This is a genomic window from Psychromarinibacter sediminicola, assembly GCF_029168335.1.
Classification (GTDB): Bacteria; Pseudomonadota; Alphaproteobacteria; order Rhodobacterales; family Rhodobacteraceae; genus Psychromarinibacter; species Psychromarinibacter sediminicola.
In genome coordinates, this window is the sequence record NZ_JARGYC010000001.1 from 111706 (window position 1) to 166999 (window position 55294).

The window sequence follows — 55294 nt, forward strand, 5'->3', positions numbered from 1 at the left end:
CGACACAGACCTACAAGCACCTGAATTCCGGCGAGGGCGGGTTCCTGATCACCGACAACCCGGAGGTGATGGCGCGCGCGGTGGTGCTGTCGGGCTCCTACATGCTCTACGAGCGTCACCTCGCGGCGCCGGGCGCGGCGGCCTATGCCGAGCTGCGCTGGGAGACGCCGAACATGTCGGGGCGCATGGATAACCTGCGCGCCGCGATCCTGCGGGCGCAGCTGCCCGCTCTGGCGCAGCAATGCGACCGCTGGACCGAGCGCTACCGCGCCGTGGAGGCGGGGCTGCGCGGCACCGCCGGATTGCAGGTGATCGAGCGGCCGGCGCGCGAGCGCTTCGTCGGCTCCTCGATCCAGTTCCTGCTGCCGGACTGGTCGCCGGAGGATATCGGCGCCGTCCTGGCCCGCTGCGCCGCGCGCGGGGTCGAGCTGAAATGGTTCGGCGCGGCCGAGCCCGTGGCCTTCACCTCGCGCTACGATTCCTGGCGCTATGCCGCGCCCGCGCCGCTGCCGCAGACCGACCGGGTGCTGGCGGGGCTGATGGACATGCGGATCCCGCTGACCTTTTCGGTCGAGGACTGTGCGTTGATCGCGCGGATCATCGCGCAGGAGGTCGGGCGGCAGTACCAGTCGGCGGATGCGCGGGTCTCCGCCGGGACCTGAAACATTACAGGGACTTGGGAAACATCTGTGGCCCGATCCGGTGGCGGCGTCGCCTCCGTCCTCGATCGGGTTCGAACCGCTGGCGGCTCGATGGATGGCCGGCCCGGTGCGTATTTATGAACGAGAAGAAGCCTGGGGCGGGGCGCTGCGGCGTGCCGGCCCTTCGCTTTGTTGACCGTTTCCGGGGCGCGGGGTAGCAGTTGCGAAACGGGAGGAGCGGGCATGTTCAACGCATCCATGCGGTTCGATCTGGGCGAGGAGGTGAATGCGCTGCGCGAGGCAGTGCATCGCTGGGCGCAGGAGCGGCTGAAGCCGATGGCCGCGCGGATCGACGCCGACAACGCCTTTCCGCCCGAGCTCTGGCGCGAGATGGGCGAGCTGGGGCTTCTGGGGATCACCGTCGAGGAGGAATACGGCGGCGCCGCGATGGGCTATCTGGCCCATGTCGTCGCGGTGGAAGAGGTGGCCCGCGCCTCGGCCAGCGTGTCGCTGAGCTATGGTGCGCATTCGAACCTCTGCGTGAACCAGATCCGGCTGAACGGCAGCCCAGCGCAGCGCGAGCGGTATCTGCCACGGCTGATCACGGGCGCGCATGTCGGCGCGCTGGCGATGTCCGAGGCGGGGGCCGGGTCGGACGTGGTGTCGATGAAGCTGCGGGCGGAGAAGCGCAACGACCGCTATGTGCTGAACGGGACGAAATACTGGATCACCAACGGCCCGGATGCCGACGTGCTGGTGGTCTATGCCAAGACCGACCCCGAGGCCGGCTCGAAGGGGATCACGGCGTTCCTGATCGAAAAGGAGATGGCCGGCTTCTCCACCAGCCCGCATTTCGACAAGCTGGGGATGCGCGGGTCGAACACCGCCGAGCTGATCTTCGACGATGTCGAGGTGCCGTTCGACAACGTCCTGGGCGAGGAGGGCAAGGGCGCGCGGGTGCTGATGTCGGGGCTCGATTACGAGCGGGTGGTGCTGTCGGGGATCGGCACCGGGATCATGGCGGCCTGCCTGGACGAGGTGATGCCCTATGTCGCCGAGCGCCGGCAGTTCGGCCAGCCGATCGGGAATTTTCAGCTGATGCAGGGCAAGATCGCCGACATGTACACTGCGATGAACACCGGCCGCGCCTATGTCTACGAGGTGGCGAAGGCTTGCGACCGGGGCGAGGTGACGCGGCAGGACGCCGCGGCCTGCGTGCTCTATGCCAGCGAGGAGGCGATGAAGGTGGCGCATCAGGCGGTGCAGGCGATGGGCGGTGCGGGGTTCCTGAACGACGCGGGCGTGGCGCGGATCTTCCGCGACGCCAAGCTGATGGAGATCGGCGCGGGCACCAGCGAGATCCGGCGGATGTTGATCGGACGGGAGATGATGGCCAGCATGTAAGCCATGGAGTCGCTGATCGACATGGAGACGCAGGCCGGCGGGGTGCTGCATGGCGAGCTGGCGTGGATCGTGCATCTGCTGGAATGGGCGGCCTCCATCATCGACCTGTTCGCGATCCTTCTGCTGCTGATCGGCGCGGTGCGCTTCATCCTCGGCGTCATGCGGGCCGAGCTGAGCGACAGCGAGACGCGGGTGCAGCGCACCAACCGGCGGCGGATCGAACTGGGGCGCTATATCCTGGCGGGGCTGGAGCTGTTCATCGTGTCGGACGTGATCCACACCGCGCTGAGTCTCGCCTTTTCGGACCTGCTGTTCCTGCTTCTGCTTGTCATCATCCGGTCGATCACGTCCTATTTCCTTGACCGCGAGCTCGATCAGCTGAAGCGCGAGCTGGGGAGCTGATACCGGAGGTGCGATGATGAAACGTCTGATCCTGAGCCTTCCTGTCCTGCTGGCGGCCCTGCCGGGCCAGGCGCAGGAGCTGGAATTCGACATATCCCACACCGAGCGGTGCCTGGCGGCCGCCGAGGACCGCGCGGCGCGCGAGGCCTGTGCCGGCACGTCGGCGCAGGCCTGCATGGAGACGCCGGCGGGCGGCTCGACCGTGGGCATGGGCGGTTGCCTGTGGAACGAATACCAGTGGTGGGACGACCGTCTGAACGCCGTCTACCGCGACCTGCGCGCCAGCGACCGGGCGGAGGATGCCGAATACGGCGACATGCCGGGCGCGGGACGGCTGGTCGAGACGCTGCGCGACATGCAGCGCGCCTGGATCGACTTCCGCGACGCGACCTGCGACTACGAGCGCGCGCAATGGGGCGGCGGCACCGGCGGCGGGCCGGCGGCCACCCGCTGCCTGATGCGGATGACGGCCGAGCAGGTGTTCTACCTGGAAGCCCGGCGCGACGCGGGGGGCGGGCGATGACCGGCGACCCCGGGCTGCCGAAGGGCCCGGACGGGCTTTCGGAGGCGGTGCAGCAGGCGATCCGCCAGCAGCGGGTGTTCGAGAAGCGCCGCGCGACGCGGCTGGGCCGGGGCGCGGAGCGGCTGACGGCGCCGGTGAGCGGCCTGCTCGGCCGGATGATCCCGCCGGCGCTGGTGCGGCGCGCGCTGCGCGAGGCGGACCGGGCGGCGGGGCTGACCATTCCGCGCGAGCTGAAGACGCATGACGCGGACGATATCCTGGCCTGTGACAGGGCGGCGCTTCGGGTGCAGGCCTGGGCGCAGGGGACCAGCGCGGCCAGCGGCGGTGCGGCGGGCTGGTTCGGCGCGGCCGGGCTGGCGGTGGACGTGCCGGCGACCATCGGCCTGGCGGCGCGCTGCGTGCGGGCGACCGGCGCGGCCTATGGCTTTCTGCGCGACGACGAGGCCGAGCGGGCCTACCGGATGATGGTGCTGGAGGTGGCAACCGCCATGGCGACGGAGCGCCGGGCCGAGGCGGTGGAGCAGATGAACGCGCTGGCGCGCGAGCTGTCGCGGCCCGAGGCGCAGATCGTGCTGGAGAAGGGCGGCCGCTGGGTCGCCGACAAGATCGTGGAGCGGATCGCGCGGCAGCTGGGCGTTTCGCTGGCCGCCCGCAAGGTCGGGCAGATCGTTCCGGTCATGGGCGGGATCGTCGCGGCGACGGTCAATGCCTCGTTCCAGGCCGACGTGGCGCGGGCGGCGCGCTATGCCTACCGGCAGCGCTGGCTGATGGAGCGCAAGGCGCTGGCCGGGCCGGACGGGGACGCGAGCGACAGGGACGCGGGCTAGGCCTTTCGGGCCGGTCCGCCCGGGGCAGGGCGAGAGGACATGGCGAAACCGACGCAGGGACAGGACAAGAAGACCTGGGAGCACAGCCGCTACAAGGACTGGCGGCCCGCCTACCGGGAGACCTCCGGCAAGTCCGGCGGGGGCGGCCGGCGCGAGCGGCGCGCGCGGCGGCCGTCTTTGACCGGCCGGCTGGTGCGGTTCGTGGTCGCGGTGGCGCTGCTCCTGGCGCTGGTCGGGCCGGGGGGCGACTATGTCAACGGGATGGCCAAGGCGCCGGGGGGGGCCTGCGCGGTGCGGGTCGTGGTCGATGGCGATACGGTGCGGACGGGTTGTCCCGACGGGACCGATCTGCCGCGGCAGGTGGCGGGCTACGAGGCGCCGGCGCTGCTGTCGCTGGGCTGCGGGGCGGAGACGGTGGCCGGGCTGATGGCGGCGCTGGACCTGCGCAAGGCGCTGTATTCGGCGGATGTGATCGAGGTGCAGGGGCCGGGCGCGGCGCCGGTGCCCGTGCCGGAGCCTGAGCCGGAGACGGACGAAGCCGTGGGCGATCCCGCGGCGGAGACCGAGGGCGAAGCGCCGGCTGGCGAGGCCGATGAAGCGGCCGAGGCGGAGGCCCCGGCCGAAGACGTTGTCGAGCTGGTGGCGGAGACGCCGCCGGGGGTCGGGGCGGACGAGATCCGCATCCTGGTGGATGGCGTGGACGTCGCCGAGGTGATGCTGGCCGCGGGCCATGTGCGGGCGCCGGGCGATCCCGGCTGGTGCGAAGAGGAGGCCGCGGAATGATCCGGCTGCATCACTGCCACCAGACCCGCTCGATGCGGGTGCTGTGGCTGCTCTACGAGCTGGGGGTCGATTTCGAGCTGGTCGTGCAGCCCTTCGACAAGACGCTGCGGAGCCCGGAATACCTGGTGCTGAACCCCGCCGGGCGGGTGCCGGCGCTGGAAATCGACGGCGAAGTGCTGTGGGAATCCGGCGCCATCCTGCAATACCTGTGCGAGCGCTTCCCCGACGCGGGGATGGGGCGGCCGCCGGGGGCGATGGACCGGGCGGAATTCCTGATCTGGCTGCACTTCGCCGAGACGATCAGCCAGCATACGGCGGCGCTGACCCAGCAGCATATCATGCTCTACGAGGACGAGATGCGCTCGCCGGTGGTGATGAAGCTGGAGGCGAAGCGGCTGGAGAAATGCTATGCCGCGATCGAGGGGCGGCTGTCGACACCGGTGGAGAACCGCGACTACCTGCTGACGGGCGGGTTCTCGGCGGCGGATGTGGGGGTGGGGCAGGCGGTCTACATGGCCCGGCACTTCGCCCGGATCGAGCCGTTTCCGGAGCTTTCGGCCTGGTACGAGCGGATCACGGAGCGGCCGGCGTTTCAGGCGGCGCTGCCGCCGGAGGGGGCGGGGCTGCTCTATGAGAAGGCGTTCTATCCGGCCTGGAAATGAAGTGTCCGAGGTTGGACGGGGTGTTAAATCTCTGATTTCTATATTGTTACCGGTAACAAGTCCGCGGCGTCCGTAGCGTCCGCGGGCTGGAGTCATGCCGGGCACCCGGCCTCCGGTGACAGGGGGCGGGCGGGGCGATAGGCTCGGCCCCGTGTGCGGGGCGTCCGGGGGAGGGGTGATGACGAGTGGGTTGCGGGATCCGGACAAGCCGGCGGGGTTCGTCGTGGAGGTGGACCCGGAGACCGGGGTGGCCACGCGGAACGACGGGACGCTGTTGCAGCCGGCGGAGAAGAACCCGTGGTATCTGATGATGTCGATTGCGGGGGTGCCGGAGGGGGATGAGGGGCCGGATGAGCTCAATGAGCTTGAGGAGTTGAACCGACGGTACTGGAACGGCTGGGTCTGTTCGCGGATGTCGCAAGCGGAGCGGACAGAACTAGCGGAACATATCGGCTTGTCTATAGATGAACTGGCACCGCTGACTCCTGAGGAGAAGGCCGTCGTGGCGGCACGGTTCCAACAGTTTGCCGATCCGGAAGACACGAAGTTGGCCGAGGTGGCAGCCGCTTTTCGGGAGATCGATGGTCAAGATGCAGATGGGCCAGAACCGTGGGCGGGCATAGACCTATCCGAAATCCACTTCTCACAAGCCCGAATTTGGTCGATGTGGGTTTTCACTGGCTATGCCACGTTCGCCTCCGCGACCTTTTCCGAAGGTGTCAATTTCTCCTCCGCTTATTTCAGTGGGACTGCCTGGTTCCACTCAGCAACCTTTGCTGGTATAGCGTTGTTTCTTTCCACAACTTTCGATAGTGAATCTTGGTTCAACTCCGCGACCTTCAACCAAAGCGCGTTTTTTGACAATGCGGTAATGAAAGGTGATGCACATTTTATCTCCGTGAACTTCAAGAACGAAGCCATGTTCTATTTCACAACCTTTGCAGGTGAGGCGAATTTCACAGATGCAAATTTTTTTGACGATGCTGTGTACTTGTCCGCGTCATTCACCTGCAATGCCTCGTTTACTTACGCGACCTTCAATTCGAGAGTCTTTTTCGAATCCGCGACGTTCGCCCGGGACGCTTTTTTCACCGTGGCGACGTTCAACAGCACCGTCTCATTCTCTTCCGTGACTTTTATAGGCGCTGCTAGGTTTGTCTCTGCGGTCTTCGCAACCCATCCGAAATTCATTACCACTTGGTTTCGTACGGTGGCTGACTTCAGCGATGCGTCCTTCGGACGGTCTGTGACATTCCGCGAGGCGTCCTTCGAGACGGAATACCCGGTGCTGGACGGGGTGGCGCCGCCGGAGCGGATGGAGGTGGTGGCCGGGGATCGCACGACTGAGCGCGAGGTGCCGGACGGTCCGGACAAAGGGGAAGTCCTTCGGGTGCCGTCATGGCCCGCGATCCCGGACGATCCCGAGAAGCTGAAGGCGGCGCAGAAATCGGCGGCGGCGCTCCGGCATGCGATGGGGCGGCAGGGGTTGCCGGAGGAGGAGCATTTCTTCTTTCGCAAGGAGATGGGGTTCGAGGCGCGGATCGGCGGGGTCTGGCGGCGGCTGCCGTATGTGCTGTTCCGCGAGGTGTCGTTCTTCGGCTACAGCGTGGAGCGGCCGGCGGCGCTGCTGATCCTGACGATCCTGGTGCCCTGGGCGCTGGTGGCGTGGCTCTGCGCGGCCTGGCCCGCGCTGGCGGTGCCGGAGGCGGGGCCGGTGACCTGGGGCGGGGAGCTGGCCCTGTCGGTGGCGAACACGTTCTCGTTCTTCGGGTTCCAGCGGCTCTATTTCGACGTGGAGCTCCTGCAGGCGCGGGCGTGGGTGTTCCAAGTGATGGGCGCGGCGCAGACCGTGCTGGGCTTCGTGTTCCTGTTCTTTCTGGGCCTGGGGCTGAGGACGCGGTTCCGGATGCGGTGAGGGCGGCGCGGCCGGCGGGGCGCGGCCGGGCCGGCGGGACGGGTCCGGGCCGGCCGGACCGGGATCACGATCTGCGTTAAGTTCATGGAAATCCCGGCATCCTCGGGCTAGATCCCGCCCCGAACGCCTGCCGTTTGTCCCCGCGGGGCGGGCCGTGTGTCGGTTGACCCTTCCGGGGGGCGGGTTTATGGCTGAGCGGCAAGTGCACTCAGCCCACGCAAAGGAGCCAGTACGTGCAAGCTCTCGCCACCGAGTATCTTCCCATCCTGCTGTTTCTCGGCGTCGCCCTGGGCCTGGGCCTGGTGCTGATGCTGGCCGCGATGATCCTCGCGGTCCGCAACCCCGACCCCGAGAAGGTCAGCGCCTATGAATGCGGCTTCAACGCCTTCGACGACGCGCGGATGAAGTTCGACGTGCGGTTCTACCTGGTCTCGATCCTGTTCATCATCTTCGACCTGGAGGTGGCCTTCCTGTTCCCCTGGGCGGTGGCGTTCCGGGATATCGGCGACGTGGGCTTCTGGTCGATGATGGTGTTCCTGGCCGTTCTCACGGTGGGCTTCGCCTATGAATGGAAGAAAGGGGCCCTGGAATGGGAGTGAAGGAGAGCAAGTCCGACGACGCCTTCGTCACCGAGACGCAGGGCATGGGCGAGCAGAGCGAGCGGGTGAAGACCGCCCCGTCCTCGACCGTGCCGGCGGCGGCCTTCGAGGAGGGCTATCGCGGCGACGCGGCGACGCAGGTGCTGAACCGCGAGCTGCAGGACAAGGGGTTCCTCGTCACCTCGACCGAGGACGTGATCAACTGGGCGCGCACCGGCAGCCTGCACTGGATGACCTTCGGGCTGGCCTGCTGCGCGGTGGAGATGATGCAGACCTCGATGCCGCGCTACGACATGGAGCGGTTCGGCACGGCGCCGCGGGCGAGCCCGCGCCAGTCGGACCTGATGATCGTGGCGGGCACGCTGACCAACAAGATGGCGCCGGCGCTGCGCAAGGTGTACGACCAGATGCCCGAGCCGCGCTACGTGATCTCGATGGGCTCCTGCGCCAATGGCGGGGGGTATTATCACTACAGCTACAGCGTGGTGCGCGGCTGCGACCGGATCGTGCCGGTGGACATCTACGTGCCGGGCTGCCCGCCGACGGCGGAGGCGCTGCTATACGGCATCCTGGCGCTGCAGCGGAAGATCCGCCGCACCGGGACGATCATTCGCTGAGCCGCCGGGCGCGGCGCGAAAGAGGATTGATGTGACATGAGCGACGCCCTGCAAGAGCTTGGCCAGCATATCGAGTTGAAGCGGCCGGACTGCGTTCTGGGCTGGGAGATCGCCTTTGGCGAGCTGACGGTGGAGGTGGCGCCGACGTCGGTGGTCAGCTTCGTGGAGTTCCTGAAGACCGACCAGACCTGCAAGTTCTCGACCCTGGTCGACATCACTGCCATCGACTTCCCGGAGCGCGAGGCGCGGTTCGACCTCGTCTACCATTTCCTGTCGATGTACCAGAACCACCGGCTGCGGGTGAAAACCAAGATCCGCGAGGATCAGACGGCGGCGTCGATCGTCGACGTGCATCCGGCGGCCAACTGGTTCGAGCGGGAGGTCTACGACATGTTCGGCATCCTGTTCACCGGCCACCCGGATCTGCGGCGGATCCTGACCGATTACGGCTTCCGCGGGCATCCGCTGCGCAAGGATTTCCCGACGACCGGCTATGTCGAGGTGCGCTATGACGAGGCCGAGAAGCGGGTGGTCTACGAGCCGGTGAAGCTGGTGCAGGAATACCGGCAGTTCGACTTCATGAGCCCGTGGGAAGGGGCCGACTATATCCTGCCGGGCGACGAGAAGGAGGGCGCGACGTGATGGGCGGTCAGTTCGCGATGGGCGGTTTCGGGTTCTTCTGGTTCCTGGTGGTCGCGGCGCTTCTGGTGGTGCCGTTCTGGCGGCTGTTGCCGCGCTTCGGCATCCCGGCGCCGGTGGCGCTGGTCGCGATCATCCCGTTGGGCGCGCTGGTGCTGCTGTGGGTGATCGCGTTCAAGGAGCCCGCGGACGGGCCGGGCCGCGGATGACGGGGGCGCGGGGATGAGCCGGCCGGAGCCCACGCTGATGTTCTGTCTTGGCGCGACCAAGGCGGGGACGAGCTGGCTGCATGCGCAGCTGGCGCGGCATCCGGAGTGTCATCTGCGCACGCTGAAGGAGTTGCATTACTTCGACTCGGTCGAGACCGGGCGGCTGGAGACGAAGCGCGCGGAGATCGAAGGGATGATCCGCACGCTGCTGCGCCGCATGGTGACGGCGGACGAGGCGAAGCGCGTCGAGCTGAACCGGCGGATCGAGGACCGCGCCGCCTGGGAAAAGGTGCTGGGGCTCGGCCGCGAGGACGAGGGTGCGTACCTGGATTATCTGACCGGCGGGCTGGGCGACCGGCGGCTGGTGGCGGACATCACGCCGGCCTACGGGCTGTTGCCCGAGGAGCGGCTGGCGCGGATGGCGGCGCTGTTGCCCGACGTGCGCTTCGTCTACCTGATGCGCGACCCGGTCGACCGGCTGTGGAGCCACGTGCGGATGAACTCGCTGCGGATCAAGGGCGGGAAGACGGTGACCCCGCGCCACGCGCACCGGATGCTGGACAAGGTGCTGAAAGGCGGCCACCAGGACATCGCGCGACGGTCGGATTACCGGGCGGTGCTGGAAAAGCTCGACCGGAGCGTCGAGGCGGACCGCACGCTGGTGATGTTCTACGAGGATCTGTTCGCCGAGGGCGGGCTGGAGCGGCTGTGCGCCTTTCTCGGCATCGCGCCGGTGGCGGGCGATACGGCGCGGCGCGTGCATGGCGGCAAGCCGGCGGATCTGGACCCCGACGCGGCGGCCGCGGCGCGCGCCTGGCTGGCGCCGCAATACGACTACGTTGAACGGCGCTTCGGCGCCCTGCCTGCCGCCTGGCAGGCCAATGATGCAAAGGTGTGACCGATGATGGATATGCCCGTCACCCGTGGCTTTGCCGATACCGAGACCGGCGAGCAGAAGATCCGCAACTTCAACATCAACTTCGGCCCGCAGCACCCTGCGGCGCACGGGGTTTTGCGGATGGTGCTGGAGCTGGACGGCGAGATCGTCGAGCGCTGCGACCCGCATATCGGCCTGCTGCATCGCGGCACCGAGAAGCTGATGGAAAGCCGCACCTACCTGCAGAACCTGCCCTATCTGGACCGGCTGGACTATGTGCCGCCGATGAACCAGGAGCATGCCTGGTGCCTGGCGATCGAGAAGCTGACCGGCACGCCGGTGCCGCGGCGGGCGAGCCTGATCCGGGTTCTGTATTCCGAGATCGGGCGCATCCTGAACCACCTGCTGAACGTCACCACACAGGCGATGGACGTGGGCGCGCTGACCCCGCCGCTCTGGGGCTTCGAGGAGCGCGAGAAGCTGATGGTGTTCTACGAGCGGGCCTGCGGGGCGCGGCTGCACGCGGCCTATATCCGGCCCGGCGGCGTGCATCAGGATCTGCCGCCGCAGCTAATCGACGACATCGAGGCCTGGTGCGACCCGTTCCTGAAGGTGCTGGACGACCTCGACGAACTGCTCAGCGAGAACCGCATCTTCAAGCAGCGCAACTGCGACATCGGCGTGGTCACCGAGCAGGACATCCTCGACTGGGGCTTTTCCGGCGTGATGGTGCGCGGCTCGGGGCTCGCCTGGGACTTGCGGCGGTCGCAGCCCTATGAATGCTATGACGAGTTCGAGTTCGGCATCCCGGTGGGCAAGCACGGCGACTGCTACGACCGGTTCCTGGTGCGGATGCAGGAGATGCGCGAGAGCGTGAAGATCATCCGCCAGGCCATCGACAAGCTGCGCGCGCCCGAGGGGCAGGGGGATATCCTGTCGCGGGGCAAGATCACCCCGCCGAAGCGCGCCGAGATGAAGACCTCGATGGAAGCGCTGATCCATCACTTCAAGCTCTATACCGAGGGCTTCCACGTGCCACCCGGCGAGGTCTATGCCGCCGTCGAGGCGCCGAAGGGCGAGTTCGGCGTCTACATGGTGGCCGACGGCACCAACCGGCCCTATCGCATCAAGCTGCGGGCGCCGGGATATCTGCACCTGCAGGCGATGGACCACGTGGCTGGCGGCCACCAGCTGGCCGACGTGGCGGCGATCATCGGGACGATGGACATCGTGTTCGGCGAGGTCGACCGGTGAGGCTGGCCGTTCGACGGACCCTGGCGGGGCGTCTGGCGGGCGCGCTTCTGGCGCTGGGCCTGGCGGCGCCGGTGCTGGCGCAGGACGACGCGACCGCCGGCGACGCGGCCACGGGCGAGCCGGAGAGCGGGACGCAATTCGCCGAGTTGCGCGCCCGGATCGACGGGCTGGAGCGCGAGCGGATCGAGCGGCTGCTGGAGGCGCTGCTGACCGAGAACGGCTGTACCCTGAGCATGGTCGACGAAGAGGCGACGGACCGGAAGATCATCGCGCATTTCGCCGCGGCGCTGGAGCTGGACGAGGACGAGGCCTTCGCCGTCAGCGACCGGCTGCGCGACCGGATCAGCCCGGTGTCGCGCGCCATGGTCGAGGAGGGCCGCATCGTGGCCGACGTGGAGCGCGGCGTCGTCTGGCTGCGCGACTGCACGACCGCGGCGCCGGATCTGTCGGGCCCCGGCCCGCTGGAGACGATCCCGGCCTCCTACAGCCTGCCGGGCGCCGGCGCGGTCCCCACCGAGGAGATCGTCGCGCTGATCGAGGACCATTTCGAGACCGGCGGCTGCACGCTGGATTTCTCCGACCCCGAGGCGGGGCGGCAGGGGATCATCGACACCGTGGCCGCGGGCATCGGGCTGGCCGAGGCGGATCGCGCGGACGCGCGGCCGGCGCTGGACGGTGCGATGAAGGACATATTCGGCGTGCTGGTGCCCGCCGGCAAGGTAATCGTGGACGAGGCGGCGATGACGGTCAGCCTCGCGGACTGCAACGGATAAGGACGAACAATGCTCCGCCGTCTTCACCCCGAACAACCCGAGAGTTTCGCGTTCACCGAGGCCAACCAGAAATGGGCCGAGGCGCAGCTGACCAAGTTTCCCGAGGGCCGGCAGGCCAGCGCGATCATCCCGCTTCTGTGGCGCGCGCAGGAGCAAGAGGGCTGGCTGTCCCGCGCTGCGATCGAGCATGTGGCCGACATGCTGGGCCTGGCGCATATCCGGGCGCTGGAGGTGGCGACCTTCTACTTCATGTTCCACCTGTCGCCGGTGGGGTCGGTGGCGCATGTGCAGGTCTGCGGGACCACGTCCTGCATGATCTGCGGGGCGGAGGACCTGATGGCCGTCTGCCGCGAGAAGATCGCGCCGCAGCCGCACATGCGGTCCGAGGACGGCAAGTTCAGCTGGGAAGAGGTCGAGTGCCTGGGCGCCTGTTCCAACGCCCCGATGGCGCAGATCGGCAAGGACTATTACGAGGATCTGACGGCCGAGCGGTTCGGCGAGATCCTCGACGAGCTGGCCGCCGGCCGGGTCCCCATGCCGGGGTCGCAGACCGGGCGTTATGCGTCCGAGCCGGCGGACGGGCTGACCAGCCTCAAGGAGTACGAGGCCGGGCGCGCGGAGCATAACGCCTCGGTCGAGCTGGCGCTGGAGCTGGGCGACACGATCAAGCGCATCGACGGCACCGAGGTGCCGCTGCTGACCCCGTGGCAGCGGAACACGACGACGGATGCCGAGGTCGAGGCCTCGGCGGCGGCCGCGCGCAGCCCGCGCCCGGCCGAGGGCGTGCCGGCCGACAAGACCGGCATCGACAAGCGCGAGGCGCCGGCGGAGACCAAGAGCAAGCCGGAGTACAGCGGCGGGCAGGCGCATAATGCCGACGCGAAGCCGGCCGAGGCGGATGCGGCGGCGGGCTCGGCGCCGAAGGTGTCGGACGAGCCGATGGAAGAGGGCGCCAAGGGGCCGAAACAGCCCGCCGACGAGAAAGCCGCCGACGACGCCGACGCCGCCACCCGCGCCGCGGCCTCGGTTAGGCCGGAGGACGCGCGCAAGCCCGAGGCGCTGGACGCTCCGCGCGAAGGCAAGGCGGACGATCTGAAGAAGATCAAGGGCGTGGGGCCCAAGCTGGAGGCGCTGCTGCACGGGCTGGGCTTTTATCACTTCGACCAGATCGCGGCCTGGACCGCGGAAGAGATCGCCTGGGTCGACGCGAACCTGGAGGGGTTCAAGGGCCGGGTGACGCGCGACGAGTGGGTGAAGCAGGCGAAGCTCTTGGCATCGGGGCAGGAGACAGAATTCTCCAAACGCGCTAAATACTGATCCCGTACACGCAAAAAGGCGGATAGCGGGGGAGAGGAGCCATGGCTCAGGAACGAAACGGGATGTCGCGCAACACGATGCTGGTCGTCGCCGGTGTCGCGGGGGCGGTGGTGCTGGTGGCCTTCTGGCTGCTTGCGGCCTACGGCTTCTTCGGCGCGCTGGTCCTGGGCGTGATCGTGGCCGTGGTCGTCTACCTGATCCTGTTCTACGGCTTCGGCGGTCCGGTCGAGGGCGAGGTCGCCCATCCCGTCGACCGGCCGGCGCCCGCCCCGGCGACCAGCGAGGCCGAGGCGGAGCACATCCTGCATGCGCCGTCCGACGACGAGGCGTATGACGAGGATTACGAGGAGATGGCGCCGGCGACGCGGCCCGGCGCCGCGCCGGAGCCGGCGGGCGAGACGCCGGGCGAGACCCCGGCGGCGGAAAGTCCCGCCGAGGCGCCCGTGGCCCCCGCCGCGCCGGCCCCGACGCCGGCCCCGGCGCCGGCGCCCGCGGACGGCGACGGCACGAAGCCCCCGACGCTCGACGCGGCGCGCGCGGGCGGGCCGGACAACCTGAAGGAAATCAAGGGCGTGGGGCCCAAGCTCGAAACCCAGCTCAACGAGATGGGCATCTATCACTTCGACCAGATCGCGGCCTGGGGCCCGGCGGAGGTCGCCTGGATGGACGGCAACCTCAAGGGCTTCCGGGGCCGGGTCAGCCGCGACGACTGGGTGGCGCAGGCAAGGATCCTCGCCGGCGGCGGGGATACGGAATTCTCGTCCCGCGTGGACAAGGGCGAGGTGTATTAGGGAGTGTCGATGGCGGAGCCCGGCGACAAGGACAAGGCGCTCGCGCGGCAGGCGCGGCAGGTGGCGGTGGTGATCGTCGCCACGCTGGTCCTGTGGCTGGGCGCGCAATATGCCGGCGCCGCGCTGGGGCTGACGCCGCGGGTCGTGCTGCTGTTCGACTTCCTGGCGCTCGCGGGGTTCCTGTGGGCCATCATCGTGACGTATCAGATCTGGCGGAAACGCCGGGACAACGAAGGGTAAGGCAATGCTCGCCGACAAGGATCGCATCTTCACCAACCTCTACGGCATGCACGACCGCACGCTCGCGGGGGCGAAAAAGCGCGGGCATTGGGACGGTACGGCCGACCTGATCGCGCTGGGCCGCGACAAGATCGTGGAGATCATGAAGGCCAGCGGGCTGCGCGGGCGCGGCGGCGCGGGGTTCCCGACGGGGCTGAAATGGTCGTTCATGCCCAAGGAATCCGACGGGCGGCCGGCCTATCTGGTGGTGAATGCCGACGAGTCCGAGCCCGGCACCTGCAAGGACCGCGAGATCATGCGCCACGATCCGCACACGCTGATCGAGGGCTGCCTGATCGCGTCCTTTGCGATGGGGGCGAACGCCTCCTACATCTATATCCGCGGCGAGTACATCCGCGAGCGCGAGGCGCTGCAGGCGGCCATCGACGAGGCGTATGACGCCGGCCTTCTGGGGCCGAACGCGGCCGGGTCGGGCTGGGACTTCGACCTGTACCTGGCGCACGGGGCCGGGGCCTATATCTGCGGCGAGGAGACGGCGCTTCTGGAAAGCCTGGAGGGCAAGAAGGGGATGCCGCGGATGAAGCCACCGTTCCCGGCCGGCGCGGGGCTTTACGGCTGCCCGACCACGGTGAACAACGTCGAGTCGATCGCGGTGGTGCCGACGATCCTGCGCCGGGGCGCGGAGTGGTTCGCGAGCTTCGGGCGGCAGAACAACGCCGGGACCAAGATCTTCGCGGTCTCGGGCCATGTGAACAAGCCCTGCGTCGTGGAAGAGGCGATGTCGATTTCCTTCGAGGAGCTGATCGACACCCATTGCGGCGGCATCCGCGGCGGCTGGGACAACCTGAAGGCGGTGATCCCGGGCGGCTCCTCGGTGCCGTGCGTGCGCGGCGAGAACATGCGCGACGCGCTGATGGACTTCGACTATCTGCGGGGCGAACTGGGCTCGGGCCTGGGCACGGCGGCGGTGATCGTGATGGACAAGGACACCGACATCATCAAGGCGATCTGGCGGCTGGCGAAGTTCTACAAGCACGAAAGCTGCGGCCAGTGCACGCCCTGCCGCGAGGGCGCCGGCTGGATGATGCGGGTGATGGAGCGGCTGGTGCGCGGCGAGGCCGAGGTCGAGGAGATCGACATGCTGTTCGACGTGACCAAGCAGGTCGAGGGCCACACCATCTGCGCGCTGGGCGACGCGGCGGCCTGGCCGATCCAGGGCCTGATCCGCAACTTCCGCGACGAGATCGAGGACCGGATCAAGGCGCAGAAGACCGGCCGTGCGAGCGCGGTCGCGGCGGAGTGACGGTATGATGGACGAGCGCCTTTCCGGACGGGGACTTGCGCGGGGCGCGATGCTTCTGCTGCTGGCAGGCACGCTGGCGGGCTGCGGCGTCGCGCGGAACGTTGCCGGGGCGGTCGGCTTCGGAACGACCAGCGCGCGGGGGCCGAACCGGGTGGAGATCAACGACATCACCTTCCGGTCGCGGCTGGAGATCTCGGGCGAGGACAAGCGCGAGCTGACCATCACCGTGCGGCCCGTCCGGGTCGATCCCGAGGCCGCGCAGGAGGCCGGGCGCTATCGCGCGACGGTCTATTGCCTGCGCCGGTTCGGCAGTTCCGCGGCCGAGTGGGACGTGGGGCCGGACTTGCCGGTGGACCAGCTGCGGATCGTGGACGACTCGATCACGCTGCGCGGCCGCTGCGAGGCGCGGTAGGGGACAGGCATGGGGCGGCACCTGGCACAGTTCAACTGGGGCGTCCTGCGCGCCGACTGGGAGTCGCCCGTCGTCGCGGATTTCGTGAACGGGCTGGACAGGGTGAACGCCGCCGCGGCGCGGTCGGACGGGTTCGTCTGGCAGCTAAGCGACGACGAGATGGAGACCGCGCAGCTCGATCCGGAGGGGCCGCTGGGCGGCAATCCGCGCCTGGCCAGCACCCTGTCGGTCTGGCGCGACCTGGCCGCGCTGGAGCGGTTCGTCTGGCGGTCGGTGCACAAGGTCTTCTACGACCGCCGCGCCGAATGGTTCGCGCCGGGCCAGGGGCTGCGGCTGGCGCTGTGGTGGGTGCCGGAGGGCACGCGCCCGACGCTCGCCGAGGCGGCCGAGCGGGCGGAGCATCTGCGGCAGCACGGCGACAGCGATGTCGCTTTCGGTTGGGATCACGCGCGGAGGACGGCGGCATGACGGCGATGCATCTGGCAGAACTGAACGTCGGGCGGCTGGTGGCGCCGACCGACGACCCGCGCGTCGCAGAGTTCATGGCGGCGCTGGACCGGATCAACGGGCTGGGCAAGCGGATGCCGGGCTTTGTGTGGATGATGGAAGGCTCGGGCGAGCCGGGGACCGGCAATACCGAGGCCAAGATCGGCGGCGATCCGCAATACGTGTCGAACCTGACCGTGTGGGAGGACGTGGCGAGCCTGGAGAACTTCGTCTGGAACACCGTCCACCGGCAGTTCTACGACCGCAGACACGAGTGGTTTCAGGTGCTTGCCGACCAACATTTCGTGATGTGGTGGATACCGGCGGGACACCGCCCATCTCTGGAGGAAGCGCTCGGGCGGCTGGACGACCTGCGGGCAAACGGGCCTTCTGAGCGGGCGTTCGGATGGGCCGACCTGCCCGAGGCCCGGCTCTGGCGGACGCGAAACTGTGCGTCAACCGCTGCGGAGTAGACCCATGTTCAGACTGACCCAGATTGCCCTTGCCCTGTCGCTGACCGTGACGGCCGGCATGGCCCAGGCGCTGCCGCCCCTGGGCGACAACCCGCGCGTGCGGGCCGAGTTCCTGTCGGCCGCCGTGGGCGACGAGATACGCAAGAACTGCCCGACGATCAGCGCCCGCTTCTTCCGTGTGATGGCGCGGGCGAAGGAGCTTGAGGATTACGCGCTGTCGCTGGGCTATACCAAGGACGACATCACTCGGATGCGCAAGGATCCGGCGAACAAGGCCGAGCTGAAGCGCCTGCGCGACACATATCTCGCGCAGAACGGCGTCACCCCCGGCGACGCGGAGAGCTACTGCCGCCTGGGCCTGGCCGAGATCGAGAAAAACAGCCTGACCGGGTGGCTTTTGCGTGCGAATTGAGCGAAACACGGGCCGCGACGGGCGCGGCCTTGACGAATGGGACGAGCAATGACCGACCTTCGGAAAATCATCATCGACGGCAATGAGATAGAGGTCGATCCGGCGATGACCCTGATCCAGGCCTGCGAGCAGGCGGGGGTCGAGATTCCGCGGTTCTGCTACCATGAACGGCTGTCGATCGCCGGCAACTGCCGGATGTGCCTCGTCGAGGTCGTGGGCGGGCCGCCGAAGCCCGCCGCCTCCTGCGCGATGCAGGTGAAGGACCTGCGCCCGGGGCCGGAAGGCCAGCCGCCGGTGGTCAAGACCAACTCGCCGATGGTCAAGAAGGCGCGCGAAGGCGTCATGGAGTTCCTGCTGATCAACCATCCGCTGGACTGCCCGATCTGCGACCAGGGCGGCGAGTGCGACCTGCAGGACCAGGCGATGGCCTATGGCGTGGATTTCTCGCGCTACCGCGAGCCGAAGCGCGCGACCGAGGATCTGGACCTGGGCCCGCTGGTCGAGACCCACATGACGCGCTGCATCTCCTGCACCCGGTGCGTGCGGTTCACCACCGAGGTCGCCGGCATCCACAAGATGGGCCAGACCGGCCGGGGCGAGGATGCCGAGATCACCAGCTATCTCAACGAGACGCTGGATTCGAACCTGCAGGGCAACATCATCGACCTGTGCCCGGTGGGCGCGCTGGTGTCGAAGCCCTATGCCTTTACCGCGCGGCCGTGGGAGCTGACCAAGACCGAGACCATCGACGTGATGGACGCGCTGGGCTCGAACATCCGGGTGGATACCAAGGGCCGCGAGGTAATGCGGATCCTGCCCCGCAACCATGACGGGGTGAACGAGGAGTGGATTTCCGACAAGACGCGCTTCGTCTGGGACGGGCTGCGGCGGCAACGTCTTGATAAGCCTTACATCCGCGAGAACGGCAAGCTGCGGCCCGCGACCTGGCCCGAGGCGCTGTCGAAGGCGGCCGAGGCGATGAAGGGCAAGAAGGTGGCCGGGCTGGTGGGCGATCTGGCCCCGGCCGAGGCGGCCTTTGCGCTGAAGGGGCTGGTGGAGAGCCTGGGCGGCACGGTGGAGTGCCGGACCGACGGCGCGAAGCTGCCGGCGGGGAACCGGTCGGGCTATGTCGGCACGGCGACGATCGAGGAGATCGACACCGCCGACACGATCCTGCTGATCGGCACCAACCCGCGCGAGGAATCGCCGGTGCTGAACGCGCGCATCCGCAAGGCGTGGCTGGACGGCGCGCGCGTCGTGGTGGTCGGCGAGGCGGCCGACCTGACCTACGAGTACGACCATGTCGGCACCGACCGCGCGGCGCTGCAGAAGATGGTCGACAAGGACCACAAGACCGCCCGGGCCAAAAACACCGTCGTCATCGTCGGGCAGGGCGGCGTGGCCGAGGCCGACGGCGCGGCCGTGCTGGGCGCGGCGATGAAGGTGGCGGAGCTGACGGAGTCGAGCTTCATGGTGCTGCACACCGCCGCCAGCCGCGTGGGCGCGATGGATGCGGGCTGCACCACCGAGGGCGGCATGGACAAGGCCATCGAGGGCGCCGACGTGATCTACAACCTCGGCGCCGACGAGGTGGAGATCGCCGACGGGCCGTTCGTGATCTACCAGGGCTCGCACGGCGACCGCGGCGCGCACCGGGCGGACGTGATCCTGCCCGGCGCGGCCTATACCGAGGAGCAGGGCCTGTTCGTGAACACCGAAGGCCGCCCGCAGATCGCCATCCGCGCCGGTTTCCCGCCGGGCGAGGCCAAGGAGAACTGGGCCATCCTGCGGGCGCTGTCGGCCGAGGTCGGCCAGACGCTGCCCTTCGACAGCCTGGCGCAGCTGCGCCGGTCGCTGGTCGAGGCGGCGCCGGTGCTGAAACAGGTGGACCGGGTGCCAGAGAACGAATGGCAGCCGGTGCCGCAGGGCAAGCTGGGCGACGCGACCTTCCGCAACCCCGTCCGCGACTACTGGCTGACCAACCCGATCGCGCGGGCCTCGGCGCTGATGGCGGAACTCAGCGCCCGGGCCAAGGCGCGCACCGATGCGGCCATCGCGGCCGAGTAGGGGATGCATGACCTGGGCGCGCGCATCGGCATCGGCTGGCTCGCCCTCGGCGGGCTGGCGGCCTGCGAGGCCGGCCCCGGAGGCGACGCCGAGCGCGCGGCGTTCCGGCCCGACTATCGCGGGATCGAGACCCGGCTTCTGGAGGGCGATCTGGTGAGTTTCGTGGTCGAGATGCGCGGCGCGCGCGACAACGGCGACGTGGCGGACTATGCCGAATGCGCCGCGGCGCAATACGCATTGATCCGCGGCTACGGATTCGCGCGGCATGTGCGCACAAATGTGGCCGAAGAGGGTGGCGTTTGGCAGGGAGATGCGGTTTACACCATCTCGCCGGACCTGCCGCGGGGCACCAGCACGATCGACGCAGAGGTCACCGTGGCCAGCTGCGCGGAGAACGGCATACCGACGGTGTGAGTGGACATATGGCAGACTTCTTTTCGACCGGCCTGGGCATCGCGATCATCATCCTGGCGCAGTGCCTTTTGATGGCGATCTTCCTGCTGCTGGCGGCGTATTTCTTCCTCTACGCCGACCGCAAGGTCTGGGCCGCGGTGCAGATGCGGCGCGGGCCCAACGTCGTGGGGGTCTTCGGGCTGCTGCAGTCGGCCGCCGACATGCTGAAGCTGGTCGTCAAGGAGGTGGTGATCCCCGCCGGCGCGGACCGGACGGTGTTCCTGATCGCGCCGCTGGTGGCCTTCGCGCTGCCGATGGCCGCCTGGGCCGTCATTCCGTTCAACGAGACCTGGGTTCTGGCCGACATCAACGTCGCGATCCTGTATGTCTTCGCGATCTCGTCGCTGGAGGTCTACGGCGTGATCATGGGCGGCTGGGCGTCGAACTCGAAATACCCGTTCCTGGGCTCGCTGCGCTCGGCGGCGCAGATGATCTCCTACGAGGTGTCGATCGGCTTCATCATCATCGGCGTGATCATCTCCACCGGCTCGCTGAACTTCGGCGAGATCGTGGCGGCGCAGGACGGCAGCTATGGCCTGTTCTCCTGGTACTGGCTGCCGCACCTGCCGATGGTGTTCCTGTTCTTCGTGTCGGGCCTGGCCGAGACCAACCGCCCGCCCTTCGACCTGCCCGAGGCGGAGTCGGAGCTTGTGGCGGGCTACCAGGTGGAATACTCCTCGACCCCCTTCCTGCTGTTCATGGCGGGCGAGTATTTCGCGATGTTCCTGATCTGCGCGCTGACCACCCTGCTGTTCTTCGGCGGCTGGCTGTCGCCGATCCCCGGGCTGCCGGACGGGGCGCTGTGGTTCATCGCAAAACTGAGCTTCTTCTTCCTGATCTTCGCGATGGTGAAGGCGATCACCCCGCGCTACCGCTACGATCAGCTGATGCGGCTGGGCTGGAAGGTGTTCCTGCCGCTGTCGCTGGCCTGGGTGGTCATCGTGTCCTTCTTCGCCCATTTCGAGCTGTTCGGCGGCGCCTATGCCCGCTGGGCGGTGGGAGGCTGAGGATGGACCCGCGCCCCGGACTTCACACTCGACCGATTGGAGGGTTGGCATGACCCAGATCGACTGGACCCGCGCGTCGCGCTACTTTCTGCTGGCGGACTTCTTCGCCGGCTTCAAGCTGGGGCTGCGCTACTTCTTCGCGCCGAAGGCGACGGTGAACTACCCGCACGAGAAGGGGCCGCTGAGCCCGCGGTTCCGCGGCGAACACGCGCTGAGGCGCTATCCGAACGGCGAAGAACGTTGCATCGCCTGCAAGCTCTGCGAGGCGATCTGCCCGGCCCAGGCGATCACCATCGACGCCGAGCCGCGCGAGGACGGCTCGCGCCGGACCACGCGCTACGACATCGACATGACCAAGTGTATCTATTGCGGCTTCTGCCAGGAGGCCTGCCCGGTGGATGCCATCGTCGAGGGGCCGAATTTCGAGTTCGCCACCGAAACGCGCGAGGAGCTGTACTACACCAAGGAGAAGCTCCTGGAGAACGGCGCGCGCTGGGAGGCCGAGATCGCCCGCAACCTAGAACTGGACGCACCGTACAGATGATCGACGCGGCCAAAATTCTTCGAAGAATTTTGCCAAGAATTTTCGAAAATTCTTGGTCGGGGACCTGGTGATGACCGACGGACCGAAGAACCCGTTCGAGGACCTCATGAAGATGGGGCAGGACTGGGCCTCGGCGATGGGGCCGATGATGGAATCCTGGAGCCCCACGGCCATCGAGAAGATGTGGCCGACGATGCCCAAGGACGTGATGGAGGCGTTCTGGGGCCGGACCTACAACCCCGAGGGGCTGGACGCCAAGACCAAGCTGCTGCAGACGCTGCAGGGCCTGACCATCCTGGGCGCGCAGGCCGAGGCGCAGATCCGGCTGACCGTGCGCCATGCCCGGGAAGCGGGCGCGACGGAGCAGGAAATCACCGAGACCATTTCGCTGGCCGGCATGTTCGGCGGCGTGCCCGCGATGACCAAGGCGATGAACCTCGCCCGCGAGGTCCTGTTGGAGGGCAAGGAGGGACAAGCATGACCGTGGCCGATTTCACCTTCTACGTCTTCGCCGTGGTGGTCGTGGCCGCCGGCCTGTTCACCGTGGTCAGCCGCAACCCGGTGCATTCGGTGCTGTGGCTGATCCTGGCGTTTCTGTCCTCGGCGGGGCTGTTCGTGCTGTTGGGCGCCGAGTTCGTGGCGATGCTGCTGATCATCGTCTATGTGGGCGCCGTGGCGGTGCTGTTCCTGTTCGTCGTGATGATGCTGGACGTCGATTTCGCCGAGCTGAAGGGCGAGATGGCGAAATACATGCCGCTGGCGCTGCTGATCGGCGTGGTGCTGCTGATGGAGCTGGGGCTGGTCTTCGGCACCTGGACCTTCGCGGAGAATGCCGACGGCCTGCGCGCCGCGGTCACGCCGGAGCCGGCGGCGGTGCATAACACTCGCGCGCTGGGGCAGCTGATCTACGACGACTACATCATCCTGTTCCAGCTGGCCGGGCTGATCCTGCTGGTGGCGATGATCGGGGCGATCGTGCTGACCCTGCGGCACCGCACCTGGATCAAGCGGCAGGACATCCTGGCGCAGATGTATCGCGACCCCGCGAAGGCGATGGAAGTGCGCGACGTGAAGCCGGGGCAGGGGCTTTGAAGCTGGCCGGCGCCATAGCGCTGCTGGCGCTGACTGCGGGCGGTGCGGCGGCCCTCACCCCGCCGCCGCCCTGCTATTTCGACTATGCCACCGGCCGTCTCGTTTCCTACGAGGACGCCGGTCCGTCGATGGGGCCGATCTATCTGCGCGAGGCGGGCACCGGTTTTGCCTCGTGGGAGGTCTACAACGCCGACGGCTCGCCCGAGCGCGTCGCGCTGCAGCACTGCCCGTCCGGGACCGACCTGATGATCGTCATGCCCCGCTACAACTTCGAGCAGGTCCAGGACCGCTATGAGGACATGGTGTACGGGCCGGGCCGTTACACGATGCGCCGGGTGGCCGAGGAGCTGGAGATGCTGGGCGCGGGCGTGGCGCGGACCAAGCGCACGCTGGGCTCCTGCGCCTGCGACCTGATCGAGCCGCTGGAATGACGGGCCGGGTTGCACATCGGCGGGCGCTGCGGCATGGCCGGCGGCGCGGGGCGCCGGGGGCGGCGTGATGGACCAGATGGCGCCGTTCCTGCCGCTGCTGGGACTGCTGGCGCTGATCGTCACCGCCGTCAGGCGGCGGCGGGACAAGAAGAAGAGACACGAGGGACGACATGGTCGGACTTGAACACTACCTGGCGGTCGCCGCGGCACTGTTCGTCATCGGCATTTTCGGCATCTTCCTGAACCGGAAGAACGTCATCATCCTGCTGATGTCGATCGAGTTGATCCTGCTGGCCGTCAACATCAACTTCGTCGCGTTCTCGGCCTATCTGGGCGACCTTGTCGGGCAGGTCTTCACCCTGTTCGTGCTGACCGTCGCCGCGGCGGAGGCGGCGATCGGCCTGGCGATCCTGGTCTGCTTCTTCCGCAACCGGGGCACCATCGACGTCGAAGACATCAACGTGATGAAGGGCTGAGCCGATGGAGCCGATCATTCTCTTCGCGCCGCTTCTCGGCGCCATCATCGCGGGGTTCGGCTGGCGGCTGATCGGCGAGTACGCCGCGCAGTGGACCGCGACCTTCCTGCTGTTCCTGGCCTGCCTGCTGAGCTGGGCCGTCTTCTTCTCGTTCGACGGCGAGACCCAGCAGATCCAGATCTTCCGCTTCATCGAGAGCGGCACGCTGGCGGCGGACTGGGCGATCCGGCTGGACCGGCTGACCGCGATCATGCTGATCGTCGTCACTACGGTCTCGGCGCTCGTGCACCTGTATTCCTTCGGCTACATGGCGCATGACGAGAATTTCCGCGAGGGCGAGCACTACAAGGCGCGGTTCTTCGCCTACCTGTCGTTCTTCACCTTCGCGATGCTGGCGCTGGTGACGGCGGACAACCTGGTGCAGATGTTCTTCGGCTGGGAGGGCGTGGGCCTCGCCTCCTACCTGCTGATCGGCTTCTACTTCCGCAAGCCCTCTGCCAACGCGGCGGCGATCAAGGCGTTCATCGTCAACCGGGTGGGCGATTTCGGTTTCGCGCTGGGCATCTTCGCGCTGTTCTTCCTGACCGACTCGATCCAGATGGACATCGTGTTCGAGAGCGCGCCCGAGCTGGCGCAGACCAACCTGACCTTCCTGTGGCAGGAGTGGAACGCGGCGAACCTGATCGGCGTGCTGCTGTTCATCGGGGCGATGGGCAAGTCGGCGCAGTTGATCCTGCACACCTGGCTGCCGGACGCGATGGAGGGCCCGACGCCCGTTTCGGCGCTGATCCACGCCGCGACCATGGTGACGGCGGGCGTGTTCCTGGTGTGCCGGATGTCGCCCTTGTACGAATTCGCGCCGGCGGCGACCGCCTTCATCGTGGTGCTGGGCGCCACGACGGCCTTCTTCGCGGCGACCGTGGGTCTCGTGCAGAACGACATCAAGCGCGTCATCGCCTATTCGACCTGTTCGCAGCTGGGCTACATGTTCGTGGCCGCGGGCGCGGGCGTCTACTCGGCCGCGATGTTCCACCTGTTCACGCATGCCTTCTTCAAGGCGATGCTGTTCCTCGGCGCCGGCTCGGTCATCCACGCGATGCATCACGAGCAGGACATGCGGAACTATGGCGGGTTGAAGGACAAGATCCCCTATACCTTTTGGGCGATGCTGATCGGCACGCTGGCGATCACCGGCGTGGGCATTCCGCTGACCCATATCGGGTTCGCCGGGTTCCTGTCGAAGGACGCCATCATCGAGAGCGCGTTCGGCGCGCATACCGGCGTGGGCACCTATGCCTTCTGGCTTCTGGTGATCGCGGCGATGTTCACCAGCTTCTACTCGTGGCGGCTGATCTTCCTGACCTTCTTCGGCAACCCGCGCGGCGACAAGCACACGCATGAGCATGCGCATGAAAGCCCGATGACCATGCTGGTGCCGCTGGGCGTGCTGGCGCTGGGGGCGGTGTTCGCGGGGATGGTCTGGTACGGGCCGTTCTTCGGCGACCATGACCGGGTGAACCGGTTCTACGGCGTGCCGGCGCACGAGACGGTCGAGGCCGGGGACGCGCATGGCGAAGAGGCCGCGGCCGCGGACGATCACGGCGAAGCAGCCGCGGACGCCGAGGCGGATGCGCAGGGCGAGGCCCATGCCGCAGGCTGGACGCCGGGCGGCGGCGCGATCTACACCCATCCCGACAACCACGTGATGGACGAGGCGCATCACAGCCCGGCCTGGGTCAAGGTATCGCCCTTCATCGCGATGCTGATCGGGCTGGCCGTGGCGTGGCTGTTCTACATCCGCGACACCTCGCTGCCGCGCCGGCTGGCCGAGAACCAGCGGCCGCTCTACCTGTTCCTGCTGAACAAGTGGTATTTCGACGAGATCTACGACTTCGTCTTCGTGCGACCGACCAGGTGGCTTGGCAGCGCGCTGTGGCGGCGGGGCGACCAGGGCACGATCGACGGCTTCCTGAACGGGCTGGCGATGGGCGTGGTGCCCTTCTTCACCCGGCTCGCGGGGCGCGTGCAGTCGGGTTACATCTTCACCTATGCCTTCACCATGGTGCTGGGGATCGTGATCCTCGTCACCTGGATGGTGCTGAGCTGAGCGGGGTCTGAGTTATGGATAATATTCTCTCCATGATCACCTTCATCCCGCTCCTCGGGGCGGCGATCCTCGCGCTGTTCTTGCGCGGGGAAGATGAGGCGGCGCAGCGCAATGCCAAGTGGCTGGCGCTGATCGCGACCTCGATCACCTTCCTGATCTCGATCTTCCTGATCGCCCAGTTCGACCCCTCGAACACCGGCTTCCAGTTCGTGGAAGAGCGCGAGTGGCTGTTGGGCCTGACCTACAAGGTGGGGGTCGACGGGATCAGCGTGCTGTTCGTGATGCTGACGACCTTCCTGATGCCGCTGACGATCCTGGCCTGCTGGAACGTGACGGTGCGGGTGAAGGAATACATGATCGCCTTCCTGGTGCTGGAGACGCTGATGATCGGCGTCTTCGTGGCGCTGGACCTGATCCTGTTCTACCTGTTCTTCGAGGGCGGCCTGATCCCGATGTTCCTGATCATCGGCATCTGGGGCGGCAAGGACCGGATCTACGCCTCGTTCAAGTTCTTCCTCTACACCTTCTTCGGCTCGGTGCTGATGCTGGTGGCGATCATCGCGATGTTCGTGGATGCCGGCACGACCGACATCCCGACGCTGCTGACCCACAACTTCGGCTCGGAGACGTTCAGCCTGCTGGGCGTCCAGATCGTCGGCGGCGTGCAGACGCTGATGTGGATCGCCTTCTTCGCGAGCTTCGCGGTGAAGATGCCGATGTGGCCGGTGCATACCTGGTTGCCCGACGCGCACGTGCAGGCGCCGACGGCGGGGTCGGTGGTGCTGGCGGCGATCCTCCTGAAGATGGGGGGCTACGGCTTCCTGCGCTTCTCGCTGCCGATGTTCCCGGTGGCCTCCGAGTTGCTGGCGCCGTTCGTGCTGTGGCTGTCGGCCATCGCCATCGTCTACACCTCGCTGGTGGCGCTGGCGCAGCAGGACATGAAGAAGCTGATCGCCTATTCCTCGGTCGCGCATATGGGCTATGTCACCGCGGGTATCTTCACGGCGAACCAGCAGGGGATCGACGGTGCGATCTTCCAGATGCTGAGCCACGGCTTCATCTCCGGCGCGCTGTTCCTCTGCGTCGGCGTGATCTATGACCGGATGCACACGCGCGAGATCGACGCCTATGGCGGGCTGGTGAACCGGATGCCGGCCTATGCGCTGATCTTCATGCTGTTCACCATGGCCAATGTCGGCCTGCCGGGGACCTCCGGGTTCATCGGCGAGTTCCTGACGCTGATGGGGATGTTCCAGGCGAATACCTGGGTCGCCGCCGTGGCGACCACGGGCGTGATCCTGAGCGCGGCCTACGCGCTGTGGCTCTATCGCCGGGTGGTCATGGGCGACCTGATCAAGGAGAGCTTGCGCTCGATCACCGACATGACGCGGCGCGAGAAGGCGATCTTTGCCCCGCTGGTGGCGGCGACGCTGATCCTGGGCGTCTATCCGAGCCTGGTGACCGATGTCATCGGGCCGTCGGTCGAGGCGCTGATCTCCGACAACCGGGACGCGGTGGCGGCCTGGGACGGCGGCGCGACGACCGTCGCCGAGAACGCGGTTTCCGAAGAGACGGGGCACTGAGCCAATGACCTCTGCCGATTTCAACATCCTGCTGCCCGAGATCGTGCTGGCCGTCTTCGCCATGGCGGCGCTGATGTTCGCCGTCTACACCGGCAAGGACCGCACGGCACCGGCGATACTGTGGGCCACGGCGGCGATCTTCCTGGTCCTGGCGCTGTTCATCGGGATCAACGGCGACGGGGCGCAGGCGGCCTTTGGCGGGCTGTTCGTGGACGACGCCTTCTCGCGTTTCGCCAAGATCCTGATCCTGGTCTCCGCGGCGGCGGTGCTGGTGATGAGCCACGACTACATGGCCAAGCGCGACCTGTTGCGGTTCGAGTATCCGCTGCTGGTGGCGCTGGCGGCCGTGGGGATGATGGTGATGGTCTCCGCCGGCGACCTGCTGGTGCTCTATATGGGGCTGGAGCTGCAGTCGCTGTCGCTCTACGTCGTGGCCTCGCTGCGGCGCGACAGCGCCAAGTCGACCGAGGCGGGGCTGAAATACTTCGTGCTGGGGGCGCTGTCCTCGGGCCTGCTGCTCTATGGCGCGTCGCTGACCTACGGCTATGCCGGCACCACCGAGTTCGCCGGGATCATCGGCGCGGCGACGGCCGAGGACCTGCCGCTGGGGCTGCTGTTCGGGCTTGTCTTCCTGGTGTCGGGGCTGGCCTTCAAGGTCTCGGCGGTGCCGTTCCACATGTGGACGCCGGACGTCTACGAGGGCGCACCGACGCCGATCACCGCCTTCTTCGCCACCGCGCCCAAGGTGGCGGCCATGGCGCTGTTCGCGCGGCTGGTGCATGACGCCTTCGGCGGCATCACGGCGGAGTGGGGGCAGATCGTGGCCTTCCTGTCGGTCGCCTCGATGTTTTTGGGCGCGGTCGCGGCGATCGGGCAGCGCGACATCAAGCGGCTGATGGCGTACTCGTCAATCAACCACATGGGGTTCGCGCTGATGGGCCTGGCCGCGGGCACGGCCTTCGGCGTGCAGGCGATGCTGGTCTACATGGCGATCTACGTGACGATGAACGTGGGCACCTTCGCCTTCATCCTGTCGATGTCGCGCGACGGGCGCGTGGTCACCGATATCCGGGCGCTGAACCAGTATTCGAAACGCGAGCCGCTGAAGGCGCTGGCGGTGCTGGTGCTGATGTTCAGCCTGGCGGGCGTGCCGCCGCTGGTCGGCTTCTTCGGCAAGTTCTACGTGCTGCGCGCGGCGGTGGATGCGGACATGGCGTGGCTGGCCGTGGCCGGCGTGATCGCCAGCGTCATCGCGCTCTTCTACTACCTGCGGATCGTCTACTACATGTATTTCGGCGAGGAGACCGAGGCGCTCGACAGCGGCATGGCGCCGACGCAATGGGCGCTTTTGATGGTGGCCGCGGCGGTGATGGTGCTGGGCGTCGTGAACCTGTTCGGCATCGAGGGCCCGGCGGCGGCGGCGGCATCGGCCCTTGTCGACTGACGCGGGCTGGCGCGGGGCAACCGACGGGGGCGCCGACCGGATCGTCCTGGACGAGACCGACAGCACCATGGCCGAGGCGCGGCGCCGCGCGCCGGAGCTGCGCGCGCCGGCCTGGATCATGGCGCGGCGGCAGACGGCGGGGCACGGACGCCGGGGACGGGCTTGGGTCAGCCCCGAGGGGAACTTCGCGGCGACCGTGGTGCTGCCGGCGGCCGGGGTTCCGGCGCAGGCGGCCCTGCGCTCCTTCACCGCATCGCTGGCCCTTCACGAGGCGCTTCTCGCCTGCGGCGCGACGACCGAGGCGCTGGGGCTGAAATGGCCGAACGACGTGCTGCTGAACGGCGGCAAGGTGGCCGGCATCCTGCTGGAGAGCCTGCCGCGGGGCGGCGTGGCCATCGGCGTCGGGGTGAACCTGGCGACGGCGCCCGGCGCCGACGATGTCGAGCCCGGCGCCGTCCGGCCGGTGGCGCTGGCCGAGGAGACCGGCGCGCGCGTCAGCCCTGCGGACTTCCTCGCGGTGCTGGCGCCCGCCTTCGCCGAATGGGAGAGCCGGTTCGTCACCTACGGCTTCTCCCCCGTGCGCGACGCCTGGCTGGCGCGCGCCGCACGGCTGGGCGAGCCGGTGACCGCCCGGCTGCCGACCGAGGCGGTCACGGGCACCTTCGAGACGGTGGACGCGGCGGGCCAGCTGGTCCTGCGCACCGCGGCCGGCCGGCGCAGTATCGCGGCGGCGGACGTGTATTTCTGAGGGGGAGGCGGACATGCTGCTCTGCATAGATTGCGGCAACACCAACACGGTCTTCGCGGTCTGGGACGGCGCCGAGTTCGTCGCCACCTTCCGCACCTCGACCGAGCACCAGCGGACGGCGGACCAGTACTATGTCTGGTTCTCGCAGCTGATGGAGCATCGGGGCATCCGCATCGACATCCACGGCGTCATCATCTCGTCCACCGTGCCGCGCGTGGTGTTCAACCTGCGGGTCCTGTGCGACCGCTACTTCGCCACGCGGCCGCTGGTCGTGGGCAAGCCCGACTGCCTGCTGCCCACGGCGCCGCGCGTCGATCCGGGCACGCAGGTCGGCCCGGACCGGCTGGTGAACAGCGCCGGGGCCTATGACCGGCACGGCGGCGACATCATCGTGGTGGACTTCGGCACCGCGACGACCTTCGACGTGGTGGCGCATGACGGCGCCTATGTGGGCGGCGTGATCGCGCCGGGGGTGAACCTGTCGCTGGAAGCGCTGCACATGGCGGCGGCCGCGCTGCCGCATGTGGACGTGACGAAGCCGCAGAAGGTCATCGGGACCAACACCGTGGCCTGCATGCAGTCGGGCGTGTTCTGGGGCTATGTGGGCGTGGTGCAGTCGATCACCGAGCGCATCCGCGCCGAGTACGAGAAACCGATGCGCGTTGTGGGCACGGGCGGGCTGGCGCCGCTCTTCGCGCAGGGCGACGTGCTGTTCGACGATATCGAGGAAGACCTGACGATGCACGGGCTGACCGTCATCCACCGTTACAACATGGAGCATGCATGACCGAGAGCCGCCTGATCTACCTTCCCCTCGGCGGTGCCGGCGAGATCGGGATGAACGCCTATGTCTACGGCGTGGGGCCGGAGGACGACGAACGGCTGATCCTCGTGGACCTGGGCGTGACCTTCCCGGACATGGAGACGACGCCGGGCGTCGACCTGATCCTGCCGGACATCGACTGGCTGGCCGCGCGGGCCGACCGGCTGGAGGCGATCTTCATCACCCACGCGCACGAGGACCATGTCGGCGCCGTCGCGCATCTGTGGTCGCGGCTGAAGGCGCCGGTCTATGCGCGGGCCTTCACGGCGCATCTGGCGCGGATGAAGATGGAGGAGGCGGGGCTCGACCAGGAGGTCGTCAAGACCGTGTCCGCCTGGCCCGAGACGGTGGAGGCGGGGCCGTTCCGCGTGGGCTTTGCGCCGGTGTCGCATTCGATCCCGGAAAGCGCGGGGCTGGTGATCGACACGCCGCACGGCCGCGTCGTGCATACCGGCGACTTCAAGCTGGACCTGACCCCCGGCGTGGGCGAGCCGTTCGACGAGGCGATGTGGGCCGAGATCGCGCGGGACGGCGTGCAGGCGCTGATCTGCGATTCGACCAACGTGTTCAGCGAGCATCCCGGGCGGTCGGAGTCGGAGCTGGGCCCGCGGATCGAAGAACTGGTGGCCGGGGCGCCGGGGCTGGTGGCGGCGACGACCTTCGCCTCGAACATCGCGCGGCTGAAGACGCTGGCCGAGGCGGGGCAGCGCGCCGGGCGCTCCGTGGTGCTGCTGGGCCGGGCGATGCGGCGGATGGTGACGGCGGCGCAGGATACCGGCATCGTCACCGACTTTCCCAAGGTGGTGCCGGCCGAGGAGGCCGCCGACATCCCGCGGCAGAACCTGATGCTGCTGACCTCCGGCTCGCAGGGCGAGCGGCGGGCGGCGACGGCGCAGCTGTCGCGCGGCAAGTATCTGGGGTTCGAGCTGAAGGAGGGCGATCTGTTCCTGTTCTCCTCCAAGACCATCCCGGGCAACGAGACGAGCGTGCTGCGCATCGTCAATGCGTTCAGCGCGATGGGCGTGGACGTGGTGGACGACTCCTCGGGCGCCTATCATGTGTCGGGGCACGCGAACCGGCCGGACCTGGCGCGGGTGCACCGGCTTCTGACCCCGAAGATGCTGATCCCGATGCATGGCGAGCACCGGCATCTGCGGGCGCATGTGAAGCTGGGGGACGAGGCCGGGATCCCTGGCGCCGTGGCGCCGAACGGAACGATGCTGGACCTGACCGGCGCGGCGCCGCGGGTGGTGGAGCATATCGAGGCCGGGCGAACCTATCTCGACGGGGCGATGCAGATCGGCGCGTTCGACGGGATCGTCCGGGACAGGATCCGGATGGCGCTGAACGGGCATGCGATGGTGACGCTGATTCTCGAGGAGGACGAGCTGCTGGGCGACCCGTGGTGCGAGATCATGGGGCTGCCGGAAAAGACCCGGAACGGCGCGCCGCTCGTCGATGCGCTGGAGGCCTATCTAAGCGATTTCCTGTACCGCGCGGATCGCAAGACGTTGCGCGACGACGGCAAGCTGGACGACGCGATGCGGCGGATCGTCCGCAAGGCGGCGTTCGACGAGATCGGCAAGAAGCCCGAGGTGACGGTGGTGATCAGCCGGTTGACGTAAGACGACTGGGTGACATCGCGCGAGGCGGGGCTACCTGAGACGGGCAGAACTCACAGGAGGGAACGTGATGATTACCAAGACAGGATCGGCCAAGTGGTCCGGCGGGCTGAAGGACGGCAAGGGGACGATCTCGACTCAGACCGGCGTGCTGAGCGACGAGGCCTACAGCTTTGCCAAGCGGTTCGAGGGCGAGGCGGGCACCAACCCCGAGGAGCTTCTGGGGGCGGCGCATGCCGCCTGCTACTCGATGGCGCTGTCGAACATCCTGGGCGAGGCGGGGATGACCGCGGAGTCGATCGAGACGACGGCGACGGTGACGCTCGACGCCGGGCAGGGGGCGATCACCAAGGTGCATCTGGACGTGACGGCCCGGGTTTCGGGCGGCGACGAGGACGCCTTCAAGGAGGCGGCGGGCAAGGCCAAGGAAGGCTGCCCGGTGTCGAAGCTGTTCAACGCCGAGATCACGCTGGACGCGACGCTGTCATAGTCTGATTGGCCCGAGAGGGCGCTTCGCCCGGCGCGGCCGGCCGGGGCCCGGAGATGCCGGGCCCCTTGTGCGAAGCGCCCTCCGAAAAGGGCGGCGCATTTGGGGCTGATGCCGGCCGTGTTGGGTGGACGGTTGCCCGGCACCGTGACGGTATCGCCCCGGTTCCATAGGATATGCGGCCTTCTGCCGGCGCGCCCGCCCCCGGGCGACGGTGCGGCGCGTGGGGGATCAGGCCGGCGCGCCGGTCTCGCAGGTCGCGAAATACCGCTCCAGCCGCGGTTTCGCGTCGTGGTCCAGCCGGAAGGAGACACCGATCCGGTCGCCCCGGCGCCAGCGGAAGATGACGTCGAACGTGCCGAGCGCGTCGACCTCGATCGCCTGTATTGCCCGGGGCCCGTCCTCCGGCAGGTGCGGCGCCGCGATGCAGGCGCCGCCATAGGACAGATCCGCCAGCGTCGCCGGAACCGTGCGGTCCCCGGCGATGACCCGGCAGGGCAGGGTCAGGCCCACCCGGCCGTCATCGAGCTTGTCCGCAAGTCCCGCCATTCCATCCCCTTCGGCAACCGTTCCGGGTTCGGGGGATAGCTAATGCCAAGCCTCTGAAAAAAGCGTTAAGTCGCGCGGTGATAGATCGCGCCCGCGTCGCGGCGCGGGTCAGCTTGCGCGCCGTTCCTCGAAGCTTTTTGCGATGAATTGCGGCAGGTGGTCGCCCATGCCGACGACGTTGTTGTCGTCGCGCTTTTTCTGCGGCGGCTGCTTGCCCTCGCGCGGCTTGTTTTCTTGGGATTTGTTCTCTTGGGGCTTGTTCTCTTGCGGATTGTCCTCGCGCGCCGTCTCCTCGCGCGGCTGGTCGGCCTTTCGCCCGCGGGACGAACGGCTGCGCGTCTTTTTCGGCGCGTCGTCCTGCTTATCCTCCGCCTCGGCGGTGTCCGGCGCGGCGGATTTCAGCGGGTTTTCCAGCCGCGGGACGTCCTTCTCGATCAGCTTCTCGATGCCGGCGAGGTTCTTTTCGTCGGCCGGGGCGCAGATCATGATCGCCTTGCCGTCGCGGCCCGCGCGGCCGGTCCGGCCGATGCGGTGGACGTAATCCTCGGAATGCGAGGGGACGTCGTAGTTGAAGACATGGCTGACCGACGGGATGTCGAGACCGCGGGCGGCGACGTCGGAGGCCACCAGCAGGCGCAGCGAGCCATCGCGGAAGGCGTCGAGCGTGCGGGTCCGTTGGGACTGGTCCAGGTCGCCATGGATCGCCTCGGCATTGAAGCCGTGCTTTTTCAGCGACTTGGCGACGATGTCGACATCGACCTTTCGGTTGCAGAAGATGATCGCGTTGGTGCAGCGCTCGCCCTCGGCCTCGATCACCGCGCGCAGGACGGCGCGCTTTTCCGTGGCCAGGCGGTCGCGGCGGGACGCCTTGAACATCACCACGCCCTGTTCGATGTTCTCGGCCGCCGTGGCCTGGCGCGCCACCTCGATCCGGGCGGGGGCCGACAGGAAGGTGTTGGTGATGCGCTCGATCTCCGGCGCCATGGTCGCCGAGAAGAACAGCGTCTGGCGGGTGAAGGGCGTCAGCGAGAAGATCCGCTCGATATCCGGGATGAAGCCCATGTCGAGCATGCGGTCGGCCTCGTCCACCACCATGATCTCGATACCGGTCAGCAGAAGCTTGCCGCGTTCGAAATGGTCGAGCAGGCGGCCGGGCGTGGCGATCAGCACGTCGACGCCCTTGTCGATCAGCTGGTCCTGTTCCTTGAAGGACACGCCGCCAATCAGCAGCGCCTTCGACAGCTTCACGTGCTTGGAATAGGTGTCGAAATTCTCGGCCACCTGCGCGGCCAGTTCCCGCGTGGGGCAGAGCACCAGGCTGCGCGGCATCCGGGCGCGGGCGCGGCCGCGGGCCAGCTTGCAGATCATCGGCAGCGTGAAGCTGGCGGTTTTGCCGGTGCCCGTCTGGGCGATCCCGAGGACATCCTTGCCCTCCAGCGCGGGGGGAATCGCGCCTTCCTGGATCGGGGTCGGTGTTACGTAGCCCGCCTCGGTGACGGCGCGGAGAACCTTGGGAGAAAGCCCCAGTTCGGTAAAGTCGGTCATGTAGCCCTTTCGGTGTTTGCGGCGCGTTGAACGGCCGCATACCTCGGGCGGCCTGACAGGCCGGATTGCCTGCCCTCGACGTGGGCCGGACATAGGCGATCGCTGCCTGTGCGTCAAGTTTTCCGCCGGGGCAGCAGCGCGGGCGCGCCGGGCGCGGGGCGGGCCGTCAACGACTCGTCGCCGTCCTGCCACAGAACGGCCGGAAAGATGCGCGCAGGATGGTGCAGGCAAGCAGTGAGGAGCCACCGATGAACCTGAACCCGTATCTTGTGCCGGGCGCCGCGACGATGGCGGTGCTGGCGATCGTCTATCTCATCTTCGTCTTCTGGACGCGCCGCCCCGGCCGCGCCCAGGACCTCGCCGAGCGCCGGAAGGCCGAGGGCAACGAAGCCTGAGCGGGATTGCACGATCGCGGCTGTCGCCTGTCCCCCGGCCGGTCCGGGGGGCATGGCCTATCCGGGGACGTTTGCGTGTGCCAGAGCGTGTCGCGTTCCTGCGCGGTCGCCCGACGCGCTGACATATTGATGTTCGAGGCGCAGAAATCCGGTTCCCAGATTTGTGCGACATGCTCTAGGCTCTGCCCATGACGCCATCTCTCAGGATAGCGGGTTTCTGTGCCGCGAGCGTTGCGCTGGCCGCCTGCGGCACGGTGGGCCCCCGGCCGGAGGGCGGCGAGGGGCCGCGCGTCAGCGTCACCGCGCGCGCCGCCGCAGCGGCGGCGGAGAGCCTGCCGCTGCCGCTGAGGTCCTGCGTGGTCGTTGACGGTCCGGTGGAGATCGGCATCAGCCTTTTCGACCTGGACGGGCTGGCGGCGGCGCATCTGCGGTTCACCGGAACGCTGGCGGCGGAGGGTGTGCGGACGACCCCCGGCGGCGCGGACATCGCGCTGAGCGAAGGCGGCGTGCCGGGGGACGAGCGGGTGCAACTGCGCGTCACGCCCGTGGAGGAGGGGCAGTTGCGCACCAGCGTGGTGCTGAGCCTAACGACGGCGGCGCCCCATACCGGGGTCCTGACGGTTTCTGCGACAGACCGGGCCGGCGGGACGACGCGGGCCGGGCCGTTCGAGCTGGCGGCACCGGGCGGCTGCGCGGACGGATAGGGCGGCTCAGTCCAGCAGGACGCCCTCGGTCAGGATCGCCGACTGGTAGGTCTCGTCGCTGTCGATCAGGCGCAGCGTACCCTCGACGGTGATCTGCGTGCCCTCGGCGATGTCGGGCATCGCCTTGCGCATCTGCACCTCCAGCGTCGGGCCATAGCCGCCCCCGCCGCAGAACGGGCAGTCTGCCGGATCGGGGACCAGCAGGAAGCTGCGGACATAGGCCTGGGCCTGCACGGGTACGTAGTAGCCGGTGATGCGGAAGCCGTCCTTCGCGGCGCGCAGCGCCTCGGGGAACGTCTTTTCCACCGCCCAGCGGCCGTTATGTTCCGTCTCGCGAATCTCGATGGCGCCCAGCAGGTCCCAGCCATCGCCGGCGCGGGCGGGCTCAATGCCGATGGCCGGCGTGAGGATGCTGGCGAGTACCAGGGGCAAGAACGTCGACTTCAATCTCCACCTCTCCCAGGGGTTCGAGGTCCACATGCGCCGCGAAACGGTCGCCTTCGGCGAGGTCGGACGCGGGGTTCAGGACAAGATACAGCCCGCCGGGGTCGAGGTCTATCTCGGTGCCCGCCTTGATCGGAAATTCGCCGAGCGGGACGGCGCCGCCCTCGGCCTGCAGTTCCGTGGCCATCAGCGCCAGCGCGGCGCCGTCGTGGGTTTCGCCGCCGGTGAGCGTCAGCGTGCGGTCGCCGGTATTCTCGATCTCCATGTAGATCCGGACCGCGCCGTCCTCGGGCACGGCCCAGGCGTGCAGGATGCGGACGCCGTCGGCCTCGGCGAGGTGGTCGTCCTGGTCGTCGTGATTGTCGTGATTTTCCTGGGCCGCGGCGGGCAGCGAGAGGCAGGCGAGGGTCGCAAGGGCGAGGGGCAGGCGGCGCATGGTCGGGCTCCTTGTTGTGATGCTATCACGTAACGTCGTCTGCGCCGGCGCGTCCATATCCGGTTCGGTGAAATTATTGCGACAGTCGGATGTCCCGGCGTCTCGCCCGGCGGCGGCCGCGCGCCCCCCCTCCCTGACCCTCCCCCTGTCCAGGAGAGGGGAGCGCCCGGCGGTGGGCGGATGGGATCAGACCATCATCTCTTTCGTCGCGGACAGGGTGACCTCGGGGTGATCCCGCTCGATGCGGTCGATGTCCCATTGCAGGCGGGTCATGTAGACGATGTCGCCGTCGTTGTCGTGGGCGATGTGCTGCTTGTTGGCGGCGACGAACTTTTCCACCGCCTGTTTCGGGCCGGTGACCCAGCGGGCGGAGGTGAACTGCGACGGCTCGAAGCGGACGGGCAGGCCGTATTCCATCTCGATCCGGCTCGCCAGCACGTCGAACTGCAGCGCGCCGACGACGCCGACGATGAAGCCCGAGCCGATATTGGGCTTGAACACCTTTGCCGCGCCTTCCTCGGCGAATTGCATCAGCGCCTTTTCCAGGTGCTTGGCCTTCATCGGGTCGCCGGCGCGGCAGTTCTGCAGAAGCTCCGGCGCGAAAGACGGGATGCCGGTGACGCGCAGCGCCTCGCCTTCGGTCAGCGTGTCGCCGATGCGCAGCTGGCCGTGGTTCGGGATGCCGATGATGTCGCCGGCCCAGGCCTCTTCCGCCAGTTCGCGGTCGGAGGCAAGGAACAGCACCGGCGCCGAGATCGTCATCGGCTTCTTGGACCGCACGTGCGTCAGCTTCATGCCGCGGGTGAAGTGACCGCTGGCGAGGCGGACGAAGGCCACGCGGTCGCGGTGCTTGGGGTCCATGTTGGCCTGCACCTTGAAGACGAAGCCCATCACCTTGGTCTCGTCCGGGCCGATCTGCCGCGGGTTGGCCGATTGCGGCTGGGGCACAGGCCCGTACTTGCCGATGCCGTCCATCAGCTCCTTCACCCCGAAGGAGTTGATGGCCGAGCCGAACCAGATCGGCGTCAGCGTGCCGTCGAGAAACGCCTGCGGGTCGAATTTCGGCAGCAGCTCCTTGGCCATCTCCAGCTCTTCGCGGAGCTGGTCGAGCAGGTGGGCCGGGACGTGGTCGGCCAGCTTGGGGTCGTCCAGACCTTCGATCTTGATCGACTCGGCCACCTTGTTGCGGTCGGCGCGGTCCATCAACTCCAGCCGGTCGTTCAGCACGTCGTAGCAGCCGAGAAAGTCGCGCCCCACGCCGATGGGCCAGGAGGCGGGCGTCACGTCGATCGCCAGGTTTTCCTGGATTTCGTCAATGATATCGAAGGTATCGCGGCTTTCACGGTCCATTTTGTTGCAAAAGGTCAAGATCGGCAGGTCGCGCAGGCGGCAGACCTCGAACAGTTTTCGGGTCTGGCTTTCGACCCCCTTGGCGCCGTCGATGACCATGATCGCGGCGTCCACCGCCGTCAGCGTGCGATAGGTGTCCTCGGAAAAATCGCTGTGGCCCGGCGTGTCCACGAGGTTGAAGCGGTAGTTGCGGTCGCCGCTGGCAAAGTCGAAGGACATGGCCGAGGCGGACACGGAGATGCCGCGGTCCTTCTCCATCTGCATGTAGTCCGACCGTGTGCGCCGCGCCTCGCCCTTGGCGCGGACCTGGCCGGCCATCTGGATCGCGCCGCCGTAGAGCAGGAACTTCTCGGTTAGCGTCGTCTTGCCCGCGTCCGGGTGCGAGATGATGGCAAAGGTGCGCCGCCGGGCGATTTCGGCGGGCAGGTCGGGGAGGTTCGAGGCACGGTCCAGCATGCGCGCGCATATATGCGACGGTCCGGCAAAGGGCAATCGGGCGCCGCCCCCGCCCGGCAGAGAGCGGAGGCGCGCCGTGTCGCAGATGGCGCTTCAGGGATCGGCGATCACGGATTGGGGTCGCAGCCCCATTCCTCGGTGCCCTCGATCTTGTTGCCGTTCTCGTCTTCCTCGTACATGACGAAGGCCTCGCCGCAGCCGCAGAAGGTCTTGTTCTCGCAGCGGCTGCTGCCGTTGGCGTCGGGCCGGACGATCATGATGCGGCCGTCCGGCGCCGGGGGTTCGGGGGGCATGACGCGAAGTTGCGCGGAGACGGCGGGGGCAAGCACGGTGGCCAGGGCAACGGCGAGACCGGCGGTGCCGAGCGATCGGTGCTGAAAGGTCATCGGTAAATCCTTTGCATCTGTAAGGTCGTGTGGGTCGTCAGCCGAACCGGTTATGGGTCGTCGCCGCGCGCGGCGCGGTTCAATCAAGAGGCGAGTTCGGAACATCGGCGCCGCTACTCGGTTGGTCCAGAAAGGGAGAAGGCAATGCCGAACCAGATCAAGGACGACGACCTGTACGAAGACCTGCGCGACGAGGGCATGTCGAAGGAGAAGGCCGCGCGTATCGCCAATGCGAAGGCCAACGACAAGCAGAAGCCGATGAAGAAGGGCGGCAAGCGGCCGCAATACGAGGACTGGACCAGGGACGCATTGTACGAGCGGGCGCAGGAGCTGGACGTCGCGGGCCGGTCGGGCATGACCAAGTCGGAACTGATCGCGGCGCTGCGCCGGCGCTAGCGATCAGGTCAGCTCGGCGATCAGGCGCGGCGTCAGCAGGGCGGAGCGGCGCAGGTCGAGCACCGGATAGGCCTCGTCCTCGACCAGCCGCTCGACGGTGAAGTCGGGCTCCAGCCGCTTCAGGCGGTGGACCACGTCGATCGCCGATTCCATCCGGCCGGAGTGGGCGTAGAGCGCGATGAGATAGCGCAGCGGCGGGTGGAAGTCGGGCGCCGTGGCGGCGGATTTGCGCGCCCAGTCGAGCGCCTCGTCCAGCGCGCCCCGCGTCGTCGCCGTCATCGCGCAGCCCATGTCGAACCAGTGCAGAAACGGCGTGTTGCCCGAGATGTGCCGCCCGATCATCTGCGCCCGGTGCGCCAGCTTGGCGTTGCCGTGATAGAGCGCCGCCATCGCCAGCCCGTCCCAGGCGAAGGGGTTGGCGCGGTTCGCCCGCAGCCCGCGCTGGGCGTATTCCATCCCCGCGGTCGTGTCGCCGCCGAGGACCAGCGCCGCATGGGTCGCGGCGGCCAGGACCATGGAATTCGTTGGTTCCAGTTCCAGAGCGCGCGCGGCCATCGCCTCGGCCTCTGCGGCGGCGTCGTCGGTGAAGGCCGAATGCCGCTCTACCAGCATCATGATCCGCAACAGCGCGCGCCAGGCGAGGAACACGCCGCGCGGCATCAGGTCGAAGGCGGTTTCGAGGAGGCGGTCGGCCTCCAGCTGGTCGTCGGCGCGCATCGAGAACATGCGGCGCACCGCGATGCGGGCGGTAACGGAGGCATCGAACTCGTCGCCCCCGAGGCGGGCGGTGTCGGACAGCGCCTCGGAGACGCTGTCGCTGGCCTCGTGGATCAGCCGCAGGACGTTCAGGTGATCGAGCGGCGGGGCGCCCTGCATCTCGACGAATTCGGTGCCCGACCAGAGGCTGTTGCCGCCCGGCCCGGATTCCATCAGCACCCGCAGGCCGGCCATCTGCCGGTCGACGCTGGCCCGCGTGCGCAGCACCAGATCGACCTCGGCCGGCCCGGTGCCGGTGTCGCGCAGGACCTGCAGCGTGATCTGCTCGGTCAGCGCGCGGGCCACGTTGTCGGCGAAGCCTTCGGCGAAGAACCGCTCCATCCCGTCGGCCGGCGCGTCGCTGAGCATCAGGAGCCGGCGCTGCCCGTCCGGCATCTCGGTGGCGGGGGCCGGGGCGATGCGCGCGCCCTGGGCGGCGCGGCGCTCGGCCAGCCAGGCCTCGAAAGCCGGGTCGCGGATGTCGATCCCGTCGAGAAAGCGGGCGGCACCGGCCTCGGCGGGCGCATCCGGCACCGCGACGCGCGCGGGGTCCAGGCCCACCTGGCGGCGGTTCGCAAGCAGGCAATCGGCCAGCGGCCCGAGCGCGCGGCGCAGTTCCGACAGCACCTGGCGCAGGCTGGCGCCGCCCTGTTCGCGGCCCCGGTCGCTCCACAGCATGTCCTTCAGCGTCGCGCGCGGCAGCGTCATGTCGGGCGCCGTCGCCAGCAGCGCCAGCGTGCCCTGCGCCTTGGCGGAGCGCGGCGTCAGGTCCGTCCCGTCCGGCCCGGTCAGTCGGAACGGGCCGTGCAGGTCTATGCGCAGAATATGCGTCAGTGAACCAACCTTCGTGCTGCCCCAAGGATCGTGCCGACGAGCGGTAGCCGGCGTGGCACCGTGAATTTATCGTTAAATACTGGAAACTGTCTACATTTTGCTGGCGCCCGGCGGTCGCCTTTCTGCATTCCGTGTCATGTGTTTGGGACATCGCGTTTTCGAACAGGGGCGGGGACATCATGGCCACATCGGGACGAATGGGTCGCATGGGACGTATGGGTCGCATGGGCAGAATGGGGCGCATGGGCCGCATGGGCGAGTATGACGACCCGGCGCATGCCGGCGGTCCGTCCTCGACGCTGCTGAACGACGCGCTGACGACGACGCGCGACGGGACCGTCGGCTACTGGGACGGCGCCGCGCGCTACACGCCGGCCTTTCCGTTCAGCGACAGCCCCGACGACATCCTGTATCTGCAATACGATATCCGCGGCCGGCTTCTGGACCACGCGCTGCACGCCAGCATGGCCGTCGCCGGCACGCCGGCGCGGCGCGATGCCGGCGGCGTGACGCTGGGGTCGGCGGAGGTGAAGGGCTCGGGCCGGCCGGTCGTGACGATCCACCAGCCCGCGCAGGACCATTTCCGCGCGCAGCTGTCGCATCTGCGCGCCTATGCCGACCTGCGCGACGACCGGCTGGCCGAGATCAACCTGCAACTCGGCGACATCATGTCGTTCTTCGGGGCGGTCGGCTATCTCGACCCGCAGCGGCGGGCCCGCACGACGGACCTGCTGGACGCGGTGGAGCGGCTGACGGTCTTCGTGGAGATGCAGGTCAAGCACCTGTGCCGCAGCCCGCGGCCGATCGACTATGCGCCCCAGGTGCAGCCGTTGATCCAGACGCCGGATCACAGCGCCTTTCCCTCCGGCCATTCGACCGAGAGCTTCGCGGTGGCGACCGTGCTCTACCGGCTGATGGAGGGCGAGTGCGCCCATCACGGCGTGGGCGCGCAGGCGCATGTGTTCCGCGTGGCCGAGCGGATGGCGGTGAACCGGACCGTGGCGGGCGTGCATTTCCCCTGCGACAGCGCGGCGGGCGCGGTGCTGGGCTGTGCCATCGGCGAACATGTCCATGCGCTGGCCACGGGCCGCGTCCTGAAGCCGATGGCGATGGATTTCCGCGCCGGCGACGGCGGCGGCTTTGCCGATACCGAGGATTTCTCGCTGGACTGGCTGGGCGATGCGCTCGTGCCGCCGGAATTCGACCACAGGCCGGCGGATGGCGACGCGGCGACCCGCAACGCGATCCTCGCGAAGGCGTGGGAGCTGGCGGCGGCGGAGTGGCCCTAGCCCGGATTTGTGCGCGGGGCGGTCCCCGGCCGCGCCGCATTGGACGAGTGGAACCGCGGTAACGGTTCAATCGACGGGGAATGTACGGCCCGGGACGCAGGGCCGTGTCCGAGTGGCCGGAGCCGGCGTCCGCGGGTCCGGTGTCAGGTCAAAGGCGGTGCCTGCGGTGCGGGCGCCGCCTTTCGTCCAGAAGCCCCGCCGCCACGCCGGCGCCGAGCCGCGCGTCCTGGCGCGGCGGGGCCCGGAGGATCCTGGAGATGATGGTGTCGCGATCCGCGCCGGGATCGGCGGCGAGGATGTCCGCGATGGCCCGGGCGATCTGCGGTGCGGCGGCGGAGGTGCCGGAGAGCAGGCTGGTGCTGCCGGAATAGGTTCCGGCGGCCAGCACGCCGGGATGCGCGCGACCCTCTTCGCTGATCGCGGCAAGCGCGGGATTGCGCGCCGCGGTGCCGCGCGTCGGGCCGGCGGCGGTGTAGCGCGTCGGCGCGCGAGTCTCGGGATCGGCAGCGCCGGGGCGGGTGTCGTCGGCATGGCTGCCGCCGACGGCGAAGACATGCGGGCTGGCCGAAGTCGCAAAGGCGGACATCGTGCCGCCCCGGCAGACGGCCGAGCCGGAGGTCGGGCGGTCGTAGCTCTTGAGCTCCGGGTCCACGCCGCGGACCCAGGCGTCCTCCAGATAGGATTGCCGCCCGTGGATCGGATAGCCCGCGGGCGTGTCGTCGCGCTGCACGTCGCACCACAGCGGCAGGGCCGTGCGCCCGGAATTGCGGACGCTCACGCGATAGAGCCCGGCGGGCGCGCGTCGGCGGTCCGGGTCGAACCCGACGGTGGGGGCGAGGGCGAGCGTGATCCGGGTGCGCCCGGCGATGCCGGGGGACGGGCGGACATAGATCGCGCCGACGGGTGTGCTGCCGCCGGTATGCCAGGCATGGACCGCGGTGGTGCCGTCGACCGTCACGCTGTCGCCGTTGGGCGCGGTCAGCGTGATCTCGGGGTGCGCCTCCGAGGGCAGGCGCAGTTCCAGGAAGCTGACGGAATGGTCCGCCGGGCTGACGCGCCAGTCGATGCTGCGGCTGTCATCCGCCGCGATCCGGGCGGCCGCGGTCAGCTGGTCGCGGTAGGTGTTGCCGGCCGGCACGACCAGTTTGGTCGGCAACCCTTCGGCGTTTCGCGCGTCGATCAGGCGGGCCATCTCGGCTTCGAGAAAGCCGGTGCCGTCCTTCGGGCCGGCGGCGATGCCGAAGCTGAAATTCACCACGAGCGAGACGCGCGCGGTCTCGCCGCTGTCGGGGTCGGTCCAGCTGTCGGCCCAGTCGAGGATGCGCTGCAGCGCCTGGAGCGCGAAGCTGTTCAGCCGCGCGCCGGACGTGTCGAGCGTGGCGAAGGCGGGGACTTCGACGGCGACGAGGGGGCGGTCGCTCGGCGCGCTTCCCGGTGCCGCGCCGCCGGCGAGGTCCATGACATGGGTGCCGTGGGTGTCGAGCTGACCGACGGGCAGGCGGAAGCCCGGCGCGCCGTACCGGCCCGCGGCGGTGGTGGCCGGGGCGCCGGCGCGGGCGGCGGCCTCGCGGCGCAGGGCGCGGTAGAAGGCGTCTTCGCTCGGGGCGGCGGCAAGGAGGGCGTCGAGCTCGGCCTTGTCGAATTCCTGGCCGATGGCGACGGTCGCGGGCCGGCGGGTCGTGTCGACGGCCTCGACGGCCTGGACCCAGTAATGCTGCACCCGGGTCTCGCGGCCCGCGCGGAAGCGTTCGTTGGCGACGCCGATGGCGTCGTCGATCACCGCGGTCACCACGATATCGGGCCGCGCCGGCGCGTCCGCGGCCTGCGCGCCGGTGGCGGCGTTGGCCGTGCGCGCGACGAATCCGGGCGGCACCGCCATGCCGACATGCCGCACCTCGTAGAGCGGCGTGCCGTCCGGGGCCTCCAGCGCGGTGTATGACTCGTCCTCCGGGCGGTAGACGAAGAGATAGCGCAGGTGGTCGACCGGGTCGCCGGCGGGTTCGCGGGTGATCAGCCGGGCCAGGATGCGCTGGGCGTCGAGCCCGAGGGCGAGCTTGTCCGCGCCCTGGCCCAGATGGTCCAGCAGCGCCCGGGCGTGGGGCGCGTAGCGGCCCTGGGCGTCGGCGGTAAGCCGGATATGCACCGGCTGCCATGGCGGCGCCTCCGCTCCGGCCGTCGCCTGATGCGGGCGCGTGGCGTGCTCCCAGTCCTCGTAGGGCTCCACGATCGCCGCCGGCGTGCCCTTGAAGCCGCGGTCCCGTTGTGTCCAGTCGCCCACCTTCGCCTCCCGTGTCACTGTCACCCGGACAGCATGCGCGCACGGCGCCGCATGTCATCCGTCCCGGAGCGGATTGACGATGAATTGACGGAGGCGCCGGTGCAGGCGCGGTCAGGCGCCGGGCTGGTCGTCCTTGATCTCGCCGATCGTCAGCACCGGCGAGGCGTCGATCCGCTCGGCGTCGAGCATCGCCGCGACCCGTTCCAGCGACGAGACGAGCTGGGCCTGCTCCCAGTCGCGCATCCCCTCGAAGGCGCGGACGAACCGCTGTTGCAGCGCATCCGGCGCCGAGGTCGCCGTCTCGTCGCCCTTCGGCGTGATGACCACGTCCGTCTGCCGGCCGTCGGTGCGCGACCGGAACCGGGTGACCATGCCGCGCGCGACGAGCTTGTCGACCAGCGCCGTGACCGTCGCCTGGCTGACCCGCATCTGCATGGCAAGGGCCTTGGGCGTCGCGCCGGCCTGGCCGCGGGCGGCCACGATCTGCAGAACGCGAAGCTGCGCCGAGGTCAGCCCGGCCGCCTGGGCGAGAGACCGCTCATACTGCTCGGTCGCGCGCAGAATCCTGCGCAGCGCGATCAGACAGGCGTCGGTTCGATCTGGATGAGCCTCGGACATGAGGGGGATTTTATACGCAACCCCGGATCCTTCAATCCCCGAAGTACCGTGGCGTTTGTTCGACATGCTAACGAACCTATGGGGCAAATCCTTCTGCGTAAGGCAAGAAATTTGCCTCACAGGCAGGTTTTAAGGGGTTTAACAAAGAAATCTGCATCGAACGTTGAAAAGCCTACCGCGCCCCGCTATTTAGTCAGACTAACGAAATCGAGGAGCAAGCAGCCATGCCGAGAGACAGCGTTCAGAAAGACACCGCCAAACCCCGAACTCGCACGCCCCTTCTGCGCAAGCCTGAGGCGACGGACGGGGCCGCAATCTGGGAACTCATCAAGAGCTGCAAGCCGCTCGACGAAAACTCCATGTACTGCAACCTGGTCCAGGCGGATCACTTCGCGGATACCTGCGTCGTGGCCGAGCTGGACGGCGAGATCGTGGGCTGGGTCTCCGGCCACATGATCCCGAACGAGAACGAGCTGTTCGTCTGGCAGGTGGCCGTCGGTTCCCAGGCCCGCGGCCTGGGGCTTGGCAAGAAGATGCTGATGGCGCTGATCGCGCGCGAGGAATGCGCCGGCGCCACGCATCTGAAGACCACCATCACCGCCGACAACGACGCCTCCTGGGGCCTGTTCAAGAGCTTCGCCAAGGCCGTCGGCGGCGCGCTGACCGACGAGCCGCACTTCACGCGAGACGACCACTTCGACGGTCATCACGCGACGGAGCACATGGTGACCATCACGCTGCCCGAGACGGTCGCGTTGAAGGCCGTGGCGTAACCGCCACCGCCTCCCGACCGTACCGGCACGACAAGATTCCGAAAGGTAGACCTATGCCCAAAGACCAAACCCCCACTGGTGAATACGAGATATTCGAACGTCGCGAGAGCGAAGCGCGCAGCTACTGCCGCGGCTTCAAGACGATGTTCAAGAAAGCGAGCGGTTCCGAGCTGACCGACGACAAGGACCGCACCTATATCGACTTTCTCGCCGGCTGTTCGTCGCTGAACTACGGGCACAACGACCCGGACATGAAGCAGGCGCTGATCGACCACATCTCGCGTGACGGGATCGCCCACGGGCTGGACCTGCACACCGATGCGAAAAGCGACTTCCTAAAGACGTTCGAGGAGAAGATCCTCAAGCCGCGCGGGATGGACCACAAGCTGATGTTCACCGGCCCGACCGGCACCAACGCCGTCGAGGCGGCGATGAAGCTGGCGCGCAACGCGACCGGCCGCGAGAACATCATCGCCTTCACCGACGGCTTCCACGGCGTCACGCTGGGCGCGCTGGCCGCGACCGGGAACGGCTATCACCGCGGCGGCGCCGGCATCACGCTGAACGGCGTGACGCGCGTTCCATTCGACGGCTACATGGGCGAGAATTGCGACACGACGACGATTCTCGAGGCGATGCTGCAGGACGGCTCGTCCGGCGTCGACGCCCCGGCCGCCATCATGCTGGAGACCGTGCAGGGCGAGGGCGGGCTCAACGCCGCCTCGACCGAATGGGTCCAGCGCGTGGCCGAGCTGGCGAAGGAGCATGGCGCGCTGCTGATCGTCGACGACATCCAGGCGGGCTGCGGCCGCACCGGCACCTTCTTCTCCTTCGAGAAGATGGGCATCGAGCCGGATATCATCACGATGGCGAAATCGGTCTCGGGCTTCGGCCTGCCGATGGGCCTGGTCCTGGTGCGCCCGCAGCACGACGTGATGGGCCCGGCGGAGCATAACGGCACCTTCCGCGGCAACACTCATGCCTTCGTGACCGCCCGCGTGGCGATCGAGAAGTTCTGGTCTGACGATACGTTCGAGAAGGAGCTTGCCGAGAAGGAGAAGATCCTGAGCGGTGCCATGGACGAGCTGGCGGGCATCGTCGGCGACACGGCGCGGCTCAAGGGCCGCGGCCTGATGCGCGGCGTCGATGTCGGCTCGGGCGAGCTGGCCGAGGAAATCTGCGGCCGGGCCTTCGAGAAGGGGCTGGTCGTCGAGACCTCCGGCTCGGACGACGAGGTGGTCAAGATCCTCGCGCCGCTGACGACCCCGACGGAGACCTTCCGCAAGGGGCTCGACATCCTGCTCGAAGCCGCGCGGGAAGTCGTTGAAAACCACAAGACGGCGGCGGAGTGACACCATGATCGTAAGAGACTTCGACGATATCGTGAGAGACGCGCGCGACAGGGTGATCTCGGACGCGCACTGGTCGAGCGTGCGGATGCTGCTGGCCGATGACGGGATGGGGTTCTCCTTCCACATCACCTTCCTGGAGGCGGGATCCGAGCACACGTTCGAGTACAAGAACCACTTCGAGAGCGTGTACTGCATGCAGGGCAAGGGCTCGATCACCGATCTGGCCACCGGCGAGACGCACCAGATCAAGCCGGGCACGATGTACGCCCTGAACGAGCACGACCGGCACACGCTGCGCGCCGAGGAAGAGCTGATCATGGCGTGCGTGTTCAACCCGCCGGTCACGGGCAAGGAAGTGCATCGTGAAGACGGCTCCTACGCCCCGGCCGACGAGATGGCGGACTGAGATCCGCCGCTCTGCGCCGCACTGACACTCATACGCGAACGAACGGACCCATGACCTGTTCAAACCATACCGTCGAGAAGATTGGCGGAACCTCCATGAGCCGTGTCGACGAGTTGCGCGACACGCTCTTCGTCGGGGACCGGGAAGGCGACGACCTCTACAATCGCGTTTTCGTGGTCTCTGCCTTCGGCGGCATTACCGACCTGCTGCTGGAGCACAAGAAATCCGGCGAGCAGGGCGTCTACGGGCGCTTTGCCAATGCCGATACCGACCACGGCTGGCACGAGGCGCTGGACAAGGTGGCCGAGGCGATGCGCGAGGCGCATAACGGCGTGCTGACCCATGCCGCCGACAGCGAGCGCGCCGACGAGTTCGTGCGCGAACGCATCGAGGGCGCGCGCAACTGCCTGATCGACCTGCAGCGGCTGTGCTCCTACGGCCACTTCCGCCTGTCCGAGCACATGCTGCAGATCCGCGAGCTGCTGTCGGGCCTGGGCGAGGCGCATTCGGCCTACACCACCACGCTGCTTCTGCAGCGCGCCGGCGTGAATGCTCGGCTCGTCGACCTGTCGGGCTGGCGCGATCAGGGCGACGTGACGCTCGACGACCGGATCCTTGGCGCCATGGAGGGGGTCGACCCGGCCACCGAGATGCCGATCGTGACCGGCTACGCGCAATGTGCCGAAGGGCTGATGCGCGAGTTCGACCGCGGCTATTCCGAGGTGACGTTCTCGAAGATGGCGGCGCTGACCGGCGCGCGCGAGGCGATCATCCACAAGGAATTCCACCTGTCCTCGGCGGACCCGAAGCTCGTCGGCAACGACGCGGTGCGCAAGCTCGGCCGGACCAACTACGACGTGGCCGACCAGCTGTCGAACATGGGTATGGAGGCGATCCACCCGAAGGCGGCGAAAACGCTGCGCCAGGCCGAGGTGCCGCTGCGGGTGACCAATGCGTTCGAACCCGAGGATCCGGGCACATTGATCGACGACCAGCCGGCCGAAGAGGCGGCGGTGGAGATCGTCACCGGGCTCGACATCATCGCGCTGGAGCTGTTCGAACAGGACATGGTCGGCGTGAAGGGATACGATGCCTCGATCCTCGACGTGCTGACGCGGCACGACGTGCGGATCGTGTCGAAGGTGTCGAACGCCAACACGATCACCCACTATGTGGACGCATCGCTGAAGTCGATGCGTCGGGTCGAACGTGACCTGGCCAAACTGTACCCGTCGGCGCGCATCTCGTCGCGGACGCTGTCCATGGCCTCGGTCATCGGGCGCGACCTGCGCGGGCTGTCGGTGCTGACCCGCGGCCTGCAGGCGATCGCCGATGCCGGGCTGGAATCGCTCGGCGCAAGCCAGGGGCCGCGCAATGTGGACGTGCAGTTCATCATGGAACGCGAAGATCTGAAACCTGCGATCAAGGCGCTGCATGGCGCATTGGTAGAGGAGCAGACGAGCGCCCACTTAAAGGTGGCGTGACCCTCTGACTTCTCGATTTCGTGGACCCCGCCCCGGTATGGCTGCCGGCGGCGGGGTTTTCCTTTTGCGGAGTGATGTGTCAGGATTTTCTAGAAAATCCTGCAGAACAGAGCTTTCTAGAAAGCTCTGCGGGGCACGATCTTCTGGAAGATCGTGTCGCGCGATCACAGCTCGTGCACCCTGAGTTCCATTCCGCAGACCTCCTGGGCGATCTCCACGACGTGCCGGTGATGCGTGAGGTAGATCGCCTGACCCGCCCGGCCGATCCGGGCCAGCAATGCGCAGGCGGCGCGGGTGCGGTCCTCGTCGAAGGTCTCGAACACGTCGTCGCAGAAGAACGGCAGCACCGTGCCTTGGGCGACCATCTGGTCGTAGGCGGCGGCCCGGAGCGCCAGGTACAGCTGGAAGCGGGTGCCCTTGGACAGATCCTGCACCTGCTTCGCCGCGCCGTCCGATGACACGGCCACCAGCACCTCGGACCCGCCGTCCGTCTGGGCCGTCAGCCGGGCATAGGCGCCCTGGGTCAGGTCGCGGAAGGCGGCCTCGGCGGCCTGCATCATGCCGCTGCGGTGGACGTCGCGGTAGCGCCGGATCGCGGTTTCCGCCAGCCGGTGGCCGAGACGCAGTTCCATGTGGCGCAGGAGCACATCCTCGATCTGCACCTCCAGCGTCTGGCGTTCGGCGCCCAGCGCGGCGACATCGGCCGAGCCGGTGACGGCTTCCAGCGCGCGGCGGGCTTCGGTCCGGGCCTCGATGGCGCGTTCCAGCCGGGTCTCGGCGTCGCCCAGGTCGCGCTCGATCTCGTCGAGCCGCGCCGCCGCGGCGGCGGGATCCTGACCATCCAGCCGCGCCTCGGCGGCGGCGCGGTCGGGGGCGCCGAGGCCGTGGCAGAGGCGGCGGAGGCGGTCGGCAATGGCCTCGCGCAGCGCGATGGTGCGGTGGCCCCGCGTCACGGCGGTGCGCAGGTCGTCCAGCGTGTCCGTGGGGATCGCCGGATCGAAGGCGGCGGCATAGAGCCGGGTCTGCTCGTCGATCCGTGCGAGCGCCGCCTCGGTGTCGGCGCGTGCCCGCGCGGCGCGTTCGAGTGCTTCGGACAACTCGGTATGGCGCGCCTCGGCCGCCAGGGCCGCGTCGACGCGGGCAGCCAGGGCGTCGTAGGCGGCGAGCGGTGACAGGCCGGCGAGGTCCGGGGCCAGCGACAAGAGCGGGGCGAGGGCGGCGGAGAAGGCGTCAAGATCGCGGGTCATGCCGTCGATCTGCCGCTGAAGCCCCTGCCGTTTGACCTCGGCCTCGCGCAGACCGCGCAGGACGGGAAGCGCGTCGGCGAGCGGCACGGCCGGGCCGGCGGACCCGAAGGCCTCGGCCACGGCCGCCTCCAGCGCGGCCCGGGCGCGGTCCAGCGACTGCGCCGCCTCGTCCCGCCGGCGTGCGCGGCGCGTCACTTCGGTCCGGGCCTCTTCGGCCGCCTCCGCCGCGCTGCGCAGGTCGGACTGGCGCTCGTTGCGCGTGGCGATCCGGTCGCGGGCGATGGCGACAAGCGCGTCGAGCTCGGCGTCGGGCTCCGCCAACGCCTCGGCTAAGGCGGCGCGCAGGGCCTCGGCGGTCTCCGCCAGCGGGCGCGCGGCGGTCCGTTCGGCGGCGTGCGCCTGATCGGCCTCCCGCGCGACCTCGGCGCGGCGCATCCAGTCGGCGAAGCTCTCGGCGGAAAGGTCGGCGGGCAGGCCCAGCGTGGTCAGGTGGCCGGCGAGCGTACCGGCCAGCGCCTCGCGGGCGGCGGCCGTCCGGTCCCGGGCGGCGCGGCGGGCCCCCATCGTGGCGGTGGCCTCGGCCAGTTGCTCGCGCAGCTGGCGGATGCCGCCGAGCTCCGTGGCCTGCGCCTGCCGCGTGTCCCGGCGCGCGTCGTCGGCGCGCATGGCCGCCTCGAAAGCCGCGGCGCTGTCGGCGGCGAAGTCGTCGAGATGCGCCTGCCACAGCGCGTCGCGTTCGGTACGCGACGCGGCGGCTTCGGCATCGGTGATCAGGCCCGCAGCCGCCTCCATCGCCTCGATCCGCGCGGTCAGGCGGGCGACCTCCTCGGACGCATCGGCGGCGGCCTCCGCAGCCTGGGTCGCGTCCGTTTCGGCGCGTGCCATGCGGTGGGCCAGGTCGGCGGCGTCGGGGGCGGTGAGCGGCAAGGCGGGCGGGACGTCGAAGCTGCGCGCGCCGAGCGTCAGCGCGTCCAGCGCGGCCGCGCGGTGGCGTGCGGCATGGCGCACCGCCTCCTGTGCCTTCGCGTGGGCCGGCAACAGTCGGGCCGCGTCGCGGCGCTCGAGCAGGGGCTGCAGGTCCGGCAGGGTGTCCAGCGTCGCCTCGGCCTTTTGGCACCGCGCGGTCGCGTCTTCCGACGCTTCGATGGCCTTGGCCACTTCCTCCGCCGCGGCCGCGTGCCGGGTTTCGGCGGCGGCGAGGCCCGACAGCAGCCTGTCGAGCGTCTGGAGGGTCGGCGCATCGGGGAGGGCCGCGCCGGGATCCTGGCCGCCGTCGATCCCGATCTCGGCGAGACGGGCGGCCATGTCGGCGGCCAGCCGCGCGGCGTCGTCCTTTCGGCGGGGCAGGTCCTCCTCGGCGTTGCCGGCCCGGCCGCGCAGGGCCTGCAGGTCCGAGATCCGGGGGGCCGCCGCGGCGAGGTCCGGCGCGCGGTCCAGCGCATCGCGCTCTTCCCCGGCGCGGCCGGCGTCGGCGGTCAGGCGTTTCAGCTCCGCCAGGTGGCCGGTGCGGTCGGACAACAGCCGCACGAGATCCTCGGGGTCGATGTCCAGCCGTTCGGGATAGAGCGCCAGCGGCGCCAGTTCCGCCTCCAGCTCCGCGATCTCGGCTCGCAGGGGCAGGGCGTCGGCCAGCGCCTGCGCCTCCGTCCGGGCCGAGATCAGCGCGCTTCGGGCGGTGCGCGCCTCGGCCTCCTCGGCCTCGGCGGCGGTCAGCGCCTCGCGCAGCTGGCGGTAGCCAGCGGCGTTGATGTCGCGTTCGCGGATCTCCTGGCTCACCTCGTCCAGCCGCCGCTTCAGCTCGGCATGCTCCGACTTGCTGGCCCGCTTGCGGTAAAGGCCGTCCGCCTCCGCCGCGACGCCGTCCAGCACCGTGCCCAGGTCGCTGACCCCGGCGGCGGCGGAGAACAGGAGCCGCCCGATATCGCCCTTGCTGGCCGCGATCTCCTCGCCGCCCTCCTCGATCGTGGCGTCGTCGAGGCAGAGAAGCTTGCGGTAATCGTCTTCGGTCAGCCCGGCAAGCGCGGCGCTCAGCGCGGTCTCGGGCACCGCCGTGCCGGTGGCGTCCAGCAGGTTGCCCTTGCGGGTCGGCAGGCGGGTGAAGCCCTGCGCGGCGCCGTCGATCTCCACCGCGCCGGACAGGCGCAGGTTGGGGCGGCCGTGCAGGAAGTCGTAGGTCTCGCGATGCGGAAAGCCGTAGAGCAGCCGCAGGTAGCCCTCCATCGCGGTGGTCTTGCCGGCCTCGTTCGGCCCGTAGATCACGTGGACGTCGGCCCCCTCGGGCGGCGGTCCGAACTCGAGCGTCTTTCCCGCGAAATGCCCGAAGAAGGCCAGCTCCAGACGCCGCAGCCGCATCAGTTATGCGCTCCCCGCATCCGCGCGGCCACCGCCAGGGCCCCGCGCGCGGCGAGGTCGTCGGCCAGCGCCGCCAGCGCGTCGGCGTCGGCGGCGAGCGCGCGGCGGCGGTCGGCCGGCAGGAGCGAGAGGATCCGGTCCAGCTCCGCCTGCGCCTCGGCGCGGAATCCGGGTTCGCGACGGATTTCCGCCATCAGGCTTTCCAGTTCCGATACCGCATCGGAGGCGTCGGCGGCGCCGGGGGCGGTGAGGTCCAGTTCGAGCCGTTCGATGCGCAGCGTCCCGGTCGCCTCCGCGAAGCCCTCCGCCGCCTCCTGCCAGACGTCCAGATCGCGGCGGATCTGCCAGGCGCGGGGGCTCTCGCCGGTGAGAGACAGCCGCAGGATCGCGGTATCGGACACCGTGGCCGCGGCCTCGGTGCGCAGATGGTCGCGGAGCGCGGCGCGCAGGGACTCCGCGTCGTCGGCGCCGGTGATGTCGAGGGCGGAGCGGCGGAACTCGACGGCGGAGGTCGGGACTTCTTCGATGGAGATGGCCCCGTCCGTCACGGTCAGCAGGGTGGCCGATTTCGGCCCGGCCTCGCCGATGTCGCGTCCCTGTGGCATGCCGGGCATGACGACGAAGGGCGCGTCGGCGTGGACGCTGCGCTTGTGGACATGGCCGAGCGCCCAGTAGTCGAAGCCGTGCGCCTGCAGTTCGGGCACCGTGCAGGGGGCGTAGGGATCGTGCCCCGCCGCGCCGGAGAGCGAGGTGTGCAGCATCCCGATATTCACCGCGCCGGGCACGGGGCCTGCGAATTTCGGCAAGAGGCTCTCGGGGGCGTGCCGGTCGCGGAAGCTGACGCCGTGGATGTGGATGTCGGTGCCTTCGAGCTGCACCGAGCCGCCGCGGCCGTCGAAGACATGCACGTTGGTCGGCATCTCGAAGGCGCCGCTGACGGGGTTCTCCACATCGTGGTTGCCCCGGATATAGAACACCGAAATCCCCGCCTCGTTCAGCCGGTCGAGCTGGGTCAGCAGGAAGGCGGCGGTCTTGGCGCTGCGCTCGGCGCCGTCGAACAGGTCGCCCGCGATCAGCAGCGCCGCCACGTCCTCGGCCAACGCAAAGTCGACCATCCGGGTCAGTGCGGAGCGGCTGGCCGTCTCGACCTCGGCCCGCAGGCCGGAGTCGCGCAGCGCCAGCGACTTGAGCGGCGAGTCGAGGTGCAGGTCCGCGGTGTGCAGCAGCCTGACGGCCGTCATTCAACCTCCTGTTCGAGCCTCATGAGCGGTGTCTTGGCGCCGACCTGGGCGCCGGGTTCGGCGAGGAGTTCGGCGACGGTGGCATCCCAGGGAGCGGTGAGGCTGTGTTCCATCTTCATCGCCTCCAGCACGGCCAGCGGCTGGCCGGCCGTCACGCGGTCGCCCGGGCCGACATGGATCGCCGAGACGCGGCCGGGCATCGGCGCCTCGACGATGTCGGCGCCGGCGGCGGCGGTGGCCGCGCGGTCGAGCGGGTCGAGGATGCGCGCCGCCAGGCCATCCGGGCCGAACACCGTGACGGTGGCGCCGTGGCGGTGCCAGGGCGCGGCCGGCCGGTTGTCGAAGGTCCAGCCGCCGGGGGTGCGGCGGGCGGCGACGGTGGTGCCGGCGATTTCGATATCGGCGGCGTCGGGGCCGGTGGGCGCGATGCGGGCGGCGTGGGTTTCGTCGTCGACCTCGATCTCTACCGTCCGGACCAGCGGGGTCCAGAGGGTGAAGCCGGTCTTCGGCCCCACCGCCTGCATCAGCCCCGCGCCGGCCAGCGCCGCCTGGGCGAGCCGGGTCGGGGCGGGGGCCGCCGCCTCTGTCAGCGCGGCGAGGTCGCGGTCGATCAGGCCGGTGTCGACCTCGCCCGCCGCGAAGCCTTTGTGCCTTGCGAGCGCGGCGAGGAAGGCGAGGTTGGTGACGCTGCCGGCGACCTCGGTGCGCTCTAGCGCGGCGGCCAGCCGCTTCAGCGCGACGGCACGGGTCGGGCCGTAGGTGACGATCTTGGCGATCATCGGGTCGTAGAACGGGCTGATCGCGTCCCCCGTCCTGACCCCGGTGTCGGCGCGCACGCCGTCCGGGAAGGCCAGGTGCGTCAGCGTGCCCGTCGCGGGCAGGAAGCCGGCGGGCACGTCCTCGGCATATAGCCGCGCCTCGAAGGCGTGGCCGGTCAGCGGCACCTCGTCCTGCCGCAGGGGCAGCGGCTCGCCGGCGGCCACGCGGATCTGCCATTCCACGAGGTCGAGGCCGGTGACGGCCTCGGTCACCGGATGCTCGACCTGCAGGCGCGTGTTCATCTCCATGAACCAGAAGCCTTCGGGGTGCAGGCCCCTGGCGCCGTCGACGATGAACTCCACCGTGCCGGCGCCGCGATAGCCGATGGCGCGGGCCGCGCGCACGGCGGCCTCGCCCATGGCGGCGCGCATCTCGGGCGTCATGCCGGGGGCGGGGGCCTCCTCGATCACCTTCTGGTGGCGGCGCTGCAGCGAGCAGTCGCGTTCGTAGAGGTGGATGGCGTCGGTGCCGTCGCCGAAGACCTGTACCTCGATGTGGCGCGGCTGGCGGACGAATTTCTCGATCAGCACGGCCGGGTTGCCGAAGGCGGCCTGCGCCTCGCGCTGCGCGGCGGCGAGCGCATCGGCGAAACCGGCGGGCGCGTCGACCTTGCGCATCCCCTTGCCGCCGCCGCCCGCGACGGCCTTGATCAGCACCGGATAGCCGATGGCGTCGGCCGCGCCCGACAGGTGCTCGGGGTCCTGGCTTTCGCCGTGATAGCCGGGCACCACCGGCACGCCG

At 68.7% G+C, this 55294-nt stretch carries 58 protein-coding genes (2 of these 58 running past the window's edge); 46 read left to right on the forward strand and 12 right to left on the reverse strand.

What is annotated here, in order from left to right:
- The 38 genes from P1J78_RS00555 to P1J78_RS00740 form a co-directional block, all read left to right on the forward strand.
- Window positions 1-662, forward strand: partial view of a DegT/DnrJ/EryC1/StrS family aminotransferase gene (locus tag P1J78_RS00555; protein WP_275565354.1) — the 3' portion only. The gene continues 562 nt to the left of window position 1, outside the view; the window shows 662 of its 1224 coding nt (coding positions 563-1224); its start codon lies beyond the left edge, outside the window; the stop codon is at window positions 660-662.
- Between the two features lie 222 nt (window positions 663-884).
- Window positions 885-2045 (forward strand): isovaleryl-CoA dehydrogenase, encoded by a 1161-nt coding sequence (locus P1J78_RS00560; protein WP_275565355.1) that lies wholly within the window; start codon window positions 885-887, stop codon window positions 2043-2045.
- 3 nt (window positions 2046-2048) lie between these two features.
- A complete protein-coding gene (locus P1J78_RS00565) occupies window positions 2049-2447 on the forward strand; it encodes a DUF1622 domain-containing protein (protein WP_275565356.1) in 399 nt (132 codons plus the stop codon).
- A gap of 16 nt (window positions 2448-2463) precedes the next feature.
- Complete coding sequence (locus tag P1J78_RS00570; protein WP_275565357.1) at window positions 2464-2970, forward strand: lysozyme inhibitor LprI family protein; 507 nt, start codon at window positions 2464-2466, stop codon at window positions 2968-2970.
- Window positions 2967-3797 (forward strand): EcsC family protein, encoded by an 831-nt coding sequence (locus P1J78_RS00575; protein WP_275565358.1) that lies wholly within the window; start codon window positions 2967-2969, stop codon window positions 3795-3797. Before P1J78_RS00570 ends, P1J78_RS00575 begins: the two co-directional genes overlap by 4 nt.
- Before the next feature lie 39 nt (window positions 3798-3836).
- Window positions 3837-4580: a hypothetical protein gene (locus P1J78_RS00580; RefSeq protein WP_275565359.1), complete on the forward strand. Its 744-nt coding sequence runs from the start codon at window positions 3837-3839 to the stop codon at window positions 4578-4580.
- Window positions 4577-5242 (forward strand): glutathione S-transferase family protein, encoded by a 666-nt coding sequence (locus P1J78_RS00585; protein ID WP_275565360.1) that lies wholly within the window; start codon window positions 4577-4579, stop codon window positions 5240-5242. Before P1J78_RS00580 ends, P1J78_RS00585 begins: the two co-directional genes overlap by 4 nt.
- A 178-nt stretch (window positions 5243-5420) precedes the next feature.
- Window positions 5421-7157 carry a hypothetical protein gene (locus P1J78_RS00590; RefSeq protein WP_275565361.1) on the forward strand — a complete coding sequence of 579 codons (1737 nt, stop codon included), beginning with the start codon at window positions 5421-5423 and terminating at the stop codon, window positions 7155-7157.
- A 233-nt stretch (window positions 7158-7390) separates the two neighbouring features.
- Window positions 7391-7756 (forward strand): NADH-quinone oxidoreductase subunit A, encoded by a 366-nt coding sequence (locus tag P1J78_RS00595; protein ID WP_275565362.1) that lies wholly within the window; start codon window positions 7391-7393, stop codon window positions 7754-7756.
- Window positions 7747-8373 (forward strand): NuoB/complex I 20 kDa subunit family protein, encoded by a 627-nt coding sequence (locus tag P1J78_RS00600; protein ID WP_275565363.1) that lies wholly within the window; start codon window positions 7747-7749, stop codon window positions 8371-8373. Before P1J78_RS00595 ends, P1J78_RS00600 begins: the two co-directional genes overlap by 10 nt.
- Before the next feature lie 36 nt (window positions 8374-8409).
- Window positions 8410-9015, forward strand: a complete 606-nt coding sequence (locus P1J78_RS00605; protein ID WP_275565364.1) for an NADH-quinone oxidoreductase subunit C — start codon at window positions 8410-8412, stop codon at window positions 9013-9015.
- Window positions 9015-9221, forward strand: coding sequence for a hypothetical protein (locus P1J78_RS00610; protein ID WP_275565365.1), 207 nt, complete (start codon window positions 9015-9017; stop codon window positions 9219-9221). The genes P1J78_RS00605 and P1J78_RS00610 overlap by 1 nt, the downstream gene beginning before the upstream one ends.
- A 13-nt stretch (window positions 9222-9234) precedes the next feature.
- A complete protein-coding gene (locus P1J78_RS00615; RefSeq protein WP_275565366.1) occupies window positions 9235-10119 on the forward strand; it encodes a sulfotransferase family protein in 885 nt (294 codons plus the stop codon).
- 12 nt (window positions 10120-10131) lie between these two features.
- A complete protein-coding gene (locus P1J78_RS00620; RefSeq protein WP_275565433.1) occupies window positions 10132-11352 on the forward strand; it encodes an NADH-quinone oxidoreductase subunit D in 1221 nt (406 codons plus the stop codon).
- Window positions 11349-12125, forward strand: coding sequence for a hypothetical protein (locus P1J78_RS00625; RefSeq protein ID WP_275565367.1), 777 nt, complete (start codon window positions 11349-11351; stop codon window positions 12123-12125). The genes P1J78_RS00620 and P1J78_RS00625 overlap by 4 nt, the downstream gene beginning before the upstream one ends.
- A gap of 9 nt (window positions 12126-12134) precedes the next feature.
- Window positions 12135-13442: an NADH-quinone oxidoreductase subunit E gene (locus P1J78_RS00630; protein WP_275565368.1), complete on the forward strand. Its 1308-nt coding sequence runs from the start codon at window positions 12135-12137 to the stop codon at window positions 13440-13442.
- A gap of 41 nt (window positions 13443-13483) precedes the next feature.
- Complete coding sequence (locus P1J78_RS00635; protein WP_275565369.1) at window positions 13484-14233, forward strand: helix-hairpin-helix domain-containing protein; 750 nt, start codon at window positions 13484-13486, stop codon at window positions 14231-14233.
- A gap of 9 nt (window positions 14234-14242) precedes the next feature.
- Entirely contained in the window at window positions 14243-14473 is a 231-nt protein-coding gene (locus tag P1J78_RS00640; protein WP_275565370.1) for a DUF5337 domain-containing protein, read from the forward strand.
- A gap of 4 nt (window positions 14474-14477) precedes the next feature.
- Window positions 14478-15776: an NADH-quinone oxidoreductase subunit NuoF gene (gene nuoF, locus P1J78_RS00645; RefSeq protein ID WP_275565371.1), complete on the forward strand. Its 1299-nt coding sequence runs from the start codon at window positions 14478-14480 to the stop codon at window positions 15774-15776.
- A gap of 49 nt (window positions 15777-15825) precedes the next feature.
- Complete coding sequence (locus P1J78_RS00650; RefSeq protein ID WP_275565372.1) at window positions 15826-16188, forward strand: hypothetical protein; 363 nt, start codon at window positions 15826-15828, stop codon at window positions 16186-16188.
- Window positions 16189-16197: 9 nt separating this feature from the next.
- Window positions 16198-16656, forward strand: coding sequence for a DUF3291 domain-containing protein (locus P1J78_RS00655; protein WP_275565373.1), 459 nt, complete (start codon window positions 16198-16200; stop codon window positions 16654-16656).
- Entirely contained in the window at window positions 16653-17147 is a 495-nt protein-coding gene (locus P1J78_RS00660) for a DUF3291 domain-containing protein (RefSeq protein WP_275565374.1), read from the forward strand. Before P1J78_RS00655 ends, P1J78_RS00660 begins: the two co-directional genes overlap by 4 nt.
- A 4-nt stretch (window positions 17148-17151) precedes the next feature.
- Entirely contained in the window at window positions 17152-17559 is a 408-nt protein-coding gene (locus P1J78_RS00665) for a DUF5333 domain-containing protein (protein WP_275565375.1), read from the forward strand.
- A gap of 48 nt (window positions 17560-17607) precedes the next feature.
- Window positions 17608-19626 (forward strand): NADH-quinone oxidoreductase subunit NuoG, encoded by a 2019-nt coding sequence (gene nuoG, locus P1J78_RS00670; protein ID WP_275565376.1) that lies wholly within the window; start codon window positions 17608-17610, stop codon window positions 19624-19626.
- Window positions 19627-19629: 3 nt separating this feature from the next.
- A complete protein-coding gene (locus tag P1J78_RS00675; RefSeq protein WP_275565377.1) occupies window positions 19630-20040 on the forward strand; it encodes a YNQ4 family lipoprotein in 411 nt (136 codons plus the stop codon).
- Between the two features lie 8 nt (window positions 20041-20048).
- On the forward strand, window positions 20049-21086 hold the full coding sequence (gene nuoH, locus P1J78_RS00680; RefSeq protein WP_275565378.1) for an NADH-quinone oxidoreductase subunit NuoH: 1038 nt from the start codon (window positions 20049-20051) through the stop codon (window positions 21084-21086).
- 49 nt (window positions 21087-21135) lie between these two features.
- Entirely contained in the window at window positions 21136-21630 is a 495-nt protein-coding gene (gene nuoI / locus P1J78_RS00685; protein ID WP_275565379.1) for an NADH-quinone oxidoreductase subunit NuoI, read from the forward strand.
- 70 nt (window positions 21631-21700) lie between these two features.
- Complete coding sequence (locus tag P1J78_RS00690; RefSeq protein ID WP_275565380.1) at window positions 21701-22111, forward strand: carboxymuconolactone decarboxylase family protein; 411 nt, start codon at window positions 21701-21703, stop codon at window positions 22109-22111.
- Window positions 22108-22722 (forward strand): NADH-quinone oxidoreductase subunit J, encoded by a 615-nt coding sequence (locus tag P1J78_RS00695; RefSeq protein ID WP_275565381.1) that lies wholly within the window; start codon window positions 22108-22110, stop codon window positions 22720-22722. The genes P1J78_RS00690 and P1J78_RS00695 overlap by 4 nt, the downstream gene beginning before the upstream one ends.
- Window positions 22719-23153, forward strand: a complete 435-nt coding sequence (locus P1J78_RS00700) for a hypothetical protein (RefSeq protein ID WP_275565382.1) — start codon at window positions 22719-22721, stop codon at window positions 23151-23153. Before P1J78_RS00695 ends, P1J78_RS00700 begins: the two co-directional genes overlap by 4 nt.
- 170 nt (window positions 23154-23323) lie before the next feature.
- The gene (nuoK, locus tag P1J78_RS00705) at window positions 23324-23629 is read left to right on the forward strand and encodes an NADH-quinone oxidoreductase subunit NuoK (RefSeq protein ID WP_275565383.1); all 306 of its coding nucleotides are present in this window, start codon (window positions 23324-23326) and stop codon (window positions 23627-23629) included.
- 4 nt (window positions 23630-23633) lie between these two features.
- Window positions 23634-25736 carry an NADH-quinone oxidoreductase subunit L gene (gene nuoL / locus P1J78_RS00710; RefSeq protein ID WP_275565384.1) on the forward strand — a complete coding sequence of 701 codons (2103 nt, stop codon included), beginning with the start codon at window positions 23634-23636 and terminating at the stop codon, window positions 25734-25736.
- Between the two features lie 14 nt (window positions 25737-25750).
- A complete protein-coding gene (locus tag P1J78_RS00715; RefSeq protein ID WP_275565385.1) occupies window positions 25751-27319 on the forward strand; it encodes an NADH-quinone oxidoreductase subunit M in 1569 nt (522 codons plus the stop codon).
- Window positions 27320-27323: 4 nt separating this feature from the next.
- Window positions 27324-28763 carry an NADH-quinone oxidoreductase subunit NuoN gene (nuoN, locus tag P1J78_RS00720; protein ID WP_275565386.1) on the forward strand — a complete coding sequence of 480 codons (1440 nt, stop codon included), beginning with the start codon at window positions 27324-27326 and terminating at the stop codon, window positions 28761-28763.
- Window positions 28753-29511, forward strand: a complete 759-nt coding sequence (locus P1J78_RS00725) for a biotin--[acetyl-CoA-carboxylase] ligase (protein ID WP_275565387.1) — start codon at window positions 28753-28755, stop codon at window positions 29509-29511. Before nuoN ends, P1J78_RS00725 begins: the two co-directional genes overlap by 11 nt.
- A 13-nt stretch (window positions 29512-29524) precedes the next feature.
- Complete coding sequence (locus P1J78_RS00730) at window positions 29525-30298, forward strand: type III pantothenate kinase (protein WP_275565388.1); 774 nt, start codon at window positions 29525-29527, stop codon at window positions 30296-30298.
- Window positions 30295-31959, forward strand: coding sequence for a ribonuclease J (locus P1J78_RS00735; protein WP_275565389.1), 1665 nt, complete (start codon window positions 30295-30297; stop codon window positions 31957-31959). Before P1J78_RS00730 ends, P1J78_RS00735 begins: the two co-directional genes overlap by 4 nt.
- 67 nt (window positions 31960-32026) lie before the next feature.
- Window positions 32027-32446 carry an OsmC family protein gene (locus P1J78_RS00740; RefSeq protein ID WP_275565390.1) on the forward strand — a complete coding sequence of 140 codons (420 nt, stop codon included), beginning with the start codon at window positions 32027-32029 and terminating at the stop codon, window positions 32444-32446.
- 228 nt (window positions 32447-32674) lie between these two features.
- Here the strand turns inward: P1J78_RS00740 and P1J78_RS00745 are convergent, their stop codons facing one another.
- Together P1J78_RS00745 and P1J78_RS00750 are read right to left on the reverse strand one after the other, a co-directional pair.
- Window positions 32675-32992 carry a PilZ domain-containing protein gene (locus tag P1J78_RS00745; protein WP_275565391.1) on the reverse strand — a complete coding sequence of 106 codons (318 nt, stop codon included), beginning with the start codon at window positions 32990-32992 and terminating at the stop codon, window positions 32675-32677.
- 108 nt (window positions 32993-33100) lie between these two features.
- Window positions 33101-34537 (reverse strand): DEAD/DEAH box helicase, encoded by a 1437-nt coding sequence (locus P1J78_RS00750; RefSeq protein ID WP_275565392.1) that lies wholly within the window; start codon window positions 34535-34537, stop codon window positions 33101-33103.
- A gap of 248 nt (window positions 34538-34785) precedes the next feature.
- Between P1J78_RS00750 and P1J78_RS00755 the strand changes: the two genes are divergently transcribed.
- Window positions 34786-34932, forward strand: coding sequence for a hypothetical protein (locus tag P1J78_RS00755; protein ID WP_275565393.1), 147 nt, complete (start codon window positions 34786-34788; stop codon window positions 34930-34932).
- Window positions 34933-35120: 188 nt separating this feature from the next.
- The gene (locus P1J78_RS00760) at window positions 35121-35636 is read left to right on the forward strand and encodes a hypothetical protein (protein WP_275565394.1); all 516 of its coding nucleotides are present in this window, start codon (window positions 35121-35123) and stop codon (window positions 35634-35636) included.
- Window positions 35637-35642: 6 nt separating this feature from the next.
- Here the strand turns inward: P1J78_RS00760 and P1J78_RS00765 are convergent, their stop codons facing one another.
- From P1J78_RS00765 to P1J78_RS00780, 4 genes are all read right to left on the reverse strand, one after another.
- Window positions 35643-36068, reverse strand: a complete 426-nt coding sequence (locus tag P1J78_RS00765; RefSeq protein WP_275565395.1) for a hypothetical protein — start codon at window positions 36066-36068, stop codon at window positions 35643-35645.
- Window positions 36022-36516 (reverse strand): copper chaperone PCu(A)C, encoded by a 495-nt coding sequence (locus P1J78_RS00770; RefSeq protein WP_275565396.1) that lies wholly within the window; start codon window positions 36514-36516, stop codon window positions 36022-36024. Before P1J78_RS00770 ends, P1J78_RS00765 begins: the two co-directional genes overlap by 47 nt.
- Window positions 36517-36702: 186 nt before the next feature.
- Window positions 36703-38322, reverse strand: coding sequence for a peptide chain release factor 3 (locus tag P1J78_RS00775; RefSeq protein ID WP_275565397.1), 1620 nt, complete (start codon window positions 38320-38322; stop codon window positions 36703-36705).
- Between the two features lie 107 nt (window positions 38323-38429).
- Window positions 38430-38615 (reverse strand): hypothetical protein, encoded by a 186-nt coding sequence (locus P1J78_RS00780; RefSeq protein WP_275565398.1) that lies wholly within the window; start codon window positions 38613-38615, stop codon window positions 38430-38432.
- A gap of 237 nt (window positions 38616-38852) precedes the next feature.
- On the opposite strand from P1J78_RS00780, the gene P1J78_RS00785 reads away from it, so the two are divergent.
- Window positions 38853-39104, forward strand: a complete 252-nt coding sequence (locus tag P1J78_RS00785) for a DUF7218 family protein (RefSeq protein WP_275565399.1) — start codon at window positions 38853-38855, stop codon at window positions 39102-39104.
- Between the two features lie 3 nt (window positions 39105-39107).
- Here P1J78_RS00785 and P1J78_RS00790 read toward each other — a convergent pair whose 3' ends face one another.
- Window positions 39108-40568 carry an AfsR/SARP family transcriptional regulator gene (locus tag P1J78_RS00790; protein ID WP_275565400.1) on the reverse strand — a complete coding sequence of 487 codons (1461 nt, stop codon included), beginning with the start codon at window positions 40566-40568 and terminating at the stop codon, window positions 39108-39110.
- Window positions 40569-40918: 350 nt separating this feature from the next.
- On the opposite strand from P1J78_RS00790, the gene P1J78_RS00795 reads away from it, so the two are divergent.
- On the forward strand, window positions 40919-41983 hold the full coding sequence (locus tag P1J78_RS00795) for a phosphatase PAP2 family protein (RefSeq protein ID WP_275565401.1): 1065 nt from the start codon (window positions 40919-40921) through the stop codon (window positions 41981-41983).
- 148 nt (window positions 41984-42131) lie between these two features.
- Here the strand turns inward: P1J78_RS00795 and P1J78_RS00800 are convergent, their stop codons facing one another.
- Together P1J78_RS00800 and P1J78_RS00805 are read right to left on the reverse strand one after the other, a co-directional pair.
- Complete coding sequence (locus tag P1J78_RS00800; protein ID WP_275565402.1) at window positions 42132-44285, reverse strand: S8 family serine peptidase; 2154 nt, start codon at window positions 44283-44285, stop codon at window positions 42132-42134.
- Between the two features lie 87 nt (window positions 44286-44372).
- Window positions 44373-44879, reverse strand: a complete 507-nt coding sequence (locus P1J78_RS00805; RefSeq protein ID WP_275565403.1) for a MarR family winged helix-turn-helix transcriptional regulator — start codon at window positions 44877-44879, stop codon at window positions 44373-44375.
- A gap of 224 nt (window positions 44880-45103) precedes the next feature.
- Between P1J78_RS00805 and ectA the strand changes: the two genes are divergently transcribed.
- The 4 genes from ectA to P1J78_RS00825 are packed head-to-tail and all read left to right on the forward strand — an operon-like array spanning window position 45104 to window position 48894.
- Window positions 45104-45652, forward strand: coding sequence for a diaminobutyrate acetyltransferase (gene ectA, locus P1J78_RS00810; protein WP_275565404.1), 549 nt, complete (start codon window positions 45104-45106; stop codon window positions 45650-45652).
- 53 nt (window positions 45653-45705) lie between these two features.
- Window positions 45706-47004, forward strand: coding sequence for a diaminobutyrate--2-oxoglutarate transaminase (ectB, locus tag P1J78_RS00815; RefSeq protein WP_275565405.1), 1299 nt, complete (start codon window positions 45706-45708; stop codon window positions 47002-47004).
- A gap of 4 nt (window positions 47005-47008) precedes the next feature.
- Window positions 47009-47410, forward strand: a complete 402-nt coding sequence (locus P1J78_RS00820) for an ectoine synthase (RefSeq protein WP_275565406.1) — start codon at window positions 47009-47011, stop codon at window positions 47408-47410.
- 50 nt (window positions 47411-47460) lie between these two features.
- Window positions 47461-48894 (forward strand): aspartate kinase, encoded by a 1434-nt coding sequence (locus P1J78_RS00825; protein ID WP_275565407.1) that lies wholly within the window; start codon window positions 47461-47463, stop codon window positions 48892-48894.
- Window positions 48895-49058: 164 nt separating this feature from the next.
- On the opposite strand, the gene P1J78_RS00830 is transcribed toward P1J78_RS00825, so the two are convergent.
- The 3 genes in view from P1J78_RS00830 to P1J78_RS00840 are tightly spaced (each overlapping or abutting the next) and all read right to left on the reverse strand, a layout consistent with a single transcriptional unit that may run on beyond the window.
- A complete protein-coding gene (locus P1J78_RS00830) occupies window positions 49059-52493 on the reverse strand; it encodes a YhaN family protein (RefSeq protein ID WP_275565408.1) in 3435 nt (1144 codons plus the stop codon).
- The gene (locus tag P1J78_RS00835; RefSeq protein ID WP_275565409.1) at window positions 52493-53734 is read right to left on the reverse strand and encodes a metallophosphoesterase family protein; all 1242 of its coding nucleotides are present in this window, start codon (window positions 53732-53734) and stop codon (window positions 52493-52495) included. The genes P1J78_RS00830 and P1J78_RS00835 overlap by 1 nt, the downstream gene beginning before the upstream one ends.
- Window positions 53731-55294, reverse strand: the 3' portion of a protein-coding gene (locus tag P1J78_RS00840; protein ID WP_275565410.1) for an acetyl/propionyl/methylcrotonyl-CoA carboxylase subunit alpha. 377 nt of this gene lie beyond the right edge of the window; only the last 1564 of its 1941 coding nucleotides appear in the window; its start codon lies off the right edge, out of view — the gene reads right to left on this strand; the stop codon is at window positions 53731-53733. The genes P1J78_RS00835 and P1J78_RS00840 overlap by 4 nt, the downstream gene beginning before the upstream one ends.

Bases quoted from the DNA above. Each gene is read 5' to 3' on its own strand.
- P1J78_RS00560 (WP_275565355.1), top strand. From the start codon at position 885: ATGTTCAACGCATCCATGCGGTTCGATCTGGGCGAGGAGGTGAATGCG.
- P1J78_RS00565 (WP_275565356.1), top strand. From the start codon at position 2,049: ATGGAGTCGCTGATCGACATGGAGACGCAGGCCGGCGGGGTGCTGCAT.
- P1J78_RS00570 (WP_275565357.1), top strand. From the start codon at position 2,464: ATGAAACGTCTGATCCTGAGCCTTCCTGTCCTGCTGGCGGCCCTGCCG.
- P1J78_RS00575 (WP_275565358.1), top strand. From the start codon at position 2,967: ATGACCGGCGACCCCGGGCTGCCGAAGGGCCCGGACGGGCTTTCGGAG.
- P1J78_RS00580 (WP_275565359.1), top strand. From the start codon at position 3,837: ATGGCGAAACCGACGCAGGGACAGGACAAGAAGACCTGGGAGCACAGC.
- P1J78_RS00585 (WP_275565360.1), top strand. From the start codon at position 4,577: ATGATCCGGCTGCATCACTGCCACCAGACCCGCTCGATGCGGGTGCTG.
- P1J78_RS00590 (WP_275565361.1), top strand. From the start codon at position 5,421: ATGACGAGTGGGTTGCGGGATCCGGACAAGCCGGCGGGGTTCGTCGTG.
- P1J78_RS00600 (WP_275565363.1), top strand. From the start codon at position 7,747: ATGGGAGTGAAGGAGAGCAAGTCCGACGACGCCTTCGTCACCGAGACG.
- P1J78_RS00605 (WP_275565364.1), top strand. From the start codon at position 8,410: ATGAGCGACGCCCTGCAAGAGCTTGGCCAGCATATCGAGTTGAAGCGG.
- P1J78_RS00610 (WP_275565365.1), top strand. From the start codon at position 9,015: ATGGGCGGTCAGTTCGCGATGGGCGGTTTCGGGTTCTTCTGGTTCCTG.
- P1J78_RS00615 (WP_275565366.1), top strand. From the start codon at position 9,235: ATGAGCCGGCCGGAGCCCACGCTGATGTTCTGTCTTGGCGCGACCAAG.
- P1J78_RS00620 (WP_275565433.1), top strand. From the start codon at position 10,132: ATGCCCGTCACCCGTGGCTTTGCCGATACCGAGACCGGCGAGCAGAAG.
- P1J78_RS00630 (WP_275565368.1), top strand. From the start codon at position 12,135: ATGCTCCGCCGTCTTCACCCCGAACAACCCGAGAGTTTCGCGTTCACC.
- P1J78_RS00635 (WP_275565369.1), top strand. From the start codon at position 13,484: ATGGCTCAGGAACGAAACGGGATGTCGCGCAACACGATGCTGGTCGTC.
- P1J78_RS00640 (WP_275565370.1), top strand. From the start codon at position 14,243: ATGGCGGAGCCCGGCGACAAGGACAAGGCGCTCGCGCGGCAGGCGCGG.
- nuoF (WP_275565371.1), top strand. From the start codon at position 14,478: ATGCTCGCCGACAAGGATCGCATCTTCACCAACCTCTACGGCATGCAC.
- P1J78_RS00650 (WP_275565372.1), top strand. From the start codon at position 15,826: ATGCTTCTGCTGCTGGCAGGCACGCTGGCGGGCTGCGGCGTCGCGCGG.
- P1J78_RS00655 (WP_275565373.1), top strand. From the start codon at position 16,198: ATGGGGCGGCACCTGGCACAGTTCAACTGGGGCGTCCTGCGCGCCGAC.
- P1J78_RS00660 (WP_275565374.1), top strand. From the start codon at position 16,653: ATGACGGCGATGCATCTGGCAGAACTGAACGTCGGGCGGCTGGTGGCG.
- P1J78_RS00665 (WP_275565375.1), top strand. From the start codon at position 17,152: ATGTTCAGACTGACCCAGATTGCCCTTGCCCTGTCGCTGACCGTGACG.
- nuoG (WP_275565376.1), top strand. From the start codon at position 17,608: ATGACCGACCTTCGGAAAATCATCATCGACGGCAATGAGATAGAGGTC.
- P1J78_RS00675 (WP_275565377.1), top strand. From the start codon at position 19,630: ATGCATGACCTGGGCGCGCGCATCGGCATCGGCTGGCTCGCCCTCGGC.
- nuoH (WP_275565378.1), top strand. From the start codon at position 20,049: ATGGCAGACTTCTTTTCGACCGGCCTGGGCATCGCGATCATCATCCTG.
- nuoI (WP_275565379.1), top strand. From the start codon at position 21,136: ATGACCCAGATCGACTGGACCCGCGCGTCGCGCTACTTTCTGCTGGCG.
- P1J78_RS00690 (WP_275565380.1), top strand. From the start codon at position 21,701: ATGACCGACGGACCGAAGAACCCGTTCGAGGACCTCATGAAGATGGGG.
- P1J78_RS00695 (WP_275565381.1), top strand. From the start codon at position 22,108: ATGACCGTGGCCGATTTCACCTTCTACGTCTTCGCCGTGGTGGTCGTG.
- nuoK (WP_275565383.1), top strand. From the start codon at position 23,324: ATGGTCGGACTTGAACACTACCTGGCGGTCGCCGCGGCACTGTTCGTC.
- nuoL (WP_275565384.1), top strand. From the start codon at position 23,634: ATGGAGCCGATCATTCTCTTCGCGCCGCTTCTCGGCGCCATCATCGCG.
- P1J78_RS00715 (WP_275565385.1), top strand. From the start codon at position 25,751: ATGGATAATATTCTCTCCATGATCACCTTCATCCCGCTCCTCGGGGCG.
- nuoN (WP_275565386.1), top strand. From the start codon at position 27,324: ATGACCTCTGCCGATTTCAACATCCTGCTGCCCGAGATCGTGCTGGCC.
- P1J78_RS00730 (WP_275565388.1), top strand. From the start codon at position 29,525: ATGCTGCTCTGCATAGATTGCGGCAACACCAACACGGTCTTCGCGGTC.
- P1J78_RS00735 (WP_275565389.1), top strand. From the start codon at position 30,295: ATGACCGAGAGCCGCCTGATCTACCTTCCCCTCGGCGGTGCCGGCGAG.
- P1J78_RS00740 (WP_275565390.1), top strand. From the start codon at position 32,027: ATGATTACCAAGACAGGATCGGCCAAGTGGTCCGGCGGGCTGAAGGAC.
- P1J78_RS00745 (WP_275565391.1), bottom strand. From the start codon at position 32,992: ATGGCGGGACTTGCGGACAAGCTCGATGACGGCCGGGTGGGCCTGACC.
- P1J78_RS00750 (WP_275565392.1), bottom strand. From the start codon at position 34,537: ATGACCGACTTTACCGAACTGGGGCTTTCTCCCAAGGTTCTCCGCGCC.
- P1J78_RS00755 (WP_275565393.1), top strand. From the start codon at position 34,786: ATGAACCTGAACCCGTATCTTGTGCCGGGCGCCGCGACGATGGCGGTG.
- P1J78_RS00760 (WP_275565394.1), top strand. From the start codon at position 35,121: ATGACGCCATCTCTCAGGATAGCGGGTTTCTGTGCCGCGAGCGTTGCG.
- P1J78_RS00770 (WP_275565396.1), bottom strand. From the start codon at position 36,516: ATGCGCCGCCTGCCCCTCGCCCTTGCGACCCTCGCCTGCCTCTCGCTG.
- P1J78_RS00775 (WP_275565397.1), bottom strand. From the start codon at position 38,322: ATGCTGGACCGTGCCTCGAACCTCCCCGACCTGCCCGCCGAAATCGCC.
- P1J78_RS00780 (WP_275565398.1), bottom strand. From the start codon at position 38,615: ATGCCCCCCGAACCCCCGGCGCCGGACGGCCGCATCATGATCGTCCGG.
- P1J78_RS00785 (WP_275565399.1), top strand. From the start codon at position 38,853: ATGCCGAACCAGATCAAGGACGACGACCTGTACGAAGACCTGCGCGAC.
- P1J78_RS00790 (WP_275565400.1), bottom strand. From the start codon at position 40,568: ATGACGCTGCCGCGCGCGACGCTGAAGGACATGCTGTGGAGCGACCGG.
- P1J78_RS00795 (WP_275565401.1), top strand. From the start codon at position 40,919: ATGGGCAGAATGGGGCGCATGGGCCGCATGGGCGAGTATGACGACCCG.
- P1J78_RS00805 (WP_275565403.1), bottom strand. From the start codon at position 44,879: ATGTCCGAGGCTCATCCAGATCGAACCGACGCCTGTCTGATCGCGCTG.
- ectA (WP_275565404.1), top strand. From the start codon at position 45,104: ATGCCGAGAGACAGCGTTCAGAAAGACACCGCCAAACCCCGAACTCGC.
- ectB (WP_275565405.1), top strand. From the start codon at position 45,706: ATGCCCAAAGACCAAACCCCCACTGGTGAATACGAGATATTCGAACGT.
- P1J78_RS00820 (WP_275565406.1), top strand. From the start codon at position 47,009: ATGATCGTAAGAGACTTCGACGATATCGTGAGAGACGCGCGCGACAGG.
- P1J78_RS00825 (WP_275565407.1), top strand. From the start codon at position 47,461: ATGACCTGTTCAAACCATACCGTCGAGAAGATTGGCGGAACCTCCATG.
- P1J78_RS00830 (WP_275565408.1), bottom strand. From the start codon at position 52,493: ATGCGGCTGCGGCGTCTGGAGCTGGCCTTCTTCGGGCATTTCGCGGGA.
- P1J78_RS00835 (WP_275565409.1), bottom strand. From the start codon at position 53,734: ATGACGGCCGTCAGGCTGCTGCACACCGCGGACCTGCACCTCGACTCG.